The sequence below is a fragment of the Planotetraspora mira genome, from assembly GCF_016863275.1.
Taxonomy (GTDB): Bacteria; Actinomycetota; Actinomycetes; order Streptosporangiales; family Streptosporangiaceae; genus Planotetraspora; species Planotetraspora mira.
In genome coordinates this window covers 1-51,438 of the sequence record NZ_BOOO01000046.1, presented here as the reverse complement: position 1 = coordinate 51,438, position 51,438 = coordinate 1, and the positions used below count along the sequence as shown (strand labels likewise).

The window sequence follows — 51,438 nt, the reverse complement described above, 5'->3', positions numbered from 1 at the left end:
TCACCCGAAACTCAGTAGAGTCCCGAGACCAAGGGCGTTGAACTTCCGCTTGTCCCATCCCCGAGGAGCCTAGTGCAGCTACGGCCTGCCGGCCTCGCTGTACCTCAGCACCCTCCCGAGGAGGACCACCCCGCTTCCGGGGCAACCACTCCAACTTACATTGTTACCCGCAACTTGTCAAAACCCGGGGGTTCGAACGCATCACGATCAACCCGGACTCAGCCTGACGGCCACACCCGGTTGCTTGTCTGAGTGGCTTGCCCTGGGCGTCTGGCCGCCTTGTCGGCGTCCCGCGTCCCCCGGGCGAAGGAAACATTAGGCAACTCCCAGACTTCCGTCAAATCACGGCTCGTGACGCATAACCGCAGGTCAAGGCCATGATTGCGGCATATGTCACCCGCACGGCTATAAGACTGTTACCCGCGCCACGAGAATTCTTGACCACAAAAGGGTCGCCCCGGGCGTCGGCCGACACCCGGGGCGACTCTCGTGCAGAGCCTGTCAGGCGACTTCGACGCCGCCGATGGTCCTCTTGCCACGGCGCAGCACGAGGAACCGGCCATGCAGCAGGTCGTCGGCCGACGGCACGTACTCCTCATCCGTGATCTTCACGTTGTTGAGGTACGCACCGCCCTCCTTCACCGCCCGCCGGGCCGCAGACTTGGACTCGACCAGGCCGCTCTCCCCCAGCAACTCGACGAACGGCGCCCCCAGCGAGGCGACGGTCGCCTTCGGCACCTCCTCCAGTGCCGATTCGAGCGTCCTGGCGTCGAGCTCGGACAACGATCCCTGGCCGAATAGGGCCCGCGAGGCCGCGATGACCCGCGTGAGCTCGTCGGCGCCATGGACGAGCGTCGTCAGGTCCTCCGCCAGCGCACGCTGGGCCTCACGTGCCGCCGGCCGCTCCTTCGCCGACTGCTCGAGCTCCGCGATCTCCTCCCGCGACCGGAAGGTGAACACCTTGAGGAAGCGCACCACATCGCGGTCGTCGGAGTTGAGCCAGTACTGGTAGAACGCGTACGGCGAGGTGAGCGCCGGATCGAGCCACACGGCCCCGCCCGCCGTCTTGCCGAACTTAGTGCCGTCGGCCTTCGTGATCAGCTTGCCGGTGAGCGCGTGAACATGAGCTCCCTCGACACGGCGGATCAGGTCGACCCCCGCCGTGATGTTGCCCCACTGGTCGCTGCCGCCCAGTTGCAGCGAGCATCCGTGCCGGCGGTACAGCTCGAGGTAGTCGTTGGCCTGGAGTATCTGGTAGCTGAACTCGGTGTAGCTCAGCCCTTCGCCGCCCAGCCGCGCGGCCACGGACTCCCTGGCCAGCATGCGATTGACCGGGAAGTGCTTTCCGACGTCGCGGAGGAACTCGATCGCCGACAGCTCGCCGGTCCAGTCGAGGTTGCTCACCAGCGTCGCCGCCGCGGGCCCCTCCTCGAACGAGAGGAACTTCTCGACCTGGACCCGAATCCGGGACAACCACTCCTCGACGATCTCCGCCGAGTTGAGCGCCCGCTCGGTGCTGCGGCCGCTCGGGTCGCCGATGAGACCCGTCGCCCCTCCGACCAGGCCGATCGGCCGATGACCCGCCCGCTGGAACCGGGTCAGGATCAGCAGCGTGGCGAGATTGCCCACATGCAGCGACGGCGCCGTCGGGTCGAAGCCCGCATAGACGGTGATCGGACCCTCGGCCAGCGACGCACGCAGCGCGTCGGCATCGGTGGTCTGCGCGATGATGTCGCGCCATTCCAGCTCGTCGAGGATGTCGGCGATCTCAGATGTCGGGATGAGATTGCCCGAAGATGCGGTCACGGTCCTGGCTCTCGATCATCGATGGAGTACGGCGTGGCGCCGCACTGGCTGCCTTTGATGTACGGCTTCGCCTCGTACAAGCCTGCACGAGGCGAAACCATACCGCCACTCGAAATCCCGCCCGGCGACTACGTTCGCCTGCGTGGCGCGTGTGCCCGGTAGGGCGACACCGTCGGGTCGCCTTCGATCCAGAACCGCCATGGGGTCTCGGCTCCGGTGGACACTCCCGTCCGGGGGCCCGCCACGATGAGCGCGGGATCCGCGGGTTCGCCGGCCAGCACCCGCATCGGCCCGCCGGCGCAGCAGTCGAGCCCGTTGTGCTCTCGTCCCAGCCCGAGTGCCACGGTGAGCCGCGCGGGGCCTCTGGCGAGGTCCCGGTCGGAGATCTTCTTCACCACGCCGCCGGACCCGTCGGCGAGCGCCGTACCGGCGGGGAAGCGCCTCGCTCTGGCGACCTCGGCTCCGGCGATCACCTCGCCGGCCCGCAACAGGACGGCGGAGCCGACCCCCTCAGGCCGGCAGACGAGGTTGGCGCAGAAGTGCATGCCGTAGGTGAAGTAGACGTAGACGTGCCCGGGCTCGCCGAACATGACGGCGTTCCGAGGTGTACGCCCGCGGTACGTGTGCGCGGGAGGGTCCTGGCCTGGCTCGCCGTATGCCTCCACCTCGGTCAGCCGCACGGCCACGGGGCCGTGGACGACCACGCGGCCGAGCAGGTCCGGAGCCACCTGATCGGACGGCCGGTCGAAGAAGTCGCGGTCCAGCGCCGTCCCGGCGAGGGAAGGCGGCGGCCCGGTCAGCTGCCGCTCGCCCATGCCGCCTGGCCGTCGACGATCTCGCGCAGGCTGACGAGCTGGTCGCGTACCCGGTCGGGTGCCGTGCCGCCGAACGCGCTGCGCGCCGCGAGAGCGCCCTGCACGCTGAGGACGTCGCGGACACCCGGCGTCCCGTCGGCTGCCTCCGCCGGCTCCGCCGCGAAGTGCGGTGACACCTTGGCCAGCTCCTCGTCGGTCAGGTCGCCGAGGTCCTTGTCGTTGACCTGGCACCACACCACCAGGTGGCCGACCGCCTCGTGGGCGTCGCGGAAGGCGACCCCGCGGCGGACCAGCAACTCGGCGAGGTCGGTCGCCAGGGCGAAGCCCTCGGGGGCACTGGCCTCGAGCTTGGCCGAGTTCACCCGCATCGTGGACACCATGCCCGAGACGGCGGGCAGCACCAGGAGCAGGGTGTCGACCGCGTCGAACACCGGCTCCTTGTCCTCCTGCAGGTCACGGTTGTAGGTGAGGGGCAGACCCTTCAAGGTCGTGAGCAGGGACATCAGCGATCCGATCAGCCGGCCGCTCTTGCCCCTGGCCAGCTCCGCGACGTCCGGGTTCTTCTTCTGCGGCATGATCGACGAACCGGTGGAGTAGGCGTCGTCCACCTCGATCCAGCGGAACTCCTGGGAGGCCCAGAGCACGATCTCCTCGCCGAGGCGGGACAGGTGCACACCGATCATCGCCGCGCAGAAGAGGAACTCGGCGGCGAAGTCACGGTCCGACACGGCGTCCATCGAGTTCGGCGCCGGGGCGTCGAAGCCGAGTTCGGCCGCGACCGCCGCGGGGTCGAGCGGCAGGGACGAGCCCGCCAGCGCGCCGGAGCCGAGAGGCGAGACGGCGGCGCGCTTGTCCCAGTCCTTCAGCCGGTCGACGTCCCGCGTCAGGGCGTGCACGTGGGCGAGCAACTGGTGGCCGAAGGACACGGGCTGCGCGTGCTGAAGGTGCGTCATGCCGGGCGCCGCGGTCGCGGCGTGCTCCTCGGCCTGGCTCATCAGCGCGGTCTCCAGCTCGACCAGGCGCGAGACGACCGTGCGGACGTGGTCGCGCAGATAGAGCCGCAGGTCGGTGGCGACCTGGTCGTTGCGGCTGCGACCGGCGCGCAGCTTGCCCCCCAGCGACCCGAGGCGCTCGAGCAGGCCGCGTTCCAGGGCCGTGTGCACGTCCTCGTCGGCGACGGTCGGGCGGAATTCACCCCGCTTGCAGGCGCTCTCCAACTCGTCGAGCGCGCCCAGCATGCGGTCGAGTTCCTCCCCCGTCAGCAGCCCGGCACGGTGCAGGACGCGGGCGTGCGCGCGCGAGGCCAGCAGATCGTACGGCGCGAGCCGCCAGTCGAACTGCACACTCACCGACAGGCGTGTGAGCGCGTCCGCGGGTCCCCCCTCGAACCTGCCGCCCCAGAGCCGCATCGGCTTGTTGTCCGCCACCGTCTTCCTCCTCCGATTCCATCCTGCTGTGAGGGGACCTGCCTGCCGTACGGCAATGCGGTCCCGGTCCCGGCCTCGCCGCGGGCCGTTCGCTCCGGTATGCACGGGCGTGCCTCGTGTGCCTGACCTGCCGATCGTGACGCGTCGTGCGGCATCGTGGCGCGTCAGGTCACGTCGGCCCATCCGCGACCTTAGCCGACGTATGCCCCGGTACCCCATGAGAACCGGGGGCTGTCCGAAAGTCTCAGCCCTGCCGGGCCTCCCGCGCGGCGGCGATCTTGCTGGGCAGCGACCAGAGCTGGACGAAACCCTTCGCGAGAGACTGGTCGAAGGCGTCACCGGTGTCGTAGGTGGCCAACGAGAAGTCGTAGAGCGAGGCGTCGGACCGCCGCCCGGTGACGACCGCCTTGCCGCCGTGCAGGACCAGCCGGATCTCACCGGACACGTGCCGCTGCGCGTCGCTGATGAACGCGTCGAGCGACTTCTTCAGCGGCGAGAACCACAGGCCGTCGTAGACGAGCTCGCCCCACCGCTGGTCGACCGTCCTCTTGAAGCGGGCCAGGTCGCGCTCCACGGTGACGTTCTCCAGCTCCGTGTGGGCCGCGATCAGCGCGATCGCGCCGGGGGCCTCGTAGACCTCGCGCGACTTGATGCCGACGAGACGGTCCTCGACCATGTCGATCCGGCCGACGCCCTGCGCGCCCGCGCGCCGGTTCAGCTCGGCGACGATCTCGAAGGGCGACAGCGCCCGCCCGTCGAGCGCCACCGGCACGCCCTGGACGAAGGTGATGACGACCTCGTCGGGCTCACGCGGGACCGACGGGTCGGAGGTGTAGGAGTAGACGTCCTCGATGGGGCCGTTCCAGATGTCCTCGAGGAAGCCGGTCTCGACCGCGCGCCCCCAGAGGTTCTGGTCGATGGAGTACGGCGACTTCTTGGTGACGTCGATCGGCAGGCCCTTCTCCTCCGCGAAGGCGATCGCCTTGTCACGGGTCCAGGCGAAGTCGCGGGCCGGGGCGATGACCTCCAACTCCGGGTTGAGCGCCGCGAGGCCGGCCTCGAACCGCACCTGGTCGTTGCCCTTGCCGGTGCAGCCGTGCGAGACGTGCGTGCCGCCGAACTCCTTGGCCGCCGCCGCCAGATGCTTGACGATCAGCGGCCGCGACAGGGCGCTGACGAGCGGGTAGCGGTCCATGTAGAGCGCGTTCGCCTGGAGCGCCGGAACGCAGAAGTCCCGGGCGAACTCCTCACGGGCGTCCACGACGACCGACTCGACGGCGCCGCAGTCGAGCGCCCGCTGCTGGATGGCCTTCATGTCCTCGCCGCCCTGGCCGACGTCGACGGCCACGGCGATGACCTCGGCGCCGGTCTTGTCCGCGAGGAACGGGATGGCGACGGAGGTGTCCAGACCGCCGGAATATGCAAGCACGACTTTCATGGTTCTCGTCCTCCTCTTGCATGATCACGATTGATGTTTGTGCTGGTCATCACGGGCCGGCCCGAATCTGTGCATGATCACCAAGCAAGAAGTTCCAGGTCGGCGGCCCTTTTTACGAATGTGTGCATGATCACGGCGGGAGAACCGGTGGAGGAGGCGTGGCGGGGTTATCCGTTCAGGCGGCGGGTGGTCAGGTTGAGCAGCGCGGCGGCCAGAGCGGTGCCGCCTAACGGATCCCTGCTGATCACCAGGATCGTGTCGTCCCCCGCCACCGTCCCGAGGATCGATTCCCAGCCCGCGTGGTCGACGGCCGATGCCAGGAACTGCGCCGCCCCCGGTGGTGTACGGAGGATCACCAGGTTGGCGGACGCCTCCGCCGACACCAGGAGCTCCTCCGCGATCCTTTTCAGTCGGGCGTCCGGGTTCTCCGGGGAGCCGTTCACATTGCCCGCCCGATAGCGCGGAATCCGGCTGCCGCCCTCCCCCGGCAGGGCGTAGACCAACGTCCCGTCGTCGGCCCGCAGCTTGAGCGCCCCCAACTCGTCGAGGTCGCGCGACAACGTCGCCTGCGTCACCTCCACACCGCTCTCCGACAGGAGCTTGGCCAGCTCCGGCTGCGAGCGGACCTTGTGCCGGGTGAGCAGGTCGATGATGCGGGCATGGCGTGCGGCCTTGGTCAGCGGGATGGTCATGACGACTCCCCACTCCTCGACACCAGCCACTGCAAGAGCGCCTTCTGCGCGTGCAGCCGGTTCTCCGCCTGGTCCCACACCACGCTCCGCGGGCCGTCGATGACGTCGGCGGTGATCTCCAGTCCCCGGTAGGCCGGCAGGCAGTGCAGCACGATCGCGTCGTGAGCCGCCCCGGCCAGCAGCGCGGAGTTGACCTGGAACGGGCCGAACGCCGCGATCCGTTCCTCCTTGCCGTCCTGGCCCATCGACACCCAGGTGTCCGTCGCCACCACGTGGACGCCGTCGACCGCCGCCGCGGGATCGCTCACCGCGGTCACAGAACCCCCGGTCGACGCGGCGATCTCGGCCGCCCGGTCGAGGATCAGCGCGTCGGGAAGGTATCCGGACGGCGCCCCGATCCGGACGTGCATCCCGGCCGTCGCACCGCCGAGCAGGTAGGAATGGGCCATGTTGTTGGCCCCGTCACCCAGGTAGGCCATGGTGAGCCCGCGCAGCGCGCCCCGATGCTCCCGGATCGTCTGGAGGTCGGCGAGGATCTGGCACGGGTGGAACTCGTCGGTCAGCGCGTTCACCACCGGCACGGCCGACGCCGAGGCCATCGCCTCGATGCGCTCCTGACCCGAGGTGCGCCAGACGATGGCCGCCGCCTGGCGCGACAACACCCGGGCGGTGTCCTCGATCGGCTCGCCCCTGCCCATCTGCGACGCCCCGCCGTCGATGATCAGCGGCAGCCCGCCGAGTTCTCCGACGCCGACCGCGAACGAGACGCGGGTCCGCGTGGACGGCTTGTCGAACAGCACCGCAACGGTCGCCGGCCCCTCGAAGGGGCGGTAGCCGTACCTGTCCTTCTTCATCGCCTCGGCGAGGTCGAGCACCTGGGCCTGCTCCGCCGGCGACAGGTCGTCGTCCCGGAGGAAGTGCCTGACCGGCGCCGAGCCCTGGCTATTCATTGGCGGCCTCCAGAATTCCTGGGAGCGCGTCCAGGAAGGACTCGACCTCCGATGTGGTGATCACGAGTGGTGGCGCGAGCCGTACGGCGTCGGGCTGCAGGGCGTTGACCAGGAAGCCGGCCTCCTGCGCCGCCGCCTGGACCTGCGCCGAACGGCCGGCGGTGAGCACGGCCGCCAGCCACAGCCCGCGGCCCCGCACCCCGGCGAGGAGCGGGTGGTCGATGGCGGCGATCCCCTCGGCGAGCCTGCGGCCGACGGTCGTGACGTGCTCCAGCAGGCCGTCCCGCTCGATCGTGCCGAGCACGGCGAGGGCCGCGGCGCACGACACCGGGTTCCCGCCGAACGTCGACCCGTGGTCGCCCTTGTCGAAGATCGTGCCCGCCTCGCCGATCCCGATGCAGGCCCCGATCGGCATGCCGCCTCCGAGGCCCTTGGCCAGGGTCACGACGTCGGGCAAAACGCCGTCCGCCTGGTGGGCGAACCAGTGCCCGGTCCGCCCGATGGCCGACTGGATCTCGTCGGCGGTCAGCAGCGCACCCGCCGCCGAGCAGATCTCGCGCGCCGCGCTGAAGTAGCCGTCCGGGGGCGGCACCACCCCGGCCTCACCCTGTGTGGGCTCGAGGAAGACCGCCGCGCAGTCATCGGTGACCGCGTTCTTGAGCGCGTCGGCGTCGCCGTACGGCACGAACCTGACGTCGATGGGGAACGGGCCGAACTGGTCGCGGATGGCGGGCTTTCCCGTCAGCGACAACGCGCCGAGGGTCCGGCCGTGGAAGCCCATCTCGGCGGCGACGAAGTAGCTCTTCCCGCGGCTCTTGCCGTACTTGATGGCGAGTTTCAGCGCCGCCTCGTTGGCCTCGGTGCCGGAGTTGGCCAGGAACACGCGGGCGGGCGCGCGCAGCAGGCCGACGAGCCGCTCCGCGAGCAGGACCTCGGGCTCGTGCAGGAACAGGTTCGACGTGTGCGCCAGCGTCGCCACCTGCCGTGACACGGCCTCGACGAGCGCGGGATGCCCGTGGCCGAGCGAGCTGACCGCGATCCCGCCGATCAGGTCGAGGTAGCGCCTGCCGTCCGCGTCCCACACCACGCTGCCCTCGCCGCGTGCGATGGCGACCGGGGGCACGCCGTAGTTGGGCATGAAGGCCGATTCGAAGCGCTTGCGCAGCGCGTCGGTATGGCTCACCGCGAGTCCCTCCCTTCGAGAGCGCCGGACGCTCCCGAACCGCTATCGGAGTCGGGGACGACCATGGTGCCGATGCCCTCGTCCGTGAAGACCTCCAGCAGAAGGGCGTGCGGCACGCGGCCATCGAGCACGTGGGCCTGCGGGACCCCGCCCTCGACGGCCGTCAGGCACGCCTCCATCTTGGGGACCATGCCGCTCGACAACGCCGGGAGGAGTTCTGCCAGCTCGGATGCCCTGATCCGGCTGATCACCTCCTGCGCGGGGGCATCGGGCCGCCAGTCCGCGTACAGCCCCTCGACGTCCGTCAGCACGATCAGCTTGCACGCCTTCAGCGCGACGGCGAGCGCCGCGGCGGCCGTGTCGGCGTTCACGTTGTAGACGCCCGGATCGTCAGGCCCGTCGTCGCCGCGCGCGATCGACGACACGACCGGGATGCGCCCGTCGTCGAGCAGCGCCTGTACGGCTCCCGCGTCGACTCTGACGATCTCGCCCACCTGGCCGATGTCGATCTTCACTCCGTCGACGACGGCGTGCTTGCGCTCGGCCGTGAACAGATGGGCGTCCTCTCCCGACATGCCGACGGCGAAGGGCCCGTGCCTGTTGATCAGGCCGACCACGTCACGGTTGACCTGCCCGACGAGGACCATCCTGACGACCTGCATGGCCTCGGGGGTGGTGACCCTCAGGCCTGAGACGAAGTGGCTGTCGATCCCCTGCAGATCGAGCTGTGCCTGGATCTGGGGGCCGCCGCCGTGCACGATGACGGGCCTCAGCCCGGCATAGCGGAGGAACACCACGTCGTCGGCGAACTTCGCGCGCAGGTGCTCCTCGGTCATCGCGTTCCCGCCGTACTTGATGACGACGGTGGCGCCGTGGAAGCGCGCCAGCCAGGGCAGCGCCTCGATCAGCGTGTGCGCCTTGTCCAGAGCTCCGTTGGTCCTGACGTTCATGACGAGTACGCCGAGTTCTCGTGGACGTACGCCGCCGTGAGATCCGTGGTGTGGACGGTCGCGGAGTGCGGCCCGGCGGACAGGTCGATGGTGATGGTCACGTCGCGTGGCCGCAGGTCGACCTTGGACCGATCGTCGCCGGCCGCGCCGCCGCGGCAGATCCAGATGCCGTTGATCGCCACGTTGAGCCGGTCGGGGTCGAACGCCGCGTCCGTCGTCCCGACCGCGCTGACGACCCGGCCCCAGTTGGGGTCCTCTCCATGGATCGCGCACTTGAGCAGGTTCGACCGGGAGACCGCGCGGCCGACGGTCACCGCGTCCGTCTCGGACTCCGCCCCGACCACCTCGATCGCGATGGCCTTGCTCGCGCCCTCGGCGTCGACCAGGAGCTGGCGGGCGAGGTCGGCGCAGACCGCGGTGACGACCTTCTCGAAGTCGGCCAGGTCGGGCCGGGCGCCGGAGGCGCCGCTGGCGAGCAGCAGCACGGTGTCGTTGGTCGACATGCATCCGTCGGAGTCCAGGCGGTCGAAGGTCACCGCGGTGGCGGCCCGCAACACCCGGTCGAGGTCCTCGGAACCGATCTCGGCGTCGGTGGTCAGCACGCAGAGCATGGTGGCCAGGGCGGGGGCGAGCATGCCCGCGCCCTTGGCCATGCCGCCGACCATGTATCCGCCCTCGCCGCGGCGGAAGGCGATCTTGCTGACGGTGTCGGTGGTCCGGATGGCGTCGGCCGCGGCCAGTCCTCCGTCGCGGGACAGCTGGGCGGCGACCACGTCGACTCCAGTGATCAGCGCGTCCATCGGCAGCCGCTCGCCGATCAGGCCGGTGGAGCACACGGCCACCTCGGCCGCCGAGTCGCCGAGGACCTCGGCGACCTTCTCCGCCGTCGCGTGGGTGTCCTGGAACCCGAGCGGCCCGGTGCACGCGTTGGCGCCGCCGGAGTTCAGGACCACGGCCCTGACCTGACCGCCGCTCACGACCTGTGCCGACCAGAGCACCGGCGCCGCCTTGACCCGGTTGCGGGTGAAGACGCCCGCCGCCGCCCGCGACGGGCCGTCGTTGACCACCAGGGCCAGGTCGCGGTCGTCGCCGCGCTTGATGCCTGCGTCCACTCCCGCGGCGCGGAAGCCGAGAGGCGCGGTGACGCTCACGCGTGCTCGCCCCCTTCGTGGATCGGGCTCAGGTGGCTCGTGTGGCTTGTGGGGTGCATGGCGCTCATGGGGCGACTCCGTTAAGGGGTAGACCGACTTCTTCCGCCAGGCCGAGGGCGAGGTTGGCGCTCTGGATCGCGCCCCCCGCCGTGCCCTTGGTGAGGTTGTCGATGGCGATGACGGCGATCACCCGCCCGGCCCGCTCGTCGAGGGTGACCTGCAGGACGGCCGTGTTGGCGCCCACGGTCATCGCGGTGGCGGGCCAGACACCCTCGGGAAGCAGGTGCAGGAACGGCTCGTCCTTCACTGCCGTCTCGTACGCCTCCCGGAGCGCGGCGGCGGTGAGGCCCGGCGTGGCGGGAGCCGTACAGGTGGCCAGGATGCCGCGGCTCATCGGCGCGAGCGTGGGGGTGAAGGAGACCCGCACCGGCCGGCCCGCGACCGCGGACAGGTTCTGCTCCATCTCGGGCGTGTGGCGGTGGACGCCGCCGACGCCGTACGCGCCGACCGAGCCCGCCACCTCACTGGCCAGCAGGTGGACCTTGGGTGAGCGGCCCGCACCCGACGTTCCGCTCGCGGCGACCACCACCACGTCGGGCTCGACCAGCCCCGCGCCGAACGCGGGGAACAGGGCGAGCGACACCGCCGTGGGATAACAGCCGGGAACGGCGATCCTGCGGGTGCCGCGCAACAACTCGCGCTGTCCCGGGAGCTCCGGCAGGCCATAGGGCCAGGTGCCCGCGTGGGCTCCGCCGTAGAACTCCGCCCAGTCGGCCGCACGGGCGAGCCGGAAGTCCGCGCCGCAGTCGACCACCAGCGTGGTCTCGCCGAGTTCGGCGGCGACGGCGGCCGACTGCCCGTGCGGAAGGGCCAGGAAGACGACGTCGTGGCCGCTCAGCACGTCGATCGTGGTGGGCTCGATGACACGGTCCGCGAGAGCGGGCAGGTGCGGCTGATGGAGCCCGAGACGGCTCCCCGCGCTCGATGCCGCGGTCAGCGCCCCGATCTCCAGAGGATGCCCGAGGAGCAGGCGGAGCAGCTCGCCCCCCGCGTATCCACTCGCTCCGGCGATCGCCGCTCTCATCCGCGCCCCCTGCATGACTATGCGGTCCAGCTCATGTTCTTGCCTGTTAGCGAGTATGCAACGAAGGGCATGAGCATGCAAGTTGAGTTTCAGAGTGTGGACGGTTTCGGCTCTGGCCCCCGTACCGGCCGGTCGGTATTGTGACATTCCGGTTAACTACACCCCCGGGAGCACGCCAGCATGACAGCGATTGAACAGGTCCAGGCACAACTCACGGCGCCGGGCCAGCTCTTCGAGATGGAAGAGGTCCAGGTCGCCGGAAACACGATCCGCGCGTGGAAGCACGCACCGGCCACCTTCCGCGCGCTGCTGGAGACGAGCCGGTTCCACGGGGAGCAGACCTTCGTCGTCTACGAGGACCAGCGGCTGACCTTCGAGGAGCATTTCCGCCTCGCCGCCACGCTGGCCCACCGGCTCGTGGACGACTACGGCATCCGCAAGGGTGACCGCGTCGCCATCGCCATGCGCAACTATCCCGAGTGGATCGTCGCCTTCTCCGCCACGCTCGCGGCGGGCGCCGTCGCCGTCCCGCTGAACGCCTGGTGGACCCGGCAGGAGCTGGAGTACGGCCTCACCGACTCCGGGGCGAAGCTGCTGATAGCCGATGGTGAGCGCGCCGAGCGCCTCGCCGGCGGCGGCGTGCCCACGATCGTCACCCGCGCCGACGACGCGAACTGGGCGGAGGTGATCGGCGACGTCGCCCCGGACGTCACGCTGCCCGACGTCGAGGTCGGACCGGACGACCCGGCCACCATCTTCTACACCTCGGGGACCACGGGCCGGTCCAAGGGCGCCCTCGGCAGCCACCGCAATCTCGGCCAGGCGCCCATGACCGTCGCCTACGCGCTCATGAGCAGCGTGGCGCTCGCGGGCAAGGACCCGGCCGAGGCCGCCGCCGTGCGCCGCGTCACGCTCCTGACCGTCCCCCTGTTCCACACGACCGGCTGCTTCGCCGTCCTCATGCCGACGTTCCTCACGGGCGGCCAGTTGGTGCTCATGTACAAGTGGGATCCCAAGCGCGCCCTCGAGCTGATCGAGCGCGAGAAGATCACCACGATGAGCGGCGTGCCGACGAACGCCTGGCAGTTGCTCTCCCACCCCGACTTCGGCAAGCACGACATCTCCTCGCTCACCGCGATCTCGTACGGCGGGGCACCCGCACCGCCCAAGCTGCTCGAGCGCATCACCGAACTGCTCCCCAACCGGACCCCGGGCAACGGGTACGGCATGACCGAGACCACCGCGCTCGCCGTCTACAACAGCGGCCGCAATTACGTCGCGAAGCCCGAGAGCATCGGCCTGCCCGCCGCGGTCATCGACATCAAGGTCTGCGACCCGCAGGGCGTCGAGGTGCCGGTCGGCCAGGTCGGCGAGCTGTGCGTCCGCGGGCCGATCGTGATCATGGGCTACTGGAACCGGCCGGACGCCACCGCCGAGACGTTCGTGAACGGCTGGCTCCACACAGGCGACCTCGCCCGGGTCGACGAGGAGGGCTTCGTCTACATCGTCGACCGGGCCAAGGACATGGTCATCCGGGGTGGCGAGAACGTATACTGCGCCGAGGTCGAGGCCGCCCTGTTCGAGCATGCGGCCATCGACGACGCCGCCGTGATCGGCATCCCGGACGACGAGATGGGCGAGCAGGTCGGCGCGGTGGTACGGCTCAAGCCGGGCGCCGCCGCCACGGTGGAGGAACTGCAGTCGTTCCTGTCCGAGCGGATCGCGAAGTTCAAGGTGCCCGTCCGGATCTGGTTCCGTGAGGCCGAACTGCCGCGCAACCCGGGAGGCAAGATCCTCAAGACCCACCTCCGCAGGGAGACGCTCGGGCTCTGACGTCCGTTCGCTCTCGCCGGCCCCGGTACGGCACCCGCCTGCCGGGGTCGCTCCCGGTCACGGACGGCGGACGGCCTCGGCCATGCGCCGGCTGCGTGTCCTGTCGCACAGGACACCCGTGTTGTCGGCGTACTGATCGACGGCGCCCGTGTGTGGCAGGTCCCGCACGGCCGGGTCGGCGATGGTGCGGAGAAGGGCTTCGGCGAAACGGTCGGCGCGCAGGACCCGGAACGGCCTGTCGTGGTACGGCCGGGTGCGCGGGTCGACGGGCTCGGTGAGCCGCAGGCGGTTGTGCAGCAACGCGACCTTCTCGTAGGCCGCGGACAGATGGCGTTCGCGGTCCCGCCAGCCGGTCGCCGCGAGGGCGGCCGCGAGGACGGGTGAGAGCTCAGGGGCGCACTCCAGCCGGGCGAACGCGCTGCCGAGCCACTTCCCGTACGGCGGGTAGCGGCGGCCCATGAGCAGGGACAGCCGCATCAGGTCGTGTACCAGGCGAGCGCAGACGACGGCCGAGCCGAGTTCGTCGCCGACCTCACCGCATCGGCCGACGAATGCCTCCTCCTCTGCCAGGCGCGCCCACTGGCAGGCGAGCAGATGGCGCCAGACATCGTCGGGATACCAGGCGAGCCGGTCCCGGACCGGCCCCAGCCGGCGGAGTCCGTCGTGGAACACCTCGCCGGCGGTGATCTCCGCGAAGGCCTGGGACGAGGTGGCCAGCCAGTCGAACAACATGACGCCGGCGAGCGGGTCGAAGCCGAGGTGACCGGTGAGCCAGCCGCGCAGATCGGTGACGACCACCCCATGGTCGACGGGTCCTTCGGCGGCCCGCATGTGGCGAGTGCCCTTGGGGCCGACAGTGGCGAAGTTCGTGGGGTACCCGAGGAACGTCCCGGGCAGACGCTCCGCCAGCATCGCGGTGATCGCCTCACCGTGGCGATCGGCGTCGTCCGGCCCCAGGAACAGCTGCAGGCGCGGCCCCCAGTCGTGGTCGGCGGATCGTTCGGTGTCGAAGCCGAGGACCTCCGATCCTGTTCCGATCAGGGCCGCCGTGTGCGTCACGCGGCCGAAGTGACGTCGCAGCAGCGGCTCCACCGCATCCCGGTAGAACAGCCGCGACAACTCCAGCCCGCGAACGTGCTTGTACTCCACGGCGACCATGGTCCGCCCGATCAGGGCCCCGGGTCGACGGGGTTTCGATCCACTGGGCGGGTCGAGCGGGCAGGACTCCTTACCTGCGACGTAATCGACCGCCTTCCGGGGCTCATGCCACATTTCGGGTGTCGCACCGAGACAACGAAATGAAGGAGTCCGACATGACCGACTTCACTGGCGTGGCCGAGCGGTACATCGCGGCCTGGAACGAGACGGACGCCGACGCCCGGGCCAAGGCGGTCGCCGACCTGTGGACCGAGGACGCCGAGCTCACCGACCCGTTGACCTCCGTCACCGGGCACGAGGGCATCGGCGCCGTCATCGCCGGCGCCCAGCAGATGTTCCCCGGCTTCGTGTTCACGCTCGGCGGTCGCGTGGACGGCCACCACGACATCGCCAGGTTCACCTGGCACCTCGGCCCGGCGGGCGCCGCCGAGCCCGTCGTGATCGGCTTCGACGTCATCGTGCTCGCCGAGGACGGCCGGATCAAGAGCGTGCACGGGTTCCTCGACAAGGTCCCCGCCTGACGGCTCGGCCGCGCGTGGGGGCGGGGATCGCTCCCCGCCCCCACGCGTTCGACCCCTCCGCCTCGACCGGCGGCCTGCGTTTCTGCTCGGCCGGCGGTTTGCTCCTCGCTCGGGTGTTCGCCAAAATGGACGATCGTGTCGGAAACACCTGTTCGGTCGCTCAGATCCCTCGCCCGCCGGATGCGCCTGGATCTGAGCCCACTCCGGGAATCCAGGGACTTCCGCCTTCTTCTCGGGTCCAACCTGGTCACCCAGATCGGCACCCTCATCACGATGGTGGCCGTGCCGTACCAGATGAAGGAGCTCACCGGCTCCTACCTCGCGGTCGGGCTGGTGAGCATGGCCGAGTTCATCCCCATGGTGATCTGCGGCCTGTGGGGTGGTGCCATCGCCGACGCACTCGATCGGCGCAAAATCGTGATCGTCTCGGAGGTCGGGCTCTGCCTGACCTCCGTTCTTTTGCTGGTCAACGCGCTCGTACCCGAGCCGCAGGCATGGGTGCTCTACGTGGTGGGCGCTCTCGCGGCCGGATTCGGCAGCGTGCGCGGGCCGAGCGAGCAGGCGCTCATCAACCGGGTGCTCCGGCTCGACCAGATGACCGCCGGATTCGCGATCCAGGGAGTGATCGGCAACACGGCGATGATCGCGGGTCCCGCCGCGGGCGGCCTGATCGTCGCCTCGTTCGGGCCCGCCACGTCGTACGGCGTCGACGTGGCGACGTTCCTGATATCCCTGGTCCTGCTCGTCAGGGTGCGCACGGTCAGCCGCCTGGACGACGCCACCCCGGCCTCGTTCCGGTCGATGGTCGAGGGGGTGCGGTATGCGCTCAAGCGGGCCGACCTGATGGGCACCTACCTCGTCGACATCGCCGCCATGGCCTTCGCCAGTTCGAACGCGCTGTACCCCTTCCTGGCCGACGACCTCCGCGCGCCCAAGGCCCTCGGGCTGCTCTACGCCGCGGGTGGCGTGGGCTCGGTTCTCGCGTCCCTCACCTCGGGCTGGACGAACCACGTCCACCGCCACGGCCGCGCGGTGATCGTGGCCGCGTCGGGCTGGGGCGCCGCGGTGGTGGTCGCGGCCTTCATGCCGAACGTCTGGCTGGTCTTCCTGTTCCTCGCGATCGCCGGCGGCGCCGACATGGTCAGCGGGTTGTTCCGGCACACGATCTGGAACCAGACCATCCCCGACGAGTACCGCGGCCGGTTGGCCGGCATCGAGTTGCTCTCCTACTCGACGGGCCCGATGCTGGGTGACGCCCGGGCGGGCTTCATGGCACAACTCGGAGGGACGCGCTTCTCTCTGGGAGCGGGCGGAGCCCTCTGCGTGGGAGCGGTCGCGCTGATGGCGACCGTCCTTCCGAAGTTCCGTGCCTACGACGCGCGGACCGACGAGTACGCGCTCGCCGAGCGGGCCCGGCGCGCCGAGGAACCCGCCACCGCCTGATCAGGCGCATGACTCACTCAGGCCGGTCTGTTCACCAGGCGACGACGCCCTGGTTGCTGGGCTGAATTGTGCCGACCTGGAGCGACTTCACGGTGATGCCGGACTGCTCCGAGCTCGGGAAGCCCTCCAGGGTCGCGACCACCAGCGGCCCACCCTTCGCGAGCCCGACCTTGATGGTGTTGCCGGTCGGGCAACCAGCGGCCGCCTTGTCGCAGATCGTCCACTTGACGCCGGCGAACACCCCGCCACCCGGGGCCAGGTCGGCCGGCACCGGCTTACCCGGCTCGGCGACATACTTCGTCGGCACGGTCACCGCCTCGTCGGCCGCGTTCACGAGCGTGATCACCGGCCAGCCGTCCACGTTGCAGGTACGGCTGGACGCGTTCGTCATCTGGACGAGCGCCATCCGGCTGGCGCCCTCGCGTCGTTGCGGCTGCTCAGTGAGAGTCACTTTGATGTCGTTCGCCGTGCAGGCCGGAACGGTCGCCGGTGTGCCGGCAGCCGGAGCGGGCGACGTGACACTCGGGGCAGGCTCCTCGGCGCTCGGGGCTTCGCTCGCGCTCGGAGCTTCCCCGGCGCTCGGCGCGACACCGGTCGGGGTCGACGTGACCGGCGACGTGTCCGATGTGGGGCTCGCCGCCACAGGGGTAACCGGCGATGAGGTGCCACAGGCCGAGACCCCGGCCGAGATCAGCACCCCTGGTACGGCGAGCAGCAGAACCGCCCTGGCACGGTTGACGGTCCAGCGGGTTGTACGACGTCGGGACACTGTGTTCTTCCATCTCTTTCACGTAAGGGTCAGTTGCTCGGTCATCTCTTCGGGTAACCGCTTGCCGCGAAGAGCTCGCTCCACGGCTGCCAGGAGGTGGCGTGCGGCCCGGTGTCGAGCTGGCATAGGCCTCGCCTCGTCGCGCAACTCGCCCGCCCGCAGCACACTTCACCACTGCCGCGTCGCCCGCCGCAGGCGAACCCGCGTCACTGTCACCGTCGCCCGGCCCCCGCACGGGCGACGGTGAGGATCCACATCAGGGCAGCAGACCAGCGGCTGTCAGCCGGTCTCCCCCAGCGCCTCGAAGGTCGCCTGGGCCTGCTGCCGCATGGCCGCCAGGACGGGCTCGGGAATCGGGGGCAGCGCGAGCGCGACCTCCTCCGGAGTGCCCACCCGGTCGAAGAATCCGACCAGCAGGTGCGCTGCCAGGGTCGGTGACGTCTCGATCACCTTCTTGGCGAAATCCGCCCAGGCCTCCGGGGACACTTGATCACGCAAAGCGGGGAAGAGCAGCGGTTCCTCGTCTTCCAAGTGGTGGAGAACCAGGTCGCGCACGGCGGTCGCGGCCTCCCGGAGAACAGCCCGGTCGGCGCCGTCCGCCACTGTCACCGCACTCAGGGCCTCAAGGGCGGCATCGAGCCGGTGGTGTTCAACGCTGAGCGCGGCGAGCCCCTCGGCAGCTTGAGGAGCGACGGCGATGATCATCGGCCACAGGTCGTCGTCTTCGCTCTCGTGGTGGTGATGCAGGTGCGCGACCAGGAACTCGCGCAGCTCGGCCAGCGCGGCGGCGGGCACCGAAGGCCGCCCGGCGGCCTCGACCAGCAAGGCGGTCGCCTGCCGGTGCACGTTGTGCACGAGACGGGTCTCCAGAACGGCCATGGGTTCAGCGGTCGGGTTCAGCATGTTGAGGACGCTAGTCAATAGAGACATCTATGGTCAATGTGGCCATCACCACAGAAGAATGGGAGGATACGGACATGGGCAGATACCACTCCCCCCGTCGCATGGACGCGGCCGCAGACACCCGGACGGCGATCATGCAGAGCGCGCGGGAGTTGTTCCTCGCCCACGGCTATCTGGAGGTGACGGTCGCCCAGATCGCGGCCGCGGCCCGAGTGGCGGTGCAGACGGTCTACAGCAGCACAGGAGGCAAGACGGCGATCTTGGCCGCGCTCCTGGCCTCCGCCGTGAACGACTCCGCGGTGGCGGAGGGTCTCGAAGCGGTGGCGACGTGCACCGATCCGGGAGCGATCATCGACATCACCGCCGAGGGCACTCGCCGTACCCATGAGCGGCACTGGGACGTTCTGTACGGCCTGCTCCACGATGGTCTCGGGGATCCCGGCGCCACGGAGGTCTACAACGAGGGAATCACCGCGTACCTCAAGGCCCTGACCACGGTGGCTGATCGCCTGGTCGAGTTGGACGCGCTTCGCTCGGACCTGGATCATGCGCTGGCCGTCGACCTCCTCTGGTTCTTTCTGGGCCAGCGCGCCTGGTTCCTGCTCGTCGGGGAGCGAGGCTGGACCTTCGACCGCGCTCAGGAGTGGATGGCGAACTCGGCCCGCCAGGCGCTGCTGCGGTCACCTGGGCACTGAGAACGAATAGTTGCACCCCTGATTGGCGCGACGGCACCCTCTGTTCGTCGTTCGACGAACGCCTTCCAGGTCCAAGGATGGGGCGTTTGATGAATGACAAGAAATAAATGCTGAGGGCATCAAAACGCCGGGGCGGAATCATTCCCACTGGAGGGATTCCCCTGATCGCACGGATTTTCCGTCCAGGAAAGGTGCGACGACTCGACCGCGCGGGACGTCTCTGGCCCCCGCTCCGGCGATCTCCGCATCCACCGCCTCACTGATACTGTTCTGCCGCACAAGTCGTGCTAAATCCGCTATCGGGGGGCCGGTGTGGCGCAGGAACTCACGGTCGATGACCCGCGCCGCGTCGGCGACTTCGAAATCGTGGCGCGCATCGGAGAAGGCGCGCAGGGCGCGGTCTACCTCGGCCGATCGCCATCAGGCGATCAGGTCGCGGTCAAGCTGCTGCACGCCCGGCTCTCCAGCGATCCCGACGCCCGCGCCAGGTTCCTGCGCGAGGTCTCGGTCGCCCTCCGGGTCGCCCGATTCTGCACCGCCCCCGTCCTGCACGCCGACCTCGAAGGCAACCAGCCCTACATCGTCAGCGAATACGTTCCGGGGCCGTCGCTGCGCGAACTCGTGCAGCGCGAAGGACCGCGGCGGGGCGCCTCACTCGACCGCCTGGCGATCAGCACCGTAACCGCCCTGGCCGCGATCCACCGGGCGGGCATCCTGCACCGCGACTTCAAGCCGGCCAACGTGCTGATGGGCCCGGAAGGCCCCGTCGTCATCGACTTCGGCATCGCCAAGGCACTGGACACACCCGGCACGACGGCCACCGGAGACACCCTCGGCACGCCCTCCTACCTGGCCCCCGAGCAGGTCCACGGTGCGAACGTGACGCCCGCGGCGGACATGTTCGCCTGGGGCATCACCATGGTGTTCGCCGCCACCGGGACTCCCGCCTTCGGTTCGGACACCATCCCGGCGGTGATTCAGCGCATCCTCAACGAGCAGCCCGATGTCACCGCTCTGGACGCACCGCTGCGTGACGTGGTCGCCGCATGCCTGTCCAAGGATCCCGCCCGCCGCCCCTCAGCCGAGGAGGTGGCGGCCTACCTGATGGGTCAGCAACCGGCCGGAGTGAGCACGGGCGACCAGCGGATCAGCGAAGGTCACCGGAACACCGGTGCATCACGCAGCGGTCAACCACTCGACGGCATGAACAGCGGCGGAGATCACAGGACCGGGAACGGCGTCCATGTCGGGAACGACGGACACGTTGCCGACCAGACGCAGATGGGCAGGGGCAAGCCGCGACGAGCTGTCATGCTGACGGTCTCGGTGGTGGCCGCCTGTACCGCCCTGATCGTCGGCACCCTGACGCTCACGAGGCCGCCCGGCGGATCCGGCGGATCCGCCGCCATCACGCAGCAGGCGCAAGCCGTGGCTGCACCCGGCGGCGACCAGACCCCGGACGGCGGTCAGGCCGCAGATGACCGGCCCTCAGACGGACAGGCCAATGGGGGCTCGCCGGGCAAGACCTCTGCGTCCGATTCTGCGTCCGACTCCGCGTCCAAGGGCCCGAACGTGGCCGACGCCTCTGCTCACACCCCCGCGACGGAGACTTCCCGGTCCCCTGCCACGAGCACCTCACCGCGATCGACGAGCCCTGCGCAGCCGCCTTCGTCACCCACCCACTCGGCGCCCGCGCCGAGTTCCACCCCTGCCACAACACCACCCAAACCGAACCCGTACACGGCGACTCAGGTATGCGGGTCCGGGTACAAGGTCATCGACTCGCACGCCCTGAGCGGTGCCACCGTCTACCTGCTTTACAGCAGTGGGTCGGGCAAGAACTGCGTGGTCACGATGTCGAAGTACGTCATCACACAGAAGATCAAGATGAGTGCCGTCCTGCAGGTACAGGGCGGCTCCAGCGACAGCGACTCCGGCGACTACACCGCCTACGCGGGCCCGCTTCGGCTGTCGGCCGCGGCCACGTGCGTGAGCTGGGGCGGCGGGTACGGCACGGCCAGCTGGAAGAGCGGCTGGTCCCACTGCGGTTAGGCGGTCCCGCTTCAGGGCGTCGGCTTGACCGTTTGAGCTCCCGTGCAACCGGGCGGACCCCGTCGACCGCCTTTCGTCACAGGCGGCGGGCGATGCGGGTTGGAGCCATCGTTGATGTCGAGAATTCGTGACTGGCTCCGTCCCTGGCGAGGAACGCGACCAAAATGGGTCGCACCAGCACCGAGGAGAAACACGATGGCCAAGTATCTGCTGCTCAAGCACTACCGCGGCGCCCCTGCTGCGGTCAACGACGTGCCCATGGACCAGTGGACGCCGGAGGAGATCTCGGCCCACGTGCAGTACATGAACGACTTCGCGGCCCGGCTCGAGGCGACCGGCGAGTTCATCGACAGTAAGGCGCTCGCCCCCGGGGGAATGTTCGTCCGGTACGACGGCGAAGGTCGCCCACCGGTCACCGACGGCCCGTTCGCCGAGACCAAGGACCTCATCGCCGGCTGGATGGTGATCGACGTCGACAGCTACGAGCGCGCCGTCGAGCTGGCCGGGGAACTGTCGGCCGCCCCTGGGGCGGGCGGGAGGCCGATCCACGAATGGCTTGAGCTGCGCCCGTTCCTGACCGATTCACCCACCGTCACCGAGTGTTCTCTGAAGTGAACGAGATCCTGCTCCGAAGCCTCACGCCGAGCGTGCTCGGGATCCTCGTCCGCCGCGGAGCCGACTTCGCGGCGGCCGAGGACGCCGTGCAGGACGCGCTGGTCAAAGCGGTCCACGTCTGGCCGGCCGACCCACCTCGGGACCCGAAGGGCTGGCTGGTCACCGTGGCCTGGAACCGGTTCCTCGACGCGACCCGGGCGGACACCGCCCGCCGCCGGCGTGAGGACCTCGTCGACGAGGAGCCGGCGCCCGGGCCCGCGTCCGCGGTGGACGACACGCTCCAGCTCTACTTCCTGTGCGCCCACCCGTCGCTGACGCCGTCGTCCGCGGTCGCGCTCACGCTACGCGCCGTCGGCGGGCTGACCACCCGTCAGATCGCCCAGGCCTACCTGGTGCCCGAGGCGACCATGGCGCAGCGCATCAGCCGGGCCAAGCGCACCGTCTCCGGCGTGCGGTTCGACCAGCCCGGCGACGTCGCCACCGTGCTGCGCGTCCTCTACCTGGTCTTCAACGAGGGCTACTCCGGCGACGTCGACCTCGCCGCCGAGGCCATCCGGCTCACCCGGAAGCTCGCGGCCGCGATCGACCATCCCGAGGTGGCGGGGCTGCTCGCCCTCATGCTGCTCCACCATGCCCGGCGCGCCGCCCGGACCGCGCCCGACGGCAGCCTGGTGACGCTCGCCGAGCAGGACCGCGGCCGGTGGGACACCGAGTCGATCGCCGAGGGCGTCGAGATCCTGCAGGCGGCCCTCGCCCACGACCGGCTGGGCGAGTTCCAGGCCCAGGCCGCCATCGCGGCACTCCACGCTGACGCGCCCACCGCCGGGGAGACCGACTGGGTGCAGATCGTCGAGTGGTACGACGAACTCGCCCGCCTGACCGACAGCCCGGTCGTCCGGCTCAACCGCGCGGTGGCCGTCGGCGAGGCCGACGGACCGCGCGCCGGCCTGGCGGCGCTCGCGGCGCTGGACAACTCGCTGCCCCGCCATACCGCGGTGGCGGCGTACCTCCACGAGCGCGACGGCGACCTGGCGACGGCGGCACGGCTGTACGCCGAGGCGGCCCACCAGGCACCCAACCTCGCCGAGCGCGACCACCTGACGCGCCAGGCCGCCCGGCTCAACGCCCGCCGGTCTCGCTGACGGGTCGCGCCCGGATTTTCCCGCAGCATTCGGGGCGGCCGCCTGCCGGGCTCAGCGGGGGGCGAGACGCGTGGCCTCCTGGTGAAGCCGATCGTCGCCGTCCGCCTGGAGCAGCCCGTTGTTCACGGAGGGCGTGCAGAATGCCTGGACCATGACGGCCGTCGGGGGCCCGTCGGCGTAACCGAACACGAGACGGAGGATGACGCCGGGATCCGCGCCCTCGGTCTGCCGGCAACTGTTGTCGCTCGGGCGGGTGTCCAAGGCGTTCAACGTGGTGGCCAACTGCCTGGCCACGTCGGTTCCATACTCCGTCCGGGACGCCTGCCCGCCCTGCGGGTCGAGCCGGCAGACCACCAGTGATGTGGGCTCGTCGGGGACCATTCGTGCGTTCTGTCCACGGCGTGCCATCCACGTGCGGCACGGGTCCTTCTCGCGAGCGGACGTCGCCGGTCCCTTCCGGTAGGCGTCGGTGATGCGGTCGCCTACATACGTGCTGCTGCCGGCGGTGCCGTTCGTCGTCATCGCACAGTGGTTGACCTCCTCGGCGCTGCCCACCCACAGCGACCGCCCGTCGGCGTAGCCGAACCGGATGAGGTAGTTCGTCATCGGTCCGCCCATGGCGGTGCACGCGCCGCTGTCCGTCGAGCCGACCGGGAGGTAGCCGAGGTCTCGGGCCAGTTGACCGGCGCCGTCCTTCAGCGTGCGCGTCCCGGCCAGGCGCTCGCCGCCCGGGTTCGTGTTGTCGCCGGGATACGCACAGATCAACGCCTCGACAGGGGAGCCGGGAACGAGCGACTCCGCGGCTCCGGCGACATCCGAGGCCGCGGGCACCCAGCCCCCGATCCCGTCGCCGCCCCATTGTCCCGGACACGACTTCGGAGCGGACGGCGCCGCGGCGGTGGAGGTGCCGGGTGATCCCGCGGAAGGGGTCTGCGGGATGGCACGCGTGGGCGGTTCCGCCGTCCCACACGCCGTGAGCGCGACAAGGGCGGCGCCGATGAACACGAGAAGCCTCATACCACCAACACGACGGGCCTCCCCTGCCGGGTTCAGCCGTACCGGACCTGTGTCCGAACGGAAAGGTCTCCGTGACAGAACGATCTCACCGGAGTGATCAGGGGCAGTCACAGATGCCCTTCACTTCCCCATTGCCCCAATGGTTACCAACGAGTATCGTCCCGAAGTGAGCCCCACTCATGTTCGCGCGCGTGAACAGCATCGTCTGCTGTCCCTTCACCCCCCGACCTCGCGAAGGGTAGTTCCCGCATGCACGCGCGCCTTCGACGGGCGATCACGGCCGCCGCCGCGTTCGCCCTGCTCGCTCTCGGCCTCCCGGCCGTGCCCGCCTCGGCGGCACCCGCCTTCCCTCCGGACGACTACTGCCTCGGCCAGTGTGCCGACGTGCTGCCGCCCGGCCAGAACGGCAACGCCACCCTCATCGAGATTCTCGGCAACCAGGGCTTCGGCACCTTCCCCACCCACAGCACCGACCAGCTGAGCAAGTACGCCGGTCTGATCTCCGGCTACACCGGGCTGACCGACGACCAGATCACGAACTTCTTCAACGACAGCGGGTTCGGCGTGCCCGCCGGCCAGGTGGAGAGCACGATCAGCCCCCGGTCCGACGTGACGATCGTCCGCGACAAGGCGACCGGCGTCCCGCACATCACCGGCACGACCCGTTCGGGCACGATGTTCGGCGCCGGGTACGCCGGTGCGCAGGACCGCCTGTGGCTGATGGACCTGATGCGCCACGTCGGCCGGGGCGAGCTGACCCCCTTCGCCGGGGGCGCGATGGGCAACAGGGAACTGGAGCAGAGCGTCTGGCGCAACTCCCCCTACACCGAGGCCGACCTCCAGGCGCAGATCGACCGGCTCAGGAACTCCGGGCCGCGCGGCGCGCAACTGTACTCCGACGTCCAGAGCTACATCGCCGGGATCAACTCCTACATCGACTACTGCATGGCCAACCGGAACTGCCCGGGTGAGTACGTCGTGACCGGCCACATGGACGCGATCACCAACGCGGGCGGGCCCGTCGACTTCCAGATGACCGACCTGGTCGCGATCGCGGGTGTGATCGGCGGCCTCTTCGGCGGTGGCGGCGGAGCCGAGATGCAGTCGGCCCTGGTCAGGGTCGCGGCCCGGGCCAAGTACGGCACGGCCGTCGGCGACCAGGTGTGGCAGGCCTTCCGTGAGCAGAACGACCCGGAGACCGTGCTGACCCTGCATGACGGGCAGAGCTTCCCCTCAGGGGACGCCCCGGCCGGAGCGACCGGAGTCGTCCTGCCCGACGCCACGACGACGCCCGTGGACATCACCGAGAACGAGAAGGGCACGGCCACCTCCTCCACCACCGCGGCGACCAGCGCCCTCACCGGCCTGACCGTCGACAACAGCAAGCCGAGCATGTCGAACGCCATCGTCGTCTCGGCGGACAAATCCGCGACCGGCCACCCGATCGCCGTGTTCGGCCCGCAGACCGGCTACTTCGCACCGCAGTTGCTCATGCTGGAGGAACTGTCCGGCCCGGGCATCCGGGCACGCGGCGCCGCCTTCTCGGGGCTGAGCCTGTACGTCCTGCTCGGCCGCGGAACCGACTACGCCTGGAGTGCCACCTCGAGCCTGCAGGACATCACCGACACGTATTCGATCACGCTCTGCGACCCGAACGGCGGGGCGCCCACGACGTCGTCGAACTACTACCTCTACCAGGGCACCTGCACGGCCATGGAGACGTTGAAGAAGACCAACTCCTGGAAGCCGACCACGGCCGACTCCACCGCGGCCGGGTCCTACGACCTTGTGATCAAACGGACCAAGTACGGACTGGTGAGCTGGCGCGGCACAGTGGGCGGTGTCCCCACGGCCTTCACGACGCTGCGCTCGACCTACCAGCACGAGGCCGACTCGGCGATCGGCTTCCAGATGTTCAACGACCCCGCCGAGATGGGATCGGCGGCCGCGTTCCAGAACTCCGCCTCCACGATCGGCTTCGCGTTCAACTGGTTCTACGTGAACTCGGCCGACACCGCGTACTTCATGTCCGGGAGCGACCCGGTGAGGTCGGCCGTGTCCGACCCCAACCTGCCCATGACGGCCGACGCCGCGCATGAGTGGGCCGGATACGATCCCTCGACGAACACCGCCGACTACGCGGCTCCGAGCACCCATCCCCAGGCGGTCAACCAGGACTACTTCGTCAGCTGGAACAACAAGCAGGCCAAGGACTACGGCTCGGCGGACGGCAACTTCAGCTTCGGGCCCGTCCACCGCGCGGATCTGCTCGACGCTCCGGTCAAGGCCGCCCTCGCCTCGGGAACCCTCGACCGCAGCGGCACCGTGAAGATCATGGCGTCCGCCGCGACGACCGACCTGCGCGGCACGAAGGTCCTGCCCAACCTGCTCCGGGTGCTCAAGAGCACGGCCGTGACCGACCCGGCCCTCGCGTCGGCGGTGTCGAAGCTGTCGTCGTGGGCGTCGTCCGGGGCCAAGCGGGTCGAGACCTCCCCCGGAAGCAAGACGTACGCGAACGCCGACGCCATCCGCATCTTCGACGCGTGGTGGCCGAAGCTCGTCCGGGCCCAGTTCAAGCCGGGCCTCGGCGACGGGCTGTACCAGTCCCTGGTCCACGCGCTGCAGATCAACGAGTCACCTTCCGGGCAGCAGCAGGGCGACCTGTCCTCCTTCCCGACCTCCGCGAACGAGGCGCAGACCCACAAGGGCTCCTCGTTCCAGTACGGCTGGTGGGGCTATGTCGACAAGGACGTCCGCAACGTGCTCGGCGACCAGGTGGCCTCTCCCCTGCCGGCCAAGTTCTGCGGTGACACCGTCGCGGCCTGCCGTACGGTCCTGCTGAACAGCCTGTCCGCGGCACTGGCCGAGCCGGCGGCCACCACCTACCCGGGAGACGCGTCGTGCGCCGCGGGCAACCAGTGGTGTGCCGACGCCATCCAGCAGTCGCCGCTAGGCGGGGTCAAGCACCCGCTGATCTCGTGGCAGAACCGGCCGACCTACCAGCAGGTGGTCTCGTTCCCCGCCCACCGTGGGGACTCGATCGGCAATCTGGCGGCGGGAGCGACGGCGAGCGCGAACGGCACGCAGAGCCCGAACACGCCGGCGAAGGCCATCGACGGCGACCCCGCCAGTCGCTGGGCGAGCGACTGGACCGACAACCAGTACATCCAGGTGGATCTCGGCTCGGCCAAGAGCGTGGGACGGGCGATCCTCCGCTGGGAGGCGGCCTACGGCTCGTCGTACCGGATCGACACGTCGACCGACGGCGTCACCTGGACCCCCGCGTACTCGACGACCAGCGGGAACGGCGGGATCGACAACGTGTCCTTCACCCCGGTCAACGCCCGATACGTCCGCATGCAAGGAGTCAAACGAGGCACCACCTACGGCTACTCCCTCTACGAACTAGAGCTCTACAGCAAATAACCCCCCCATAACCTCTGCGTGATCATGCACAGGTTCGGAAATCGCCGACCTGACCAGCCCATCCACCAAGCGTGATCATGCACAGGTTCGGAAACAGCCGCCCTGAGCGGCCAGTTTCCCAGTCGTGATCATGCGCACTTTCGGAGAAACCCGCCGCGACCTGGCACTACACATGTGGTGATCATGCAAACAAGTAGATTTGCATGATCACCACACGCATAAGGCCTGAACAACGCACCAATCACCGAACCTGTGCATGATCACGAAATGCATCAGGCCTGGCCAGTACCCGTACGAGCGAATCTGTGCATGATCACGCGCGACATCTCCGCTGGCAGGCGCGCCTTTCCCCGAATCCATGCATGATCACGCACAAGGTCGGGGCTGGTCAGCAGGCCTACCACCGAACTTGTGCATGATCACGCCCCAAGGAGCGCGCGCCCCCGAGGGGCACGCCTCCAAAGGGCGCGGCCCAACGGGTCAGGCTCCGCGGAGTTGGGCTCCGGTCCGCTCGGCGGCGAGGGCCACGGCGGCGTCACGAGCCGCCGTCGTCTCCTCGACGGTGAGCGTACGGTCGCCGGCCCGGAACCGCAGGCTGTAGGCCAGCGACTTGTTGCCCTCGCCCACCTGCTCCCCCGTGTAGACGTCGAACAGCCGGATGGCCTCGAGCAGGTCCCCGGCCCCCTCATGCAGCGCGGCCTCCACCGTCGCGACCGGCGTGTCCGCCGGCACGATCAGCGCGACGTCCTGCGTGGCCACCGGATAGGCGGACACGACGGGCGTCTGCACCGGGCCCGACAACGGAATCGCGGACAACTCCAGCTCCATCGCCGCCGTGCGCGGAGGCAGGCCGTACGCCTCGACGACGCGCGGGTGCAACTCACCCGCGTGACCCACCGTCACCGACTCGCCGGTGACGGGGTCGGCCACGGTCAGGAGGGCGCAACGCCCGGGATGCCACGGCTCGTGCTGGTCCGCCGAGACGCCGAGCTCGACTCCGGCCGCACGGGCCAGTGTGCGCGCGGCCTCCACGGCGTCCGCCCAGGACGCCTGGCGACCCTGGCCCCACCAGCCCGACCGCTCGAACTCCCCTGCGAGCACCACGGCGACCCGGAGCGGCTGCCGCGGCAGCGCCTTCTCGATCTCAGCGAGCTCCTCGGGAATCGGCCTGCGGTCGACCGCGAGCACCGGCGCCGTCGCCGGAGCGTCCGCTTCCGGCCGGTAGACCAGCCCGATCTCGAACAGTGCGACATCGCCGAACCCGCGCCCCGCGTTGCGGACGAGCGTCTTCAGCAGGCCGGGCAGCAGCGTGGTCCGCATGAACGGCTCGTCCTCGCTCAGCGGGTTGACCAGCCGGCTCACCCTCCTGCGCGCGTCGCCCTCGGGCAACTGCAGGCCGTCGAGGTCGCGCTCGCCGATGAACGGATACGACAACACCTCGACATATCCCGACGCGGCCAGTGCGCGCCCGGCCCGCCGGCGCAGCCGCTGCGCCTCCGTCAGCCCGGCCCCCGCGGGAGCGGCGGGCAGCACCGACGGCAGGTGCTCGTATCCCTCGAGCCTGATGACCTCTTCTGCCAGGTCATTGGGGTCGGTCATGTCCGGACGCCACGTCGGCGGCGTCACTGTGATCAGGTCGTCGCCCTGCACGGCGAGCTTGTCGGCCAGGTCGCCGCTGGACACCACACCGGTGGCGGCGACGCCCTGCCCCCCGCGGACGCCCGCGACGGCGCCGTCGGACACCGTGCAGCCGACCTGCTCGAGCCGCCGGATCACGGTCTCCCGCGTGTACGGCAGGCCGGCGACACGACCGGGGTGACCCGACGGGATGGTGATCGTGAGGGGCGCCGCCTCGACCTGGGCGTGGGTGACTCCCGGCTCGGCCGTGGCACCGCCCAGCTCGACGAGGAGCTGTACGGCACGCCACGACGCGATCAGCGGAAGCTCCCTGTCGACGCCGCGCTCGAACCGCTTGGACGCCTCGCTCACCAGGTTGTGCCTGCGGGACTCCCGCGCGATCCCGGTGGCCGAGAAGTGCGCGGCCTCGATCACGATGTCGCTGGACGTGCCGGAGATCTCGGTGTGCAGGCCGCCCATCGTGCCCGCCATCGAGATCGGGCCCGAGTCGTCGGTGATCAGGATGTCGTCCTCGTGGAGCTTACGGACGACGTGGTCGAGCGTCTCCAGCGTCTCGCCCGCCTGCGCCCGCCTCACCACGATGCCTCCGGACAGCCGGGAGCGGTCGAAGGCGTGGAGCGGCTGCCCGAGCTCGAGCATGATGTAGTTCGTCACGTCGACGGCCAGCGAGACCGGCCGCATCCCCGCGCGCATCAGCCGCAGCCGCATCCAGAGCGGGCTCTCGGCCGCCGGGTCGAACCCGGAGACCGAGCGCAGCACGAAGCGGTCGCAGGCCGTGGGGTCGGCGATCGACGCCGGCCACGACTCGCCCGGCACAGCCGGCGGCTCGACGGCGCCCGGGTCGCGGAACGGCACGCCGAACGCGGTGGCCGCCTCGCGGGCGACGCCGCGGATCGACAGCGCGTACCCCCGGTCGGGGGTGATCTCCAGCTCGAGCACGTCGTCACGCAGGCCCAGCAGCTCGACGACGTCCGCGCCGATGGGCGTGTCCTGCGGCAGCAGGAGGATGCCCGGGGACGACTCGGCGATGCCGAGCTCGGCCTCCGAGCAGATCATCCCGTCGGACAGCCTGCCGTACGTCTTGCGGGAAGCGATCTCGAAACCGCCTGGGAGTACGGCGCCCGGCAACGCGACCGGGACCACGGCGCCCTCGGCGAAGTTGACGGCGCCGCAGACGATCTCACGCGGCGCGGCCTCCCCCACCTCGACCCGGCAGTGCCGGATCGGCTTCTTGAAACCGGCCAGCTCCTCGATCGCGAGGACGCGTCCGACGACCACGTTCTTGATCTCGTGGCCGTGCGCGGTGATCGACTCGAGCTTCAGACCGGCGGCGGTGAGCTTGTCGGCAACCTCGTGGGCCGTGACGGCGGGGAGATCGACATACTCCCGCAGCCATGAAAGCGGGACCTTCATCAGACCTCCATCCCGAACGGCAGGGTGAACCGGACGTCGCCTTCGACCATGTCGCGCATGTCCTCGGCGTTGTGGCGGAACATCAGCGTGCGCTCGATGCCCATGCCGAACGCGAACCCGGAGTAGACGGCGGGGTCGACGCCGCAGGCGATGAGGACGCGCGGGTTGACCATGCCGCAGCCGCCCCACTCGATCCAGCCCTCGGACTTGCACGTACGGCACGGCGGGTTGCCCGGCACGGCCGACGAGCCGCGGCAGACGAAGCAGAGCAGGTCCATCTCGGCCGACGGCTCGGTGAAGGGGAAGTAGTTCGGCCGGAAACGGGTGCGGATGCCCTCACCGAACATCACCTCGGCGAACCGGTCGAGGGTTCCCTTCAGATGCGCCATCGTCAGGCCCTTGTCGATCGCCAGACCTTCGACCTGGTGGAAGACGGGGGTGTGGGTGGCGTCGAGCTCGTCGGTCCTGAAGGTCTTGCCCGGCGAGACCACGTAGACGGGCAGCCGCCGTGACAGCAGCGCCCGGATCTGGACCGGCGAGGTCTGGGTGCGCAGCACCTTCCCCGACTCGGTGCTCTCCACGAAGAACGTGTCGTGGTCGGAGCGGGCGGGATGATCGGGCGCGATGTTCAGCGCGTCGAAGTTGAACCACTCGGCCTCGAGCTCGGGTCCCTCCGCCATCTCATAGCCCATCGCGATGAACGCGTCGGCGATGCGCTCCTGCAGCGTGGTGAGCGGGTGACGGGCTCCGCGAGGAGCGCGGTCCCAGGGCAGCGAGACGTCGACGGTCTCCTCGACGAGGACGCGCGCGTCACGCTCGGCTTCGAGCTCGGCCTGGCGGGCGGCGAGCGCCTCGCCGATGGCCTTGCGGGCCGTGCCGATCCGCTTGCCCGCCTCGGCGCGGGCCGCCGGCGGCAGGGCACCGATCTCCCGGTTGGCCAGGGCGATCGGCGAACGGTCGCCGGCGTGCGCGAGGCGCGCCGTCTTCAGATCATCGAGGTCACGCGCCGCGGCGATCGCGGCGAGGGCGTCGGCCTGCGCCCGCCCGACTTCGTCGGCGTGCAACGGCGTCACCTCGACCGGGTCATAGGTGTTCGACAAGAGAGAGCTCCGTATCCAGGGCGTGCGAGCGCCGGGCGCCCAGCATGGTCGAGTTTAGTGGGATCAGCCCACCGGGCCGTCATCCGCGCTGCGCGAGCCGCGCGGAACGGCGCAGCTCAGGCGAAGTCAGGAGCCCCGGTGGGCAAGATAAATCGGAACTCCGCACCGCCGCCGGGGGCGCGCTGCACACTGATCGTGCCGCCGTGCGCCTCGACCAGGCCCTTGACGATGAACAGGCCGAGCCCTGTGCCGCCCCTGCGGCGCCCGTTGCCCCGCCAGAACTGGCGGAAGACACGCCCGACCAGCTCGGGCGCGACGCCCTCACCCTGGTCACGGACGGACACGGCTACTCCCCACTCGACTGGCTCGACCACTACGGACACCGTACCGCGTCCGTGTCGTACGCCGTTCTCCACCAGGTTCGCCAGAATCTGGTCGATCTTGTCCTGGTCGAGCCACGTCTCCGGCAGTTCGCCGTCGACCTCAAGGCGGAACCGGTCCTCCGGCTCTCCGGCGGCCACCCGGCCGGCGATGATCCTCCGGGCCCGGGCGGGGATGTCGACGACCTGCCGGCGCACCTGCAGCCGGCCCGACTCGATCCGGGACACGTCGAGAAGCTCGGTGATCAGCCGGGTGACGCGGTCGGCGTCGGCGTTCACCGTCTCCAGCATGACCAGTTTCTGGGCGTCGGTGAACCGCTCCCACTTGGCGAGGAGCGTCGCGGTGAACCCCTTCACGCTGGTCAGGGGGGATCTGAGCTCATGGGCGACGGTGGAGACGAGGTCGGCCCTGCTCCGCTCGACCCGGGCGCGGGCCGACGCGTCCCTGATCGTGATCACTACTCGGGCGACGGGGCCGCCCCGCTCGGGCGTACGGACGAACCGGGCGGCCACGAGTAACTCCTGGCGGCCGGGGAGGCTGAGCGGGCGTTCCGGCGCGCGACTGCGGGTCCGCAGGCCGCCGCGCGGGTCGAGCCACTTCCACCAGTCACGGCCTTCGAGATCGCGGAAGGGCAGGACATCGGTGATGTGCCTGCCGACCGCGGTCTGCCGGCCGACGCCGGTCAGCCGCTCGGCGGCCCGGTTGACGACGAGGATCCGGCCCTCGTGGTCGGCCGCGACGAGCCCGTCGGGAAGCTCGTCGACGCAGATGTACGCACTCCCATCGGAGACCCCGTGAAGGGAACCGCTGGGGGTGTCGCCACGTCGCACGAGACCGCCTCCTCAGCCCTCGGGAGCCCCGCGGAACGGAACCACGCCGCCTGACTCAGCGCGACTCCACCGCCGACAATAGCGGGTTTCCGGGAGCCGACAGCAGCCTCAGCGGGGCGAGGTGGTGGGATCTTCCACGGAATGTAAGTTCTGCCGTTGCACGCGCGCGGAAGAGTACAAGCACACGGCTGCGGCGGTGGCGAGGTTGAGGCTCTCCGCCCGTCCGTAGATCGGCACCCGGACGACCTCGTCGGCCAGTGCGAGAAGCTCGGGCGGCAGTCCCCACGCCTCGTTGCCGAACAGCCAGGCGGTCGGACGGGCCAGGTCGACCTCGTCGAGGGTCCGCGTGCCCGCCCCGTCCGCGGCGAGGACCCGCAGCCCCGCGTCCTTCGCCTGCTGTACGGCTTGCGCGACGGGCGCCCCGGTCGCCACCGGGAGGTGGAAGAGGCTGCCCGCACTCGCCCGGACGCACTTGCCGTTGTAGGGGTCGACCGACGCGTCGGTGAACACGACCGCGTCGGCTCCCGCCGCGTCGGCCGTACGGAGGACCGTGCCGGCGTTTCCCGGGTCGCGCACATGGGCCAGCAGGGCCACCAGCCGGGCGCCGGCCGGTACGGCTTCGCCGAGAGGGACGTGGACGAACCGGCAGACGGCCAGGATGCCCTGTGGCGTGATGGTCTGGGTCAGATCGGCCATCACCTCACCACTGGCGCGGTGGACCGGCACGCCCGCGGCCGTGGCCGCGGCGATGATGTCGGGGTGACGCGCCTCGGCGTCGGCCGTGGCGAACAACTCGACGGTGACGTCCTTGATCGTGAGAGCTTCGCGGACCGCCTGCGGCCCCTCTGCCAGGAATGCCCTGTCCCGGTCGCGGAAGGCCCGCTTGGTCAGCCGCCGCGCGGCCTTGACCCGCGGCGACCTGATGTTGGTGAGCTCCGCCATGCCTGCCTCGATCCCCCTCGACGTGAGTGAGGGCCCGCCGGATCACGGCGGGCCCTCACTTGAGCAGTACTACGCGACCGGCGCGTTCACATCAGCCGGGAGCGCCTTCTTGGCGGACTCGACCAGCGTGGCGAAGGTCGGGGCGTCGTTCACCGCGAGATCGGCGAGGATCTTGCGGTCCACCTCGATGCCCGCGAGCCGCAGGCCCTGGATGAACCGGTTGTAGGTCATGCCGTTCGCCCGGACCGCGGCGTTGATGCGCTGGATCCACAGGCGGCGGAAGTTGCCCTTCCTGTCCTTGCGGTCCCGGTACGCATAGGTCATGGAGTGGAGCATCTGCTCCTTGGCCTTGCGGTACAGCCGCGACCGCTGACCCCGGTAACCACTCGCCCGCTCGAGGACGACCCTGCGCTTCTTCTTGGCGTTGAGCGCCCGCTTCACGCGTGCCATTTGACTATCTCCCCGGGGTCGTTACTTAGCGAGCAACTTCTTGATCTTCTTCGTGTCGGCGTCGGACATGACGACGACACCCTCGAGACGGCGCGTACGAGTGGACGGCTTGTACTCGAACAGGTGCTGCCGGTTGGCACGGCGGCGAACGATCTTGCCGGTACCGGTGAGCCGGAACCGCTTCTTCGCACCGCTGTGCGTCTTCATCTTCGGCATGTCAGCCGTCTCTCCCTCGTTGTCCGTACCGCCGGCCCGGGGCTGGTGCCCCGGCCGACGGCATGCTCACTCCTCGAGACCGTCTCGGTCTCGGCTTCTCCGCGCTCCATCTGATGGTTCAGAAGGGGCTCGTCACTCCGCTTGCGTGAGATCGCTCCACCCGCGTGAGGCGCGTCCCCGCCCGCATGAGATCGCTCCGCTCGCGCGGGGTCACTCCACAGACGCGGATGCCTCAGCCTGCTCGACCGCCTCGTCAGCCGGGTCCACCGGCGCGTCTCCGCGCTGTGCCCGCGCCGCGGCGCGCTCGGCCTTGGCCTCGGCCTTCTTCTTGTGGGGTCCGATCACCATGATCATGTTGCGGCCGTCCTGCTTGGGCTGCGACTCGACGAACCCGAGCTCCGTGACGTCCTCAGCGAGCCGCTGCAACAGCCGGAAACCCAGCTCGGGCCGGGACTGCTCGCGCCCACGGAACATGATCGTGACCTTGACCTTGTCCCCCGCCTTGAGGAAGCGCACGACGTGACCCTTCTTGGTCTCGTAGTCGTGCGGATCGATCTTCGGCCGGAGCTTGATCTCCTTGATGATCGTGTGTGCCTGGTTGCGGCGGGCCTCGCGCGCCTTCATGGCCGACTCGTACTTGAACTTGCCGTAGTCCATGAGTTTGCAGACAGGCGGGCGGGCCGTCGCGGCGACCTCGACGAGGTCAAGATCGCTTTCCTGGGCCAGCTTCAGCGCATCTCCGATGGAAACGATGCCGACCTGCTCGCCGTTCGGGCCGACGAGGCGGACCTCCGGCACACGAATACGATCGTTGATGCGGGGCTCGGTGCTGATGGGACCTCCAAAAGGCTTCCGCTTGGTGCTCGACCGTGCAGGAAAAACCAAAAACCCCGCACGTCACGCATGCGGGGTCACTGAGCTCTCCTGCCGAAAACTCCGGTGTGATCCTTAACCCGTCTGCCTTTCGGCGGATCAGGTGGGAGGAGGACCTCCGCTTGCGCGTCCAGCTGGCATGCCGGACCGATCGATGGCTTACGTTACCACAAGCACGCCGGATCGCCGAACCATTCCCCCGGCGAGGCCGGCCTCACCGGGGCTGGCGGACCATCCGGAGTCAGGCCGAGCGCCGGACGATCTCCGCCTCGCCGGCGGCGCGCATGGCCTCGACGGGCACCTCACCGTGGCCGGTCATGAGCTCGACCTGCTTGGCCGCCTGGTGGAGCAACATCGAAAAGCCGCTCACGACGGTGCCCCCCCGTTCCTGTACGGCTCTCGCCAGCACGGTGGGCCAGGGCGAGTAGACGACGTCGAGCAGGGCGCCCTTCTCGGGCAGGCCCCTCGCGACCTCGTCGGCGACACCGTCCGCGGCGCCGGAGGGCAGCGTGGAGACGATCAGATCCGCGTCCACGGAGGACCTGCCGAACGTGGCGAAGGTCCGCACGGCCACCGTGACGCCGAGGCGCTCCGCGACCTCCAGGGTCTCCGCGGCCCGGGCGGCCTCCCTGACGACGAGGGTCACCTCGGACAGGCCCATCTCCCGGACGGCCGCGACGGCGGAGGCGGCCGTCGCGCCGCCCCCGAGGATCGTGACGGCCGAGGGGGCCGACACCCCCGTCTCCGCCAGCGCCTGGACGATCCCGTGGACGTCGGTGTTCTCTCCGTGGCGCGCACCGTCACGGAAGACCACGGTGTTCGCGGCCCCCACCTGGACCGCCAGTTCGGAGACCGTCTCCAGGAGCGGGAGCACGGCGCGCTTGAGCGGCATCGTCAGCGACAGCCCGGCCCATTCCGAGCCCATCGTCTCCACCAGCGCGGGCAGCCCCTCCTCCGTGCACTCGAACGAGTCGTACCTCCAGTCCCGCAGGCCCAGCGCGGCGTACGCCGTACGGTGCAGGATCGGGGACAACGAGTGCCCGATCGGAGAGCCGAGAACCGCGGCCCGGTGCCCGACGGTCATCCGTAGTTCCGGTTGAACTCGTCGCGGAGCTTCCAGAACTCCGACTCCTTGTCGGTGAACTTGGTGATCCCCTTCTTGGGATCGGTGGTCACGAACCACAGCCAGGCGCCGTCCGCCGGGTGGAGCGCGGCCTCGATCGCGTGGTCACCGGGGTTGGAGATCGGCCCCGGCGGCAGTCCCTGATACCGGTAGGTGTTGTACCGGGACTTGCTCTGGGTCTCGGCCTCCGTCGCGGCGATGCCGTACTTGTTGAGGCCGTACATGGTCGTGCTGTCCATCTGGAGCAGCATGGGCGGGTTGCGCTGGAGCCGGTTGTAGATGACCCGGGCCACCTTCGGCATGTCGTCCACGCTGCCCGACTCGGCCTGCACGATGCTCGCGACGATCATGACGTCGCGGGGGCTGTAACCGATCGCCTCGGCCTGCTTCTCGAGGTCGACCTTGTTGGCCGTCTGGGTGAACCTGTCGACCATCGCGGTGAGGATCTCCGACGGGCTCATCTTGTCGTTGATCTCGTAGGTGGCGGGGAACGCGAAGCCCTCAAGCCGCTTGTCGGCGTACTTGGGCAGGCCGATGTCGCCCTTGGCCGCCTTCTTGAAGTCGTTGACGGACTTGCCCGTCGCCTTGGCCAACTGCTCGTAGATCTTGCTGAGCCGCAGACCCTCCTGGAAGGTCAGGTCGTCGCGGATGCGGTTCTTCGGATCGAGCAGTTCGACGGCGGAGGCCGCGGACATCCCCTTGCGCAACTTGTACTGGCCGGGCTGCAGCGAATTGCCCTTGCCCGCCTCGCCGATCGCGTTGACGAACGCGCGCGCGCTGGCCACGACGCCCTGCTTCTCCAGATTGACGGCGACGTCGGAGGCGGTGGCGCCTTCATCGATCTGAACGACGACCTCACCGGTGCCGGGTCCGGAGAAATCCTTCACGGTGACCACGTCACGGACCCAGGTGTAGCCGAAGTACCCCGCGCCGGCAAGGATCAGAAGGATCACCAGGACGGCGAACACACTGGCGGCCGCGCCCTTTCGGCGCTGCCTCTTCCTCCGCTTGCGACTGCGGCGCTGCTGACTGCGGCTACCACGGGACCGGCGCCCGGGACGCTCCTCGTCCTCGTCGCCTAGCAGGAAGTCCATGCCCAGATCGTTCATAGTTGCGTCGGCCAATCTCTCGGTACGACCGGCTCCGCGTCAAGCGAGTGTGCCAAACCGAGGGGGGTTCCGGCAGGTGGGGTGGGTCGTCGCTCGTCCCGTGTCGTGCTCGACGTTACACGGGGCAAGGACACCCGATATGTGAAACCTCAGGAGGGCGACTCACCTCGATCGGCTAGTTCGTCCCCAGGTTCTTGTTCAGCTCCTCCCGATATTTCAGGAACTCAGCCTCTTTGTCAGTGAATTTGGTGATTCTACGGCCTGGATCGGTTGTCACAAACCAGTACCAATCACCCGAAGCAGGATGAAGCACCGCCCGGAGTGCCTTCTCTCCCGGGTTGCCGATCGGTCCTGGCGGGAGCCCCTCGTGCGCGTAGGTGTTGTACGGGGACGCGGTCTTGGTGTCCTGCTCCGACACCTTGAGGGTGTGCCTGCGCAGGGCGTAGTTGACCGTGCTGTCCATCTCGAGCTTCCCCCCGCGGAGGAGTCGGTTGAACATCACTCTAGCGATCTTCGGATAATCCGCGTCCTGGCCGCCCTCGGCCTGGACGATGCTCGCCATCGTGACGGCCTCCAGTGGTGTCAGACGCCGCTCGGCCGCGAGCCTTTCCAGGTCGACGTGCTGCGAGGCCGCACGGAACCGGACGACCATGTTCCGCAGCACGTCCCCTGCCGTGGCCGTCGGCTCGATCTCGTAGGTGGCCGGGAAGAGGAACCCCTCGACCTGCCCCTTGGCGTACGCCGGCAGGCGCAGCCGGTCGGGTTCCGCGACCGCCTTCGTGAAGTCGGCCAGCGGGATGCCGGACCCCTTCGCAAGGGTGGCGAGCACGTCGGCCAGGCGCATGCCCTCCGGCACGGTGACCCTCTTGATCACACGGGACGCGGGGGTGAGCAGCAGATCGAGGGCCGAGGCGGCCGCCATGCGCCGCTTCAAGCGGTACTGGCCGGGGTGGAGGCTCGACTCCTTCGAGCGCTGCACCACCTCGTCGACGAACGACTGGGCACTGGCGACCACCCCCGCGTGCTTGAGCGTCTCCGCGATCTCGCCCGCGCTCGCGCCTGGAGTGATCTCCACCGTGACCGTCCCGGTCCCCGCGCCCTCGAAGTCCTCGGCGGCGGGCGCCGTCCGCACGATGGAGTGGACACCGAACGCGATGGCGGCAGCGACCAGGGCGGCGCCACCGATCACGACGCCCGTCGCCCGCCTCACCTGGCGGTCCCGCCACTCGCTTCCTCGCCGGGCTGTTCGCCTGGCGGCTCGAGGGGTCGTCCCGGTGGCCTGCCTGTCGCGCGTTCGAAGTCGAGTGCCGCCTGCAGGAGCACGACGGCCGCGGCCTGGTCGATGACGTCGCGCTGGTTCTTCGCCTTCACGCCGCTCGACCGCAGGCCCTGCTGCGCCGTCACGGTCGTCAGCCGCTCGTCATAGAGCCGGATCGGCGTCGGCGCGAGTCTCACGGCGAGTTCTGCCGCGAACTCCCGCGCGGCCGAGGCGGCGTGAGACTCCCGCCCCGACAACGACGTCGGAAGCCCGACGACGACCTCGACCACCTCGTGCTCGGCGGCGATCGAGGCGATCCTGCCGAGGTCGCCCCGGCCTCGCCGTACGGTCTCGACGGGCGTGGCCAGCAGACCCGAGGGGTCACTGCGGGCCACGCCGATCCGGACCGAGCCGACGTCGACGCCGAGTCTGACGCCGCGCCTCATGAGCAGGTCTCCACGCGAACGGAACCCGTCAGGCGAGAGAAGAGGAGATGGTCTCCTCGACCGCCCGCAACGCGTCGTCGATCGCCTCAGGACGCGATCCTCCGCCCTGCGCCACATCGTCCTTGCCGCCACCGCCACCCCCAAGCGTCTTGGCGGCGACGCCGACGAGACGACCGGCCTTCAGTCCTCGCTCGCGTCCCGCCTCGTTCACCACGGCGACGACGACCGGGCGGTCTGAGGGCACCCCGGCAACGACGACGACCGCAGCGCGGTCGCTCGGGAACCGGCCGCGCACATCAAGGGCGAGCTTACGCAGATCATCAGCGGAGGTGCCATCAGGCGCGCGGTGGGTCACGACGGACACTCCGTCGAAGTCGCGGGCCTGTGCCGCCAGATCGCCCGCGACGGCGAGGACCTGGGCGGACCTGACGCGCTCCAACTCCTTCTCCGCGGTGCGCAGCCGGGTGACGATGCCCTCGATGCGCTCGGGCAACTCTTCCCGCCGGACCTTGAGCTGCTCGCTCAGCTGGCTGACCAGCACGCTCTCCCTGGCGAGGAACCGGAACGCGTCGATGCCGACGAGCGCCTCGACCCGGCGCACGCCCGCGCCGATCGACGCCTCCCCCAGCACCTTGATCAGACCGAGCTGGCCCGAACTCGCGACGTGGGTGCCGCCGCACAGCTCACGGGAGTAGTCGCCGACCTCGACGACGCGGACCTCGTTGCCGTACTTCTCGCCGAACAGCGCGAGCGCGCCCATGGCGCGCGCCTCCGCCTGCGAGGTGTAGTACGCGTTGACCTTGAGGTCGTTGATCAGAACGGCGTTGACCTCGTCCTCGACGTCGCGCAGCGCGGTCGGCGAGACCGCTCCGGCCGCGGTGAAGTCGAAGCGGAAGCGTCCCGGGGAGTTCTCCGAGCCCGCCTGCGCCGCGGACTCGCCGAGCGCGTTGCGGAAGCCGCGGTGCACCAGGTGGGTCGCGGTGTGGCTGCGGGAGATCGCGCGGCGCCGCTCGATGTCGATCTCGGCGTGCGCCTGGTCCCCGACGCGGATCTCGCCGTGCTTGACCTTTCCGCGGTGGACGATGAGCCCGGCGACCGGCGTCTGGACGTCGACGATCTCGACCTCGGCGCCGTCCGTGCGGATGATGCCCTGGTCGGAGAGCTGGCCGCCGCCCTCGGCGTAGAACGGGGTGCGATCGAGGACGACCTCGACCGTGGATCCCGCCCCGACCGCCGGGACGTTGGCGCCCTCGACGAGCAGGCCGACGATCTTCGCCTCCGCCGTCGTGTGGTCGTACGCCAGGAAGTCGACCTTGCCGGACTTCTCCAGGATGTCGCCGAACACCGAGATGTCCGCGTTGCCGGTCTTCTTGGCCGCCGCGTCCGCCTTGGCCCGGTCCCGCTGCTCCTTCATGAGCCGGCGGAAGCCGTCCTCGTCGACCTGGAGACCCTGCTCGGACGCCATCTCCAGCGTGAGGTCGATCGGGAAGCCGTAGGTGTCGTGCAGCTGGAACGCCTGCGCGCCACTGAGCGCGGAGGTGCCCTTGCGCTTGCTCTCCTCGACCGCGACGTCGAAGATCGCCGTGCCGGTGCGGAGCGTGCCGAGGAACGACGTCTCCTCCGCGTCGATCACCGCGTGGATGTTGGGGGCGTCGGCCACCAGGTCCGGGTACTGCTGGCCCATCACGGCGATGGTCACGTCGGTCAGCTCGTGCATGTACCGCTCCTCGCCCGCGCCGAGCAGGCGGAGGTTGCGGATCGCGCGGCGGAGCATGCGGCGCAGCACGTAGCCGCGGCCCTCGTTGGACGGCAGCACGCCGTCGCCGACCAGCATCACGCCCGCGCGCATGTGGTCGGCGACCACCCGGAGCGAGACGTCGGCGCGGTGGTTGCGGCCATAGCGCGTCTTGGTCAGCTCGGCCGCCGTGCTGAGGATCTTGTAGGTGGTGTCGATCTCGTAGATGTTGTCGACGCCCTGCAGGATCGCGGCCATGCGCTCCAGGCCCATGCCGGTGTCGACGCTCTTGGCGGGCAGCTCGCCGACGATGTCGAAGTCTTCCTTGCCGCGGACCGCGCCGAGCTGGAACTGCATGAAGACGTTGTTCCAGACCTCGAGATACCGGGTCTCGTCGGCGACCGGGCCGCCTTCCCTGCCGTAGTCGGGGCCGCGGTCGAAGTAGATCTCGGAGCACGGGCCGCCGGGGCCGGGCACGCCCATGTGCCAGTAGTTGTCCGCGAGACCGCGGCGCTGGATGCGATCCAGCGGGAGGCCGGCCTTCTTGTGCCAGATGTCCAGCGCCTCGTCGTCATCGAGGTAGACGGTCGCCCACAGCCGGTCCTCCGGGAAGCCGAAGCCGCCCTCGGACTCGGGCTTGGTCAGCAACTCCCACGCGAACGGGATCGCGTCTTCCTTGAAGTAGTCCCCGAACGAGAAGTTGCCCAGCATCTGGAAGAAGCTCGCGTGCCGGGTGGTCTTGCCGACCTCGTCGATGTCGTTCGTACGGATGACCTTCTGGGCGCTGGTCGCGCGCGGATACGGCGGCTTGCGCTGGCCGAGGAAGTAGGGCTTGAACGGGACCATGCCCGCGTTCACGAGAAGCAGCGTCGGATCTTCGGCGACCAGGCTGGCCGAGGGAACGACGGTGTGTCCGCGCTCCTCGAAGAAGCGCAGGAAGCGGCGTACGATCTCTGCCGACTCCATTTCAGCGGCCATCCTTTACGTCGTCGTATCTGGTGGGTTTTGTCTCAACACTGTCGAGCCGGAAGGCGGCCCGCAACTCGGTTTCCCTGCTCGCCGCCAGGTGGCGCACGTCGCCGGCGAACTCACCGAGTCGTCCGGCGTAGCCCGCCATCCGGCCGGCCGTACGCCTGGCCACATGGTCGGGCCGCAATGCCTGAAGCTTACGCATAGTCCAGACCGCGAGATACGCGCCCAGGGCCATGTAGAAGAGCCGCCGGATCATCCGCCCCGCCTCCCGGACAGGCCGCGCGCACCGGATTCACCTCGTGCCGCCTGACCGTCGAGGGCGCGGCGCGGGCTCGGGACGTGCTCGCCCGTCACCCGGCCACCGCGTCTTGCCAGCGCGGCCCGGATTCCGTGGCCCAGGGCCGAGATCTTGATCACAGGTCCGGCGAACAGCGTGGACGCGACCCCGGTGATCTTCACCATGTTGCCGCTGACGTCCTTGACGTTGTCGGTGATGGCCTCGACCGCGATGAGCTGGCGGTTGGTCTCCGCGACCGTGCGGCTCATGTCCTCGAGGAGCGGCACCACACGGTCGCTCAGCTCCGACACCATCTTGGTCGTCTCGACCAGCAGCCGGGCCAGCTTGACCAGCACTACGGCCATGAAGCAGACCAGAATCGCCCAGAAGGTGGCGACGATCAGGCCCGCGAGCTCTCCCGCGGTAAGCATTGCCGATCTCCCTAGATCACCGGAGCTGGAATGGCAAGACCCTATCGCGAACGCCCTGCCCGTCGGCGCGCACCACACGCCTGCCCTACCAGGCTCACGCGCCCGTCGGGTCGCCCTCGCCCCGGAGGAAACCGCGGATCTTCGACCATCTCTCGCCGAAACGGGCCTCGGCCCCGTGGCTGGTCGGCTCGTAGTAGCGGCGGTCCCTGAGCTCCTCCGGCACGTAGTCCTGCCTGACCAGGCCGTGCTCGAAGTCGTGCGGATACTTGTATCCCTTGCCGTGGCCGAGCTTCGCGGCCCCCGGATAGTGGGCGTCGCGCAGGTGACCGGGGACCTGTCCGATCAGGCCGCGCCGTACGTCGTCGGAGGCGGCGCCGATGGCCTTGACGACGGCGTTGGACTTGGGCGCCAGAGCACAGTGGATCACCGCCTGGGTCAGGTTGATGCGCCCTTCGGGAAGACCGATGAACTCCACCGCCTGCGCGGCGGCCACCGCGACCTGGAGGCAACTGGGGTCGGCCATGCCCACGTCCTCCGACGCGAAGATCACGATCCGGCGGGCGATGAAGCGGGGATCCTCCCCCGCCTCGACCATCCGGGCCAGATAGTGCACGGCCGCGTCGGCGTCCGAGCCGCGCATGCTCTTGATGAAGGCGCTGATCACGTCGTAGTGCTGGTCGCCCTGGCGGTCGTAGCGGACGGCGGCCTTGTCGGCCGCCTTCTCCACCACCTCGACCGTGACGTCGTCCGCGAGCAGCGCGGCGGCCTCCAGATAGGTCAGCGACCGGCGGGCGTCGCCCCCTGCCAGCCGTACGAGCTGGTCGAGCGCGTCGGCCCGCAGGGTGACGCGGCCGTCGAGGCCGCGCGGATCGGTGACGGCACGCTCCAGGACGGCCCGGATGTCGTCCTCCGACAGCGGCTCGAGGGTCAGCAGCAACGACCGGGACAGCAGCGGCGAGATGACGGAGAAGAAGGGATTCTCCGTCGTCGCCCCGATGAACGTGACCCAGCGGTTCTCCACGGCCGGGAGCAACGCGTCCTGCTGCGCCTTGTTGAACCGGTGGACCTCGTCGACGAACAGCACGGTCTGCCGGCCCGTCATGCCCAGGTCCCGCCGGGCCTGGTCGATGGCCGCGCGGACGTCCTTGACGCCGGCCGACACGGCGGACACCTCGACGAACCGCCGCTTGGTGGCGTTGGAGACGACGTAGGCGAGCGTGGTCTTGCCCGTTCCCGGCGGCCCCCACAGGAACAGCGACATCGGGGCCTCGCTCTCGACCAGCCGTCGCAGAGGCGTCCCCGATCCGAGGAGGTGCCGCTGGCCGATCACCTCGTCGAGACCTCGCGGCCGCATGCGGACGGCCAGCGGCTCCTGACTCTTGTGGGCCTCCTCGGCCGCCGAATCGAACAGACTGTCCACAACCCAGAGGGTACCGTCAGTAGGCCCAGACGGCCCTCGCGCCGCTGTCGCCGGCCCGGAACACGTAGTAGGCCACGACGAGCGCCAGGACGACGGTCACGACGGACAGCACGAGGCTGACGGCCCGGGCCGAGCCGGCAGGCGCCGTCCCCGGCTCGCGGTGGGGACGCGTCAGGTAGACGAGCACCAGCGCGACGACGCCCAGCCCGATGGTGGTGAAGAGCAGGGGGTTGGCGAAGCTCGAGTGCTCCACGACGGGCGGGGGGATCTGGCCCTTGAACAGGCGCGCCTCGAGCGCCTCACCGCTCTGCCTGGCGGCGAAGACGGCGGCGGGAGCGGCGATCGCGGCCACGACGAGTGCCCAGTCGAGCCGGCGGCGGAACGCGGGGAGGACGACGTAGGCGATGCTCAGCAGCACGAGCAGTGGGGTGAAGACCACCGCCGCGTGGATGATCAAGGGGTGGGCGGGGAGATCGAGGATCTGGTCGAACATGTGCATCGCTCCTGAGCTGGATCCAGGCGTGGTTTCACTCTCGCTGCACTCTCATACGGATTCCAGCGGCAAGAGGTTCTCCCAAAACCCAAGTCATCCCAGAATTTCCCCAGATACCCCACCCGCCCCTCCCCCCGGCGTGATCATGCACAGGTTCGGAGAATGCGCCCTCCAGCTGCCCGAACACGGATCGTGATCATGCACGGGTTCGTGAATGTGGCCACTGACCAGCCAACTCCCCGGCCGTGATCATGCACACATTCGCCGAGATGGGCCGCGACCTGCCCGTTCACTCTTCGTGATCATGCGCAGGTTCGGCGAAATGGCCTCTCACCTGCGACTATGCCGTACGTGATCTGGCAATCAGAGCATCATTGCCAGATCACGTACGGCATCATCCCAGGCAGACCGGCATGCTCCCGAACCTGTGCATGATCACGCTCGGCATAGCCGCAGGTCAGCGCACACATCCACGAATCCGCGCATGATCACGCCCGGCGTTTCCGCAGGCCGACGTGAAATCCCCGAACTTGTGCATGATCACGGGGAAGGTGGCCGGTGGGTAGGGGTCAGGTGGTCGGCTTGGGGTCCTTCTGCTTGGCGTCCACGCCGGCTTCCTTGCGCTGCGCGCCCGTGATGGGCGTGGGAGCTCCCGTCAGCGGGTCGTAGCCGGACGCGGTCTTCGGGAAGGCGATCACGTCCCGGATCGACTCGCCGCCCGCCAGCAGCATGCAGATCCGGTCCCAGCCGTAGGCGATGCCTCCGTGCGGAGGCGGGCCGTACTTGAACGCCTCCAGCAGGAAGCCGAACTTGTTCTCCGCCTCCTCCTTGGAGATGCCCAGCACGTCGAAGACCCGCTGCTGCATCTCGGCCCGGTGGATACGGATCGAGCCGCCGCCGATCTCCATGCCGTTGCAGACCATGTCGTACGCGTAGGCGAGCGCCTCGCCGGGGTGGTCCTGGAAGTTGTCGGCCCACTCGGGCTTCGGCCCGGTGAAGGGATGGTGGACTGCGGTCCAGCCGCCCTCACCGTCCTCCTCGAACATGGGGGCGTCGACGATCCACAGGAACGACCACTGGGACTCGTCGATCAGGCCGCACCGGCGGCCGATCTCCAGTCGCGCCGCGCCGAGCAGGTCCCGCGAGGCGGAGGCGGCGCCGGCGGCGAAGAAGACCGCGTCACCCGGCTTCGCGCCGGTCGCCTCGGCGAGGCCGGCGATCTCCGTCTCCGAGAGGTTCTTGGCGACGGGGCCGCCCAGGCCGTCCTCCTGCACCAGCACGTACGCCAGGCCGCGGGCGCCGCGCGCCTTGGCCCAGTCCTGCCAGCCGTCGAGCTCCTTGCGGGTCTGCGACGCGCCGCCCGGCATGACGACCGCCCCGACGTACGGCGCCTGGAACACCCGGAACGGGGTGCCGGAGAAGTACTCCGTGAGGTCGACGAGCTCGACGCCGAAACGGAGGTCCGGCTTGTCCGAGCCGTACCGCGCCATGGCGTCGGCGTACGTCATCCGCGGCAGCGGGGAAGGCAGCTCGTAGCCGATGGTGTCCTTCCAGATGCGCCCGATCAGAGCCTCGCCGAGCTCGATGATGTCGTCCTGGTCCACGAAGGACATCTCGATGTCGATCTGGGTGAACTCGGGCTGCCGGTCGGCGCGCAGGTCCTCGTCGCGGAAACAACGGGCGAGCTGGTAGTAGCGCTCCAGGCCGGAGACCATGAGCAGCTGCTTGAACAGCTGCGGGGACTGCGGCAGGGCGTACCAGTTGCCCGGCTGCAGCCGTACGGGCACGAGGAAGTCGCGAGCGCCCTCAGGCGTGGAGCGGGTGAGGTCCGGCGTCTCCACGTAGACGAAGCCGCGCTCGTTCATGACGTCGTTGGCCAGGTAGGTCGCCTGGGACCGGATCCGCAGCGCCTGGGCGACCTGCTGCCGCCTGATGTCGAGGTAGCGGTACTTCAGCCGTGCCTCCTCGGAGACGCCGGTGCTGCCCTCGATGGGGAACGGCAGGGGCGCCGACTCGCTGAGCACCTCGACCTCGGAGGCGACGACCTCGATCCCGCCCGTCGGAAGGTCGGGGTTCTCGTTCCCCTCCGGCCGTACGCGGACCTCGCCCGTGACCTTGACGCAGTACTCGGAGCGCAGGTCGTGGGCGTGATCCTCCTCGCGGAAGACCACCTGGGCCGAGCCCGACGCGTCACGCACGTCGATGAACACCACCCCGCCGTGGTCGCGCCGGCGCGCCACCCAGCCCGCCAGCGTCACCTGCTGGCCTGCATGCTCCTTACGAAGCGTTCCTGCTTCGTGAGTGCGGATCACGAGAGTTTCCCCTTCAAAACGTCGACGACCTCGGCCAACGGCACCGCGGTCTGCTCACCTGTTGTCAGGTCTTTCACTTGCACGGCTCCCGCCTCGATGTCCCGCTCCCCCAGGATCAGGGCGAAACGAGCACCACTGCGGTCGGCGGCCTTCATGGCGCCCTTGACGCCCCGGCCGCCGAAGGCCATGTCCACCGCCATGCCGTCCCGGCGCAACTCGGCGACCAGCGAGAACATCCGGCGCCTGGCCTCCTCGCCCAGCGGGACGGCGAACACCTCGACCTGCCCCGGACGCTCGGACAGCAGCCCTTCCGCCTCCATCGCGAGGACCGTGCGGTCGACGCCGAGGGCCCAGCCGACGCTGGGCAGCGCTGGGCCGCCGATCATCTCACTCAGGCCGTCGTAGCGCCCCCCGCCGCCCACTGCGGACTGCGCGCCCAGACCGTCGTGGACGAACTCGAAGGTCGTCCGCGTGTAGTAGTCGAGGCCGCGGACCAGTCGCGGGTCGTCGGTGTAGGTGAGGCCGGCTCCCGTGAGCAGGCTGCGGACCTCCTCGTGGTAGGCCTTGCAGGCCCCGCAGAGGTGGTCGGTCACGAGCGGCGCGTCCACCAGTTGCGCCTGGACCTCGGGGCGCTTGTCGTCGAGGACCCGCAACGGGTTGATCTCGATGCGCTGCCGGGTGGCCTCGTCGAGGTCGAGCCCGCGCAGGAAGTCCTGCAGCGCGGCCCGGTAGGCGGGACGGCACTCCTTGCAGCCGAGCGAGTTGATCAGCAGCCGCACGTTCTTCAGGCCGAGCGAGGCGTAGCCGTCGCAGGCCAGCACGATCAGCTCCGCGTCGAGCGCCGGGTCCTCCGCGCCGAGCGCCTCGGCGCCCACCTGCGAGAAGTGCCGGTACCTGCCGGCCTGCGCCTTCTCGTAGCGGAAGTAGCTGCCGGAGTACCAGAGCTTGATCGGCAGGGCCCCGCCGTACAGGCCGTGCTCGAGGACGGCGCGCACGACGCTGGCCGTTCCCTCGGGGCGCAGCGTCAGGGACTGGCCGCCCTTGCTCTGGAAGGTGTACATCTCCTTGGTCACGATGTCGGTCGACTCGCCGACCCCCCGCGCGAACAGGCCGGTGTCCTCGAAGGCCGGGGTCTCGATGTACCCGTAGCCCGCGCGGCGGGCGGGTGCCGTCAGCGCGTCGCGCACGATGAGTGCCCACTCCGAGCGCGGCGGCATCCAGTCGAAGGTGCCCTTGGGCGCCTGAAAGCTCATTACAGTCCCCTGCTAGGGCCGCTGTGCGGCACCACTTCCCTGAGAAAGGGGTTGGTGGCCCGCTCGCGGCCGATCGTCGTCTGTGGTCCGTGGCCGGGCAGGACCAGCGTCTCGTCCGGCAGCGTCAGCGTTCTCGCGAGGCTGCCCAGGATCGTCGCGTAGTCGCCGCCCGGGAGATCGGTGCGGCCGATGGAGCCGGCGAACAGCAGGTCGCCCGAGAACAGGACCTCCGCGTCCTGCGCGGGATCCGTGTCCCCCAAGGGCGTCCTGAACGTCACCGACCCCCTGGTATGGCCGGGGGCATGGTCGACCGTGATGTCCAGACCGGCGAGCCGCAGGGTGGCCCCGTCGGACAGCTCCTTGACGTCGGCGGGCTCGCTGAACTCCAGCCCGCCGAACAGCTGACCCGCCTGAGCCGAGAATCCCTTGCCCGGGTCCGACAGCAGCTCGCGGTCCTCCGGATGGATCCACGCGGGAATGTCACGCGCGCCGCAGACCGGCGCCACCGACCAAACGTGGTCGATGTGCCCGTGGGTCAGGAGCACGGCCACGGGCTTCAGCCGGTGTTCCCGCAGCAGTTCGTCGAGGCCGTCCACCGCGTCCTGACCAGGATCCACGACGACGCACTCCTCGCCTGGGGCGGGAGCGACGACATAGCAGTTGGCCTGGAAGGACCCTGCGGGAAACCCGGCGACGAGCACGGAAGCGCCTCTACGTCTCGTGACGATGTATCAAGGATTACGCGAGCGAATGTAACCGAAGGGTACCGGTGCGGGTCGGCGGGCTGCGAACCAATACCCGTGTGCCGATACGATTCGCCCACCTCAATAGTCATTCTTGGAGCAGTCGAGCCGGATGCCATACAGCGGCGTGCCGTTCACGGGAGGATCTTCCGTCCTCTCCTGCGGCGGCGCACCGTGGCCGACCGGCATCCGGCGACACGACCAATGAAACCAGGCAGTCGGGAGGACGCAGTGGTCACCGGCAAGGATCGTCAGAAGCAGCTGGCCCGCGAGCACTATCAGCGGCAGATGCAGGCACGGACCGACCGTCAACTACGGGCACGGCGTGTCGCGATCTTGGGGACCTCCACGGCCGTGGTGGTCGTGATCGGTGGCATCGTGGCCGCGATCGCGCTTCTAGGCGGGACCGACGGTGACGTGGCGACCGCGTCCGCGGCTCCGTCGGCGAGCGCTCCCGCCACCGACGCCCCCGCGGCCGCCGAGCCCACGGCGTACAACCCCGCGACCGGAACCTGCGGCTACGTCGCCGACCCCGGCAGCGGCCAGGTCAAGGATGTCGGCCTGCCGCCCGCCAAGGTCAGCACCGACGCGGGCACGATGACCATCAAGACCAACCTCGGCGACATCGTCGCCAAGCTGGACGCGGCCAAGGCGCCGTGCACCGTGGGCTCGTTCCGGTACCTGGCCTCCAAGAACTACTTCAAGGACACCAAGTGCCACCGGCTGGGGACGGACTTCCCGATCCTGCAGTGCGGCGACCCGCTCGCCAAGGCCGACGGCAAGAACGCCACGGACGGCCAGGGCGGCCCCGGCTACCGGTTCGTCGACGAGAACCTCGAGGGTGCGAAGTACACGCGTGGTGTGTTGGCCATGGCCAACAGCGGTCCCAACACGAACGGAAGCCAGTTCTTCATCGTGTTCGGCGACACGGGGCTCAACGCCGCCTACACACCCTTCGGTACCGTAACAAAAGGACTTGAAATCCTCGATAAGGTCGCCAAGCAGGGCATACTTCCCGGCGGTACGGGTGACGGCACGGGCGCTCCCAAGCAGACCGTGGAAATCAAAGACGTGACAATCACGGGCAAGAGCTGACGTAATACAACCAAGGGCATTTCGGGCCCTGGAGGGCTGATTCAAGTGCGGGAGGACGCGGTGACCACCGACCCGTGGGGCCGGGTAGACGCTGACGGCACCGTCTACGTGCGTACGGCTGAGGGAGAACGGGCCGTCGGGTCCTGGCAGGCCGGCGAGCCTGAAGAGGCCCTGGCCTACTACCGCCGCAAGTTCGACGAGCTGGCCGGGCAGGTCCAGCTCCTGGAACAGCGGGTGAAGGGCACCGACCTGGCGCCCGCTCAGGCCGAGTCGAACATCGCGAAGCTGCGGGAGGCGGTCGCAGAGGCGCACGCCATCGGCGACCTCGCGTCCCTCCAGGACCGCCTCGCGGCGCTCACCGACCTCGTCGGCAAGCGCCGTGAGGAGGTCAAGGCCGCCCGCGACCAGGCTCGCGTCCAGGCCCGGGAGACCAAGGAGCGGATCGTCGCCGAGGCCGAGCGCATCGCCGAGGACGCCACTCACTGGAAGTCCGGCGGCGAACGCCTGCGGCAGCTCATCGACGAGTGGAAGGCCGCCGAGCGCATCGACCGGGCGACCGAGGCCACCCTGTGGAAGCGCCTGTCCACCGCCCGTACGGCTTTCGCGAAGCGGCGCAAGGCCTACTTCTCGTCCCTCGACGAGCAGCGCGACGCCATACGGAGCTCCAAGGAGCGGATCGTCACGGAGGCCGAGGCGCTCGCGTCCTCGACCGACTGGAACGCCACGGCGGCGGCCTACCGCGAGCTGATGCGGCAGTGGAAGAACGCCGGGCGCGCCTCCCGCGAGGCCGAGGACGAGCTGTGGGGCCGGTTCAAGGGCGCCCAGGACCAGTTCTTCCAGGCGAGGTCGGCGGTCTTCGCCGAGCGCGACGCCTCGTTCGCGGCCAACGCGGAGGTCAAGGAGGCCCTGCTGGTCGAGGCGGAGCGGCTCCTGCCCGTCACTGACGCCCGTACGGCCCGCAGCGCCTTCCGGAACCTTCTGGAGCGCTGGGAGGCCGCCGGCTCGGTGCCCAGGGAGATGCGGGACAAGCTCGAGGGCGGCCTGCGCCGCGTCGAGGACGCCGTCCGCAAGGCCGAGGAGAACGAGTGGAAGCGCTCGAACCCCGAGGCCCGCGCCCGCGCCCAGGACACGGTCAACCAGCTCCGCCGCTCGATCGAGCAGCTTGAGACGCGCCTGGCCAAGGCGCGGGCCGGCGGAAGGGACAAGGACGTCAAGGAGGCCGAGGAAGGTCTGGCCGCCCGTCGTTCCTGGCTGGAAGAAGCCGAGCGCACCCTGGCGGAGTTCTCCTAAACCGCGCGTGATCATGCACAAGTTCGAGGAATGTGCCGTTGACCTGCCTCGACCTTGGGCGTGATCATGCACGGGTTCGTGGAGGGGGTTGCTGACCTGCCCAGGCTCGGGTCGTGATCATGCACACCTTCGGCGGAACCGTGATTGACCAGCGGTTACGTCTTCCGTGATCATGCACACGTTCGGGGAATGTTGCCCTGAGCAGGTCCGATTCCGTTCGTGATCATGCACGAGATGGTCGCGAAATCTGCGTGGGAGCGCTCCCGACGGAGATCGCTGACCGGCAAATGGCTTCCAGGACCCTCAGCTTCTCGATGCACGAACCACGGAGAATGCCCGCCAGGCACCGCGGCAGACCATGCCCGCTCCAGCCCGCACGCAGGCGCCTGCATGCGTCCGCATCATCCTCCGGCGGCCTCACGCCGAGGCAGTGCATGGCCGATTAGCACGCTGTGCATGATCACGAACTGCGTCGGGCCTGTTCAGGGGCACATTCCCCGAACGTGTGCATGATCACGGAAGACGTAACCGCTGGTCAATCACGGTTCCGCCGAAGGTGTGCATGATC

Annotated in this window: 43 protein-coding genes; 10 read left to right on the top strand and 33 right to left on the bottom strand. The window is 69.5% G+C overall.

Annotation, left to right across the window (positions count from 1 at the left end):
- Window positions 1–501: 501 nt before the first annotated feature.
- The 10 genes from tyrS to argC form a co-directional block, all read right to left on the bottom strand.
- Window positions 502–1,767: a tyrosine--tRNA ligase gene (tyrS, locus tag Pmi06nite_RS37155; RefSeq protein ID WP_203957917.1), complete on the bottom strand. Its 1,266-nt coding sequence runs from the start codon at window positions 1,765–1,767 to the stop codon at window positions 502–504.
- A gap of 167 nt (window positions 1,768–1,934) precedes the next feature.
- Window positions 1,935–2,621 carry a DNA-3-methyladenine glycosylase gene (locus tag Pmi06nite_RS37150; protein WP_203957912.1) on the bottom strand — a complete coding sequence of 229 codons (687 nt, stop codon included), beginning with the start codon at window positions 2,619–2,621 and terminating at the stop codon, window positions 1,935–1,937.
- A complete protein-coding gene (argH, locus tag Pmi06nite_RS37145) occupies window positions 2,603–4,030 on the bottom strand; it encodes an argininosuccinate lyase (RefSeq protein ID WP_203957916.1) in 1,428 nt (475 codons plus the stop codon). The genes Pmi06nite_RS37150 and argH overlap by 19 nt, the downstream gene beginning before the upstream one ends.
- Window positions 4,031–4,292: 262 nt before the next feature.
- Window positions 4,293–5,486 (bottom strand): argininosuccinate synthase, encoded by a 1,194-nt coding sequence (locus tag Pmi06nite_RS37140; RefSeq protein ID WP_203957911.1) that lies wholly within the window; start codon window positions 5,484–5,486, stop codon window positions 4,293–4,295.
- A 167-nt stretch (window positions 5,487–5,653) separates the two neighbouring features.
- A complete protein-coding gene (locus tag Pmi06nite_RS37135) occupies window positions 5,654–6,178 on the bottom strand; it encodes an arginine repressor (protein WP_203957910.1) in 525 nt (174 codons plus the stop codon).
- Window positions 6,175–7,128 carry an ornithine carbamoyltransferase gene (argF, locus tag Pmi06nite_RS37130; RefSeq protein WP_203957909.1) on the bottom strand — a complete coding sequence of 318 codons (954 nt, stop codon included), beginning with the start codon at window positions 7,126–7,128 and terminating at the stop codon, window positions 6,175–6,177. Before argF ends, Pmi06nite_RS37135 begins: the two co-directional genes overlap by 4 nt.
- Window positions 7,121–8,311: an acetylornithine transaminase gene (locus tag Pmi06nite_RS37125; protein ID WP_203957908.1), complete on the bottom strand. Its 1,191-nt coding sequence runs from the start codon at window positions 8,309–8,311 to the stop codon at window positions 7,121–7,123. Before Pmi06nite_RS37125 ends, argF begins: the two co-directional genes overlap by 8 nt.
- Window positions 8,308–9,261, bottom strand: coding sequence for an acetylglutamate kinase (argB, locus tag Pmi06nite_RS37120; protein WP_203957907.1), 954 nt, complete (start codon window positions 9,259–9,261; stop codon window positions 8,308–8,310). The genes Pmi06nite_RS37125 and argB overlap by 4 nt, the downstream gene beginning before the upstream one ends.
- Window positions 9,258–10,412, bottom strand: a complete 1,155-nt coding sequence (gene argJ / locus Pmi06nite_RS37115; RefSeq protein ID WP_203957906.1) for a bifunctional glutamate N-acetyltransferase/amino-acid acetyltransferase ArgJ — start codon at window positions 10,410–10,412, stop codon at window positions 9,258–9,260. The genes argB and argJ overlap by 4 nt, the downstream gene beginning before the upstream one ends.
- A 64-nt stretch (window positions 10,413–10,476) precedes the next feature.
- Complete coding sequence (argC, locus tag Pmi06nite_RS37110) at window positions 10,477–11,496, bottom strand: N-acetyl-gamma-glutamyl-phosphate reductase (protein WP_203957905.1); 1,020 nt, start codon at window positions 11,494–11,496, stop codon at window positions 10,477–10,479.
- A 180-nt stretch (window positions 11,497–11,676) separates the two neighbouring features.
- Between argC and Pmi06nite_RS37105 the strand changes: the two genes are divergently transcribed.
- On the top strand, window positions 11,677–13,329 hold the full coding sequence (locus tag Pmi06nite_RS37105) for a class I adenylate-forming enzyme family protein (protein WP_203957904.1): 1,653 nt from the start codon (window positions 11,677–11,679) through the stop codon (window positions 13,327–13,329).
- 57 nt (window positions 13,330–13,386) lie between these two features.
- Here the strand turns inward: Pmi06nite_RS37105 and Pmi06nite_RS37100 are convergent, their stop codons facing one another.
- A complete protein-coding gene (locus Pmi06nite_RS37100; RefSeq protein WP_239114463.1) occupies window positions 13,387–14,478 on the bottom strand; it encodes a DUF4037 domain-containing protein in 1,092 nt (363 codons plus the stop codon).
- A 164-nt stretch (window positions 14,479–14,642) separates the two neighbouring features.
- Between Pmi06nite_RS37100 and Pmi06nite_RS37095 the strand changes: the two genes are divergently transcribed.
- The gene (locus tag Pmi06nite_RS37095; RefSeq protein ID WP_203957902.1) at window positions 14,643–15,008 is read left to right on the top strand and encodes a nuclear transport factor 2 family protein; all 366 of its coding nucleotides are present in this window, start codon (window positions 14,643–14,645) and stop codon (window positions 15,006–15,008) included.
- Window positions 15,009–15,143: 135 nt separating this feature from the next.
- Window positions 15,144–16,451 carry an MFS transporter gene (locus Pmi06nite_RS37090; RefSeq protein ID WP_239114462.1) on the top strand — a complete coding sequence of 436 codons (1,308 nt, stop codon included), beginning with the start codon at window positions 15,144–15,146 and terminating at the stop codon, window positions 16,449–16,451.
- 31 nt (window positions 16,452–16,482) lie between these two features.
- Here the strand turns inward: Pmi06nite_RS37090 and Pmi06nite_RS37085 are convergent, their stop codons facing one another.
- Window positions 16,483–17,094, bottom strand: a complete 612-nt coding sequence (locus Pmi06nite_RS37085; RefSeq protein ID WP_275409646.1) for a DUF4232 domain-containing protein — start codon at window positions 17,092–17,094, stop codon at window positions 16,483–16,485.
- Between the two features lie 405 nt (window positions 17,095–17,499).
- A complete protein-coding gene (locus Pmi06nite_RS37080) occupies window positions 17,500–18,123 on the bottom strand; it encodes a hemerythrin domain-containing protein (RefSeq protein ID WP_203957900.1) in 624 nt (207 codons plus the stop codon).
- Between the two features lie 74 nt (window positions 18,124–18,197).
- Between Pmi06nite_RS37080 and Pmi06nite_RS37075 the strand changes: the two genes are divergently transcribed.
- From Pmi06nite_RS37075 to Pmi06nite_RS37060, 4 genes are all read left to right on the top strand, one after another.
- Entirely contained in the window at window positions 18,198–18,818 is a 621-nt protein-coding gene (locus tag Pmi06nite_RS37075; protein WP_203957899.1) for a TetR family transcriptional regulator, read from the top strand.
- A gap of 312 nt (window positions 18,819–19,130) precedes the next feature.
- On the top strand, window positions 19,131–20,870 hold the full coding sequence (locus tag Pmi06nite_RS37070) for a serine/threonine-protein kinase (RefSeq protein WP_203957898.1): 1,740 nt from the start codon (window positions 19,131–19,133) through the stop codon (window positions 20,868–20,870).
- Between the two features lie 195 nt (window positions 20,871–21,065).
- The gene (locus tag Pmi06nite_RS37065; RefSeq protein WP_203957897.1) at window positions 21,066–21,485 is read left to right on the top strand and encodes a YciI family protein; all 420 of its coding nucleotides are present in this window, start codon (window positions 21,066–21,068) and stop codon (window positions 21,483–21,485) included.
- The gene (locus Pmi06nite_RS37060) at window positions 21,482–22,627 is read left to right on the top strand and encodes an RNA polymerase sigma factor (RefSeq protein ID WP_203957914.1); all 1,146 of its coding nucleotides are present in this window, start codon (window positions 21,482–21,484) and stop codon (window positions 22,625–22,627) included. Before Pmi06nite_RS37065 ends, Pmi06nite_RS37060 begins: the two co-directional genes overlap by 4 nt.
- A 51-nt stretch (window positions 22,628–22,678) precedes the next feature.
- On the opposite strand, the gene Pmi06nite_RS37055 is transcribed toward Pmi06nite_RS37060, so the two are convergent.
- Window positions 22,679–23,644 (bottom strand): hypothetical protein, encoded by a 966-nt coding sequence (locus tag Pmi06nite_RS37055; protein WP_203957896.1) that lies wholly within the window; start codon window positions 23,642–23,644, stop codon window positions 22,679–22,681.
- Window positions 23,645–23,893: 249 nt separating this feature from the next.
- Between Pmi06nite_RS37055 and Pmi06nite_RS37050 the strand changes: the two genes are divergently transcribed.
- Entirely contained in the window at window positions 23,894–27,070 is a 3,177-nt protein-coding gene (locus tag Pmi06nite_RS37050) for a penicillin acylase family protein (RefSeq protein WP_203957895.1), read from the top strand.
- A 480-nt stretch (window positions 27,071–27,550) separates the two neighbouring features.
- Here the strand turns inward: Pmi06nite_RS37050 and Pmi06nite_RS37045 are convergent, their stop codons facing one another.
- The 19 genes from Pmi06nite_RS37045 to Pmi06nite_RS36955 all read right to left on the bottom strand — a co-directional run bounded on the left by Pmi06nite_RS37045 (window position 27,551) and on the right by Pmi06nite_RS36955 (window position 48,443).
- Complete coding sequence (locus tag Pmi06nite_RS37045) at window positions 27,551–30,121, bottom strand: phenylalanine--tRNA ligase subunit beta (protein WP_203957894.1); 2,571 nt, start codon at window positions 30,119–30,121, stop codon at window positions 27,551–27,553.
- Window positions 30,121–31,221 (bottom strand): phenylalanine--tRNA ligase subunit alpha, encoded by a 1,101-nt coding sequence (gene pheS, locus Pmi06nite_RS37040; RefSeq protein ID WP_203957893.1) that lies wholly within the window; start codon window positions 31,219–31,221, stop codon window positions 30,121–30,123. The genes Pmi06nite_RS37045 and pheS overlap by 1 nt, the downstream gene beginning before the upstream one ends.
- Before the next feature lie 116 nt (window positions 31,222–31,337).
- Window positions 31,338–32,372, bottom strand: coding sequence for a sensor histidine kinase (locus Pmi06nite_RS37035; protein ID WP_239114464.1), 1,035 nt, complete (start codon window positions 32,370–32,372; stop codon window positions 31,338–31,340).
- 168 nt (window positions 32,373–32,540) lie between these two features.
- Entirely contained in the window at window positions 32,541–33,374 is an 834-nt protein-coding gene (locus Pmi06nite_RS37030; RefSeq protein WP_203957891.1) for a TrmH family RNA methyltransferase, read from the bottom strand.
- 69 nt (window positions 33,375–33,443) lie between these two features.
- On the bottom strand, window positions 33,444–33,824 hold the full coding sequence (gene rplT / locus Pmi06nite_RS37025; protein ID WP_203957890.1) for a 50S ribosomal protein L20: 381 nt from the start codon (window positions 33,822–33,824) through the stop codon (window positions 33,444–33,446).
- Window positions 33,825–33,845: 21 nt separating this feature from the next.
- Entirely contained in the window at window positions 33,846–34,040 is a 195-nt protein-coding gene (rpmI, locus tag Pmi06nite_RS37020) for a 50S ribosomal protein L35 (protein ID WP_203957889.1), read from the bottom strand.
- Between the two features lie 210 nt (window positions 34,041–34,250).
- Complete coding sequence (infC, locus tag Pmi06nite_RS37015) at window positions 34,251–34,925, bottom strand: translation initiation factor IF-3 (protein WP_203957888.1); 675 nt, start codon at window positions 34,923–34,925, stop codon at window positions 34,251–34,253.
- A 229-nt stretch (window positions 34,926–35,154) separates the two neighbouring features.
- A complete protein-coding gene (locus Pmi06nite_RS37010; protein WP_203957887.1) occupies window positions 35,155–35,997 on the bottom strand; it encodes a shikimate dehydrogenase in 843 nt (280 codons plus the stop codon).
- Entirely contained in the window at window positions 35,994–37,130 is a 1,137-nt protein-coding gene (mltG, locus tag Pmi06nite_RS37005) for an endolytic transglycosylase MltG (protein WP_239114460.1), read from the bottom strand. Before mltG (Pmi06nite_RS37005) ends, Pmi06nite_RS37010 begins: the two co-directional genes overlap by 4 nt.
- A gap of 190 nt (window positions 37,131–37,320) precedes the next feature.
- A complete protein-coding gene (mltG, locus tag Pmi06nite_RS37000; protein ID WP_203957885.1) occupies window positions 37,321–38,355 on the bottom strand; it encodes an endolytic transglycosylase MltG in 1,035 nt (344 codons plus the stop codon).
- Entirely contained in the window at window positions 38,352–38,849 is a 498-nt protein-coding gene (gene ruvX, locus Pmi06nite_RS36995; RefSeq protein WP_203957884.1) for a Holliday junction resolvase RuvX, read from the bottom strand. Before ruvX ends, mltG (Pmi06nite_RS37000) begins: the two co-directional genes overlap by 4 nt.
- Window positions 38,850–38,877: 28 nt before the next feature.
- A complete protein-coding gene (gene alaS / locus Pmi06nite_RS36990; protein WP_203957883.1) occupies window positions 38,878–41,550 on the bottom strand; it encodes an alanine--tRNA ligase in 2,673 nt (890 codons plus the stop codon).
- 1 nt (window position 41,551) lies between these two features.
- Window positions 41,552–41,812, bottom strand: a complete 261-nt coding sequence (locus Pmi06nite_RS36985; protein WP_203957882.1) for a hypothetical protein — start codon at window positions 41,810–41,812, stop codon at window positions 41,552–41,554.
- Complete coding sequence (locus tag Pmi06nite_RS36980) at window positions 41,809–42,264, bottom strand: DUF948 domain-containing protein (protein ID WP_203957881.1); 456 nt, start codon at window positions 42,262–42,264, stop codon at window positions 41,809–41,811. Before Pmi06nite_RS36980 ends, Pmi06nite_RS36985 begins: the two co-directional genes overlap by 4 nt.
- A 94-nt stretch (window positions 42,265–42,358) precedes the next feature.
- Entirely contained in the window at window positions 42,359–43,684 is a 1,326-nt protein-coding gene (locus Pmi06nite_RS36975; protein ID WP_239114459.1) for a replication-associated recombination protein A, read from the bottom strand.
- A gap of 16 nt (window positions 43,685–43,700) precedes the next feature.
- Complete coding sequence (locus tag Pmi06nite_RS36970) at window positions 43,701–44,177, bottom strand: DUF2231 domain-containing protein (protein ID WP_203957880.1); 477 nt, start codon at window positions 44,175–44,177, stop codon at window positions 43,701–43,703.
- A gap of 569 nt (window positions 44,178–44,746) precedes the next feature.
- On the bottom strand, window positions 44,747–46,489 hold the full coding sequence (aspS, locus tag Pmi06nite_RS36965) for an aspartate--tRNA ligase (RefSeq protein WP_203957879.1): 1,743 nt from the start codon (window positions 46,487–46,489) through the stop codon (window positions 44,747–44,749).
- Window positions 46,486–47,742: a histidine--tRNA ligase gene (hisS, locus tag Pmi06nite_RS36960; protein WP_203957878.1), complete on the bottom strand. Its 1,257-nt coding sequence runs from the start codon at window positions 47,740–47,742 to the stop codon at window positions 46,486–46,488. Before hisS ends, aspS begins: the two co-directional genes overlap by 4 nt.
- Entirely contained in the window at window positions 47,742–48,443 is a 702-nt protein-coding gene (locus tag Pmi06nite_RS36955) for an MBL fold metallo-hydrolase (RefSeq protein WP_203957877.1), read from the bottom strand. The genes hisS and Pmi06nite_RS36955 overlap by 1 nt, the downstream gene beginning before the upstream one ends.
- Before the next feature lie 273 nt (window positions 48,444–48,716).
- Between Pmi06nite_RS36955 and Pmi06nite_RS36950 the strand changes: the two genes are divergently transcribed.
- Together Pmi06nite_RS36950 and Pmi06nite_RS36945 are read left to right on the top strand one after the other, a co-directional pair.
- Complete coding sequence (locus Pmi06nite_RS36950) at window positions 48,717–49,580, top strand: peptidylprolyl isomerase (protein ID WP_239114458.1); 864 nt, start codon at window positions 48,717–48,719, stop codon at window positions 49,578–49,580.
- A 60-nt stretch (window positions 49,581–49,640) separates the two neighbouring features.
- On the top strand, window positions 49,641–50,870 hold the full coding sequence (locus tag Pmi06nite_RS36945) for a DUF349 domain-containing protein (protein ID WP_203957875.1): 1,230 nt from the start codon (window positions 49,641–49,643) through the stop codon (window positions 50,868–50,870).
- Window positions 50,871–51,438 lie beyond the last annotated feature (568 nt).

Coding starts and splice junctions, on each gene's coding strand:
- Pmi06nite_RS37150 (WP_203957912.1), bottom strand. CDS start 2,621: ATGGGCGAGCGGCAGCTGACCGGGCCGCCGCCTTCCCTCGCCGGGACG.
- argH (WP_203957916.1), bottom strand. CDS start 4,030: ATGCGGCTCTGGGGCGGCAGGTTCGAGGGGGGACCCGCGGACGCGCTC.
- Pmi06nite_RS37140 (WP_203957911.1), bottom strand. CDS start 5,486: ATGAAAGTCGTGCTTGCATATTCCGGCGGTCTGGACACCTCCGTCGCC.
- Pmi06nite_RS37135 (WP_203957910.1), bottom strand. CDS start 6,178: ATGACCATCCCGCTGACCAAGGCCGCACGCCATGCCCGCATCATCGAC.
- argF (WP_203957909.1), bottom strand. CDS start 7,128: ATGAATAGCCAGGGCTCGGCGCCGGTCAGGCACTTCCTCCGGGACGAC.
- argB (WP_203957907.1), bottom strand. CDS start 9,261: ATGAACGTCAGGACCAACGGAGCTCTGGACAAGGCGCACACGCTGATC.
- argC (WP_203957905.1), bottom strand. CDS start 11,496: ATGAGAGCGGCGATCGCCGGAGCGAGTGGATACGCGGGGGGCGAGCTG.
- Pmi06nite_RS37105 (WP_203957904.1), top strand. CDS start 11,677: ATGACAGCGATTGAACAGGTCCAGGCACAACTCACGGCGCCGGGCCAG.
- Pmi06nite_RS37095 (WP_203957902.1), top strand. CDS start 14,643: ATGACCGACTTCACTGGCGTGGCCGAGCGGTACATCGCGGCCTGGAAC.
- Pmi06nite_RS37080 (WP_203957900.1), bottom strand. CDS start 18,123: ATGCTGAACCCGACCGCTGAACCCATGGCCGTTCTGGAGACCCGTCTC.
- Pmi06nite_RS37075 (WP_203957899.1), top strand. CDS start 18,198: ATGGGCAGATACCACTCCCCCCGTCGCATGGACGCGGCCGCAGACACC.
- Pmi06nite_RS37065 (WP_203957897.1), top strand. CDS start 21,066: ATGGCCAAGTATCTGCTGCTCAAGCACTACCGCGGCGCCCCTGCTGCG.
- Pmi06nite_RS37055 (WP_203957896.1), bottom strand. CDS start 23,644: ATGAGGCTTCTCGTGTTCATCGGCGCCGCCCTTGTCGCGCTCACGGCG.
- Pmi06nite_RS37050 (WP_203957895.1), top strand. CDS start 23,894: ATGCACGCGCGCCTTCGACGGGCGATCACGGCCGCCGCCGCGTTCGCC.
- Pmi06nite_RS37045 (WP_203957894.1), bottom strand. CDS start 30,121: ATGAAGGTCCCGCTTTCATGGCTGCGGGAGTATGTCGATCTCCCCGCC.
- Pmi06nite_RS37030 (WP_203957891.1), bottom strand. CDS start 33,374: ATGGCGGAGCTCACCAACATCAGGTCGCCGCGGGTCAAGGCCGCGCGG.
- rplT (WP_203957890.1), bottom strand. CDS start 33,824: ATGGCACGCGTGAAGCGGGCGCTCAACGCCAAGAAGAAGCGCAGGGTC.
- rpmI (WP_203957889.1), bottom strand. CDS start 34,040: ATGCCGAAGATGAAGACGCACAGCGGTGCGAAGAAGCGGTTCCGGCTC.
- Pmi06nite_RS37010 (WP_203957887.1), bottom strand. CDS start 35,997: ATGACCGTCGGGCACCGGGCCGCGGTTCTCGGCTCTCCGATCGGGCAC.
- mltG (WP_239114460.1), bottom strand. CDS start 37,130: ATGGACTTCCTGCTAGGCGACGAGGACGAGGAGCGTCCCGGGCGCCGG.
- ruvX (WP_203957884.1), bottom strand. CDS start 38,849: ATGAGGCGCGGCGTCAGACTCGGCGTCGACGTCGGCTCGGTCCGGATC.
- alaS (WP_203957883.1), bottom strand. CDS start 41,550: ATGGAGTCGGCAGAGATCGTACGCCGCTTCCTGCGCTTCTTCGAGGAG.
- Pmi06nite_RS36985 (WP_203957882.1), bottom strand. CDS start 41,812: ATGATCCGGCGGCTCTTCTACATGGCCCTGGGCGCGTATCTCGCGGTC.
- Pmi06nite_RS36980 (WP_203957881.1), bottom strand. CDS start 42,264: ATGCTTACCGCGGGAGAGCTCGCGGGCCTGATCGTCGCCACCTTCTGG.
- Pmi06nite_RS36970 (WP_203957880.1), bottom strand. CDS start 44,177: ATGTTCGACCAGATCCTCGATCTCCCCGCCCACCCCTTGATCATCCAC.
- hisS (WP_203957878.1), bottom strand. CDS start 47,742: ATGAGCTTTCAGGCGCCCAAGGGCACCTTCGACTGGATGCCGCCGCGC.